Origin of the sequence: Fictibacillus nanhaiensis (assembly GCF_036213205.1) — a bacterium.
Classification (GTDB): Bacteria; Bacillota; Bacilli; order Bacillales; family Fictibacillaceae; genus Fictibacillus; species Fictibacillus nanhaiensis_E.
This window is the reverse complement of sequence record NZ_JARMFC010000008.1, coordinates 1-56322: the sequence shown is the minus strand read 5'-3', so window position 1 is coordinate 56322 and position 56322 is coordinate 1. Positions and strand designations below refer to the sequence as shown.

The following is a 56322-nucleotide window of genomic DNA, read 5'->3' as shown; positions in this document are numbered from 1 at the left end:
CTTTTTCAAGTGAAGTTGGTTGATTGAAGTACTTTTGCGCGACAATCTTTGTTTTTTCCGATAGGTCGACAACACAACTATGATCTAAAACTCGACAACCCGGTTCATTTAATCCGATATGGCCGTTCATCCCGACCCCCATCAAACTAAATGTAATAGGATTATTTTCGATAAAACGATCAATGCGATGGCACTCTTTTTCTAGATTTGTCTGGGTTCCTTTAAAGAATTCGATTTGTGAATTCTGGAGTCTTAAGGGAGAAAACAAATCCTTATTCAACATCTGATAACAACTTCCTTCAGATGCTTGGTCAATGCCTACCCATTCATCTAGACTAACGATTCTTAAATTATTTAGGGTTGATTCATTCTTCGCTTCCGCTGCAAATTGACGGTAGCTTTTCTCTGGTGTCGTGCCGGATGCTAGGCAGAATACGGGGTTTTCGTCATTTAATAGATGTTGCTTCATTTCTGTGGCGATTTCGTTTGTAACTGCTTGTTCATCTTCAAAGATTTTAATCATGATATTGTCACTCCAATTTGAGTACAGAGAGGTTTCGGATAGTAATGATGTCATTACCAGTTAAGGTAAGTATAACAGTCGCTTTTAAAAATGGAATGCCTAATTCATAATTTTCTAAAAAATAGCCCCTTAATATGTTCAATATATTTAGCAAAAATGATTATTGTGTCTGTTAAACACCGTTTATCTTCAAGATCTGCTGTTCATTAAAAGCAGTAACATGCTGTTTTCGCTATTGAACGATTATAGTGAATTATTTGTTCTTCATTTCTCTTATAAATGTTATGAACATAATGATTACTACAAATAGAAATGTGGCTGAAGTCGCATCACTTAAACCAACTTTTCTAAAATACAAATTGTAAACAAGACTGATTGATGCCGCAAAGAATAATAATAGGGTAATTACTATTGGAAATTGACGTTTTCATATAATGAGAATTATTGCAATGGGGAATTAGATGGAGCGAATCATGAAATTCTTCCGTAAATGATGGTAAGTTGGGATTTTCAGGAAGGGATAACCGGGTCAGTAAGATGCCCGGTTATCTCTGCTTTATCAAGAAATTAGTAGGAGATATCAAGAAAAACATGGAGGATATCAAGAAATCTAGTCGCCATAACAAGACTACCGAGTGAGATATCAAAAATTCACGCTTTCACGCTCTGTAAGCAGGAAAAAAATGAGGTCGTTGAGAGGTGGAACTTCCCTTTTTCTCCGTTAATATTCGATAAACTACCTCGTTGTGAACCTTCTTGCCAATGTAGTACGAAAAATGATTGTTACCGGTAAATGCTGACTTAAACGCAAATAAGCCATCATTTTCTTGATAGCCCCCACCTAAATGTAACGTTTCCGCACCTTTTTCCTTCGCAAATTGAATCATTTTATCGAATAAAAGATTGTTCGGACGCAGTGAAAGAGTACTAGTTCGAGATGCACCGAGGTGATAGTGTGCATTCTGAGGCCCCATCAAAAGGATCGCAGCTGCTATAACTTCCCCCTTATGCTTCGCTCCTAATAAATAGGGTGTGCACCATTTTGTAGGCTTCATTAGTTGATTAAAGTGATCTCGATCAAAATAATAATAATTCAATGCCGAGTTTCGATTCATCGTTTCTTCATATAAGCTCATGAACGTATCCATGTCACTCTCTGACTCTAAACGTACTATTTCAAGGTTCGATCTGATAGCTTTTTTGATGTTGCGTTTGTTAGTGGAGCTGTATTGAGACCTTATGAGATCTAATGATTGGGTGAGATCAACGGCTGTTGTCTTGCGGATATATTCAATCTTTATGTGATGATGAAGGTCATTTTCATTTTGAAGTAGTGGATGAAAGCGAATGGTCTCTGTAATAATGTTATTGAGCTGACAATAATGACTAAACGATTTCTCAAAATGGGAAACAATCTCGTGGTGAACGTCAGTGCTCCAGATTGGCCCTCCATAACCATACGGTGTCACGATATCATACAATCCGTCGGTTATTTCTCTTTTAATATAAGGATAAAAAAAGCGCTGGCCATCCTGCTCGTAGTAGACAGCTTCTGGCACACCGTTCTCTTTTTGAGCGAACAAACTTACGTATTCTTTAGAATAATAAACATCCAGTTTGGTGAAGTACTTCATGTATGGCATCCAATCATCATTCTCTTGTAAAACAGTAAAGCTAGAATCAATCAACTTTCTCCCACCTCCTTCTTTATATGAGTTGGTCAATTGATGAACGCAGCTCTTTAAATTGATAGCCTCGTATGTTGGATGTGTTCCACTTTTTCTCCATTTCAGTCAGCTTTCGTTTCACATAATCAAACGGCGCTGTGCCTTGATACTCGTTCTCTAAATAAAGCTTGCAGATGTTGTTGCCTACATACACGATCTTCAAACGGTGACCGTTCAAAAAACAAAGATACACGCCGTCCCCAAGCCGGATCATGTTATAACCTCCAATGAGCAGTTTTTATATCGTATGTTTGGGTTTTGAATCTTATTTTGATTATCTGGTGGATTTAAGTAATGGATTTCCGTTTCAGGTTGCTCGCTTTCCGGGGGGCGTGCGGTGAGCCACCTAGCGCTCTGCGCTGTTAGGTGTCTCACCTGTCCCGCTGATCCCCCAGGAGTCTCGCACCTTACACTCCAATCCATTTGTCAATGAAGAGAATGAGATAAGTAATCTCGCAGCTACTAAAAAACACACCGCTCTCTAGAAGAGACAGTGTGTTATTTACTAAATGCCGTAACCTTCCTCAGCTTCTCTCCGAGTACAGACTTCGTTTTATAAAAATAGTGCTGATGGATGATGTACCAAACAACGGTGATTCCAATCGTATTCTTGATCAGATCAACAACAGAAGCTGACCGATACGGTACGAACATTTGGTGAACCTCATCGATCACCCCATACGAAAACGCTGCGATAAAGCTTAGTCTTTCTTTTTTCCGAGTTAACGAGCCGTAGCTTAACAAAAGTAAAATAAACAAAAGATATAGAACGCCGAATTCAAACAGATGTGCGAGTTCAAATGCGGCTCCCATGGCTAAAAGAATCGTATACGGCACATACGCACTCAGTCTGAAAATCTCCTCCGGGTTAAAGTAACTGGACTGCATCCAGATAAAGAGCATGTATCCCACAGGAAGAATGATTAGACCAATGCGCACCCCTACATGACGATCAAAGATAAAGCATCAACCCCTTTTTGCGTGTTCTTGTTGTTTTTTCCAATTGATATATTCAATAAGCTCACGGTATTCATGAACGCGTTCTTTTTTTACCCCAAGGCTCTTCAGTTCTTCTATAAAATCCAGCCATTCTTGCTCGAGAGGCTGATTGTCTTGCATGTGCCCTATTAATAGTTGGACATCCACCTCCAGCACTGCCGCAATCTTTTCAATTACATGAATGGAAGGATTTTTGTTCAGCTTTCGTTCGATGTTACTTAGATAAGACTTAGAGATTTTCGCTCGTTTGGCGAGTTCGGACAGTGTGATTCCCTTTTTCACGCGAAGTTCGTGAATATTTCTTCCGATCATATGCTTCCCCTTCTTTACGTTTGATAGGTGCGTGAACCTGAAATTAAAGCGGGTCGGCTTACTGTTAATAGGTCTCTGATTGTTCCGATGACACGTAACTGCTCTTCTTCCGTCATGCTTGTTCCGGATGGAAGACAGATACCGTTTTCAAACAATTGCTCAGAGACACTTTTATGTGGTTCGTGCGAGAAATAGGACGCGTCTTTAAATAATGGCTGCAGATGTAGCGGTTTCCATACGGGACGTGCTTCAATATTTTCGGCAGCCAGTGCTTCAATAACTTGTAGTACGGATACAGTCGTTTCTGCTGGATTCAGCGTCAGAACCGACAGCCACCGGTTTGAGAACGTTTCTGCTAGTTCGGGATTGAAATGAACGCCTGGCAGATCACTTAGTTTTTGTTGGTACAAATCGTAAATAGCACGTTTTTGATGGATGCGCTGATGAAGCACCTCCAGCTGTCCGCGGCCGATGCCTGCTAGAATGTTGCTCATTCGGTAGTTGAACCCCATCACGCTATGTTCATAGTGAATAGCCTGATCTTTTGCTTGTGCAGAAAGAAAACGTCCTGTTTCAATGGCAGCATCATCTTGAGAGACCAGCATGCCTCCACCTGATGTCGTAATGATTTTATTACCGTTGAACGAGTAGATGCCGAACCTGCCAAACGTTCCACTCGCTTTTCCTTTATAGTGCGATCCGAGTGATTCAGCCGCATCCTCAACGAGAGGCACTTCATATTGGTTACAAAGAGCAACAATTTCATCCATTTTGGCACTCTGACCATATAAGTTGACGACGATGACCGCTTTTGGAAGTTTCCCTTTTTCTGCTGCCGCTTGAAGAGCTTTTTGTAGAGCGTGTGGTGACATGTTCCACGTATCCGGTTCAGAATCGATGAACACCGGTTCTGCTCCTTGATAGAGAATAGGGTTCGCACTCGCTACAAATGTGAGCGACGAACAGAACACCGTATCGCCGCGGCTCACTCCTAACAACGTAAGCGCCAGATGGATGGCGGCAGTTCCAGAACTCACCGCCACTCCTGCTCTCGCTCCAACATGTGCGGCAATTTCTTTTTCAAAAGCGTCGACATTCGGTCCGAGTGGCGCGATCCAGTTCGTTTGAAACGCCTCGTTCATGTATTTCTGCTCGTTGCCACTCATATGCGGGGCACAAAGGAAAATTCTCTTTTTGTTCGTCAAAATCGGCATGTCGTTACCCCCTTATATGGTTTGGTAGTGAAATAATGGTTTAAGTTCTGCTAGTTTTGTAAGGTCTCTGAGGTTATGAATCTTATGATGTGCTAAGTGTGTTTCTGGATAATTGTCATGATGATAGATTCCGTCGTTGCGTTGAATATGAATCGTGAGCCAACCAAGCTTTTTCGCGGTTACAAAATCTTTGGCCAGGTTATCCCCGATATAGACGCACTCCTCTGGAAGTGCATTTAGTGTTGTGCTCACAATCTGGTAAGGCAATGGACTCGGCTTCCAATGTTCATGGCCGAGTTCATCTGTAAAAACAACGGTTTGAAAGTAGTCTTGAAGTTTAAGAGCAGAAAACTTTTTTTGTTGTGTTTCTAAATATCCGTCTGTGATAAGAGCGAGCTTTACTTTTGTGTGCAGCAGATTCAGAATATATACCGCATCTTCGTGTAACGTAATCTGCGGATCATGGTTTCTGTAAACATGAAGCATTTCCTTGATCAGAAACTCATCATATGGAATTCGTAATTGCTCGAGCGATTTGTTAAAAATCATTTTTCGCTCTCCACTTTGAAAAAGATTTTTAGCTGTGACGTAAAAAAGTGGGTGTTCAAGCCACTTGCCCACTGCACGAAACCCGCTCATCACGTAATGTTCCTCACAAAACAGCGTGTCATCCATATCAAAAACGACCGCTTTAATCGACATGAGTAAGTTGGTCCGTAAAGATTGCGTCATCGTATCTCAGCATCGTTAGTCCGTCTAACCATGAAAAATCAGCTGTTACAAAAGCCATCCCCAGCATGAGTTCAACCGTCCATTTTGGAAAATTTGCTCCTGCTTTGATCGCGAGTGGTACACCACCGCCAAAACGTGGATTGATCTCAATAAAAGAGATCTCTCCGTTTTCCTTTTTGAAGCATTGCAGGTTGATGCACCCGACCACCCCAACGAGCTTTTTCATCACATCTTTTACCGCTGAAATGATGGTTGGATCTTTGCGCGTGATTCCTTTACTCACTTCTCCCGCTCGAATCTCAATCCGCTGTCGAGGAACGATCGTCTTAATGTTGCCGTCAAAATCGACCATCACATCCACCGTGTATTCTTCGCCTCTCACCATGTCTTGAATCATGCTGTTCTTGATGTACGTTTTGAAGAATTCAAGTTCATGAAGATTGTTCACCACCGTAACTCCAAGTCCAGAGCTGCCATCGCGCGGTTTCACGATTAGCGGAAACTGATAATCGGTTTCATGCTCGCTGTAAACTTTTGGCGTTGATATACCGTTTTCAGTGAAAAACGTATACGTATCCACTTTGTCACAGCCGATTCTGATCACTTCACTGCCTGAAACGAGAACTTTAATGCCCAGCTCCTCAAAGATTGAACTTTTTTCTGCTAAAAGAGGTAATTCTGTATCGATCAGCGGAATGATCATTTTAATGTTTTCTTTTACACAAATCGCGATCAGTTCGCTCACATAGTTCTCATCGCTCACTCTCGGTACCACATAATGCTTATCCGAAACAAAGGTTGTTGGCGCATTGTTCTTAAAGTCTGCTGTGATGATTTTGCCGGTTATGTTCTCTGACCTCAGATACTCTTTGAACATGTTGAGAAGGGACACTCTTCTCCCGGAAGAGGTGAACAGGATATTAGCTTCGAACGTTTTCATATGGTGTTTCGCTCCCTCTGAATTCTGGCATCGTGGCATGGTTGGCGTTGTTGATGTTTTCGGATTTAAAGACTTTTTTCACCGTGAGAAGAAGTATTTTAAGATCGAGCAAAAAGGTTTGATTCTCTGCATACCACACGTCGAGTTTAAACTTCTCCTCCCAATCGATCGCGTTTCGGCCGTTGATCTGTGCCCACCCTGTGATTCCTGGCTTCACATCATGACGTTTATTTTGCTCTTTTGAGTAAAGAGGCAGATAGCTCATGAGTAATGGCCGTGGTCCAACAAGACTGAGATCTCCTTTTAGTACGTTCCATAGTTGCGGCAGTTCGTCCAAGCTATATTTTCTTAGTGTTTTACCAAAAGTGGTGAGTCGAACTTCATCAGCTAACAGCTGTCCGTTTGTGTCTTTTTCATCTGTCATCGAACGAAATTTGTATACATAAAACGGCTTGCCATATTGTCCTGGCCTTTGCTGTTTAAACAGTATAGGTGAGCCAAGATTTAGGCGTATCATAATTGCAACAAAGGTTAGTATTGGAAAGAGTAGAATAAGTAGAATAAAAGCACAACTAAAATCAAATAAACGTTTCATATCTGTTCCTCTCTTTTTACGTTCAAGGTGCGATAGGGATGTGCACTTTTGCTTGAAGAAGAGATTGTATCTCATAATTCCAAGAATCACGGCACATCTCGTGTAATCCTTTTTCCGCGACCCAGTTTAACAGCGTGTTCGCTTTGAATGGATTGGCGTAACTGACCGGAATATCACCTGGTCTGCGTTCTTTCACCACACATGGGATGGATTTTCCTGTTACTTTTTCAAACGCTGCAATCATCTCTAGTACACTATGCCCGACGCCTGTTCCAAGGTTATAAGCCTCAACACCGGTCGTAGATATCACAGATTGGAGCGCTTTAACATGTCCTTTCGCAAGATCCGTGACGTGAATGTAGTCCCTGATCCCTGTTCCGTCTGGCGTTTCGTAATCATCACCAAAAATGTTGAGATGCAGCAGGCGGCCAGCGGCAACTTGTGAGATGTATGGAACGAGATTATTGGGTATGCCGTTTGGGTTCTCACCAATCAAACCGCTCTCATGTGCACCGATCGGGTTAAAATAACGTAGGGAAGCAACGCTCCACTTTGGGTTCGATACATACAGATCGCGAAGAATTTCTTCGATCATCTGTTTCGTACGTCCGTAAGGGTTGGTTGCTCCTAAAGAGCTGTCTTCTATAATCGGCACGATGTCCGGGTTGCCATAGACGGTAGCCGATGAACTGAACACGAGATTATGCACATTGTTTGTTGACATCACTTCACACAAGTTGAGTGTTGAAATAATGTTGTTTTGGTAGTATTTCAGTGGTTCCGCGACAGATTCTCCGACCGCTTTGTAGCCTGCAAAGTGGATAACGGCGTCGATTTTATGATTGGTGAAGATGGTGTGTAGCTGATCTTTGTTGAGAAGATCGATCTCGTAGAAGGTGAAGTCTTTGTTCGTGATCTGTTTGATTCTTTCGATGACGTCTGGTTTGCTGTTCGCGAAGTTGTCGAGGACGATGAGTTCGTATCCTTCGTTCAGCATTTCAACGCATGTATGGCTGCCGATGTAGCCAGCGCCGCCTGTGATTAAGATGGCCATGGTGGTGTGCCTCCTTTATTTAATGTGATGAGGTGGATTTTAATAGTTGAGAGTGGCTGTTTGTGCGTACTATTTGCTTTTTTTGAGTAAAATGCATGCTCAGGGTTATTTAGTAGAGTCTATGCTGTCCTTTTTAGGTGTGATGTAGCTGGGTAGAAGCCGGTTTGTGCGTAAAGTATGGTGATTTGTGCGTAAGTCGTGTCGAAATGAGTGATGTCTCTGTCGAAACGTGTGCAAAATATAAGATTGTGTGCGCAAAACGCCAAAAAGTGTGCGAACGTGTAATACATATAAAAACACGTACCGTAAACCACGCCTTCAAAGCGCGGTAGAACCTCAATGTTTATGAGACTGCGCTCCCACTTGCTGAACTGGCTTCAGACGATTTAAAAACGATAGAATTAAACTTTTCTCATATCTGTTCATCGCCGTAAACCACATCAACACCATGAATAAACCTGCAAACACTGATATTTTCAAGAAGAACAAGCTCCAGCTTCCATTAGGGAGCATGTCATTGATGTATAAACCTAACGTCAATGTTGTGAGGAACGGGAAGCTCATCTTTAGAATCTCTAGCCAAAATTTCGGAACGTCTAGATGGATTTTCCTCCAATAATAGATGTTCATGATGAGTAGATTTACGAAAAAAGCGACGGCTGTAGCGACCGCACAACCTAAAGCTCCCCAGCGCCCGACTAACAACAGGCTCAACACCACGTTAAAAATGGCAACCCCTAGATACACAAACGTTTTGAACTTTTGTATGTTTTTCGCCTGCAGGATGATGTTTCCCATCTCCTGCATGAGAGAGATGATGAGTGGAACAGCGATTAGAATCGCGATCATATAAGACTCCTCGTACTCTTTTCCGATCCACAAGTCGATAAATTCGTATCCGAAAACGACGAATCCGCTTAGCGCAAAGGATAAGACGATAAACTGAATGCGGCCGATCTTGATAAACAGATTTGAAAGTTCTCCATCCGGAGCATTTCTCGCGACCATCCCTGACACTCTCGCTAAGAACACGTTGCAGATCGCTTGAGAGAATCCGGCAAAATAGCCAGAAAAAGAGGCACCTAACGCGTAGATGGAAACCGCGACAGTGCCTGTGAAAACCCCAAGTATGATCTGATCCGTTGACCAGTAGATTTTTTCAACGATCAAGTTGATGAAAAGAAACGATGAAAAGAAAAGAACCTCTTTTATGAGTGGTATCTCCATTCTTTGGAACGAGATTTTGATTTTTATCACTTTTAAACAAAAATAGATGTTGCATGCGATAACTGCCATATTTACTATCGTCGTGATCGTGATGATCGCAACTGAATCGTATCCGTTTAAAAGAAACGGCCACGAGATGAGTGGAGAGCTCACTGCTCCTAAAATGACGATGAATTTTTGAAAGATGAACTTTTCATGAGCAAGTATGATGAAGCTGAACACACCGAGCCCAATCGAGAGCGTCAGGTTCAGTACCGTGATGAACATCAAGGTTTGAATCTTATTCAGTTCAGCCGGACTTAATGAACTCCCGAACAAAGAGTCGGCTGAAAACGTAATGACCATTCCGACCAGAAACGCGAGGAGTCCCAAGATGGCGTACATGATGGTAAACATGCCATACAGTCTGGATTCTCCGTCGTCATCGTTCATCACTTTGTATTTTGCGATGTACCGGATGACTGCGTTTCCAAGTCCAAAGTTTAGAATTCCAATGTACCCGATCGTTGATGTCGCGAGCACGAATAGTCCGTATTCGGCTTGACCGAGTGTTTGCAGCATGACGGGTGTGTAGAGTAGCGACACGACACTGTTTAGAACTAAGGCGATAAAGGATAAGACAGCGCCTGCTTTTAGTTGGCTGATCATAAGTGACCGCCCTTTCAAGAGCTAATTTGATAAAGCTTGTTGACGAGATGCGACTTGCTATAGTCTCGCTTTTCACAGTTTGCGATGAGTTTTTTTCTGAGATGTTCGTTGTGGTAGATTTCCTCTATTCCGTTCACTAAACCCTGTATCGAGAGGTCACAAATATATCCGTCTTCACCGTGTGTGACCTGGCTTTTACTCGTACTGTAATTGGTGATAAGTACGGGCTTTCCTAGAATCTGCGCTTCTTCTACCGTGACGGCTTTTCCTTCATAGCGAGAGGGTTGTACGTATAGATTTGCACTTTTCATATACGGATATGGATTTGTTTGTTTACCGAGCAGAATGAAGTGTTGCTGCAAGTTGTGGTTTTGTATAAGCGTTCGTATGGCGGCTTCATCTCCTCCATAACCGACCACGTACCAGGCGATGTTTTTGTAGCCTTTTGTGTGGAGCAGCTTTAACGCTTCAACCGCCATGTCGATTCCTTTTGCGTACGAAAGGCGTGCGACCGTTAGCAATTTAAAGCGTGAATCATTTTCAATGAGATTATTCTGCGTTTCCAGACTCAAACTTTTAATAATATGAGGTGATGATACGTTTTCCATCACTTCTACTTTCGTTGTGAGTTCAGCGTATTTTTTTGTGAACGCCTCCTTCACACTAACTGAAACGGCCATGATGTGGTGGTACTTTCGCCAGATTTGCAAATCGAGCTCCACATCTGTTTCAAGCTGAGAAAAGTCTGTGTGAACCCAGGCTATTTTTTTTGTTGCGTTCACTTTTGTTGCCACAAAATCATGCGGCCATAAATAACTCACGGCTACATCATACTCTCCAGCTAATGTAGGCAAATGAGATATCGCGTATTTCCACATGAGCTGCATCTGCAGAATGCCTGGTTCTGCTGACTTCTTCCACTTTCCTTTAAACTCAGCAATCAACTTTGCTCGTAATCTAGCAGTCAAAATGGAGTACAACTTTTCACTCGCTGTCTCTAAGATCGACTTCCGAAACGTTGCGTACTCTTTCATTTCAGGCAATAGATTCACTTCTTTCGGAATCTCGTTTAGAAGCTCACCGCTATGACGGTACAGCAGCAAATCTACCTGAAACTTTTCATAGTCTAAGTGACGAAGCAGGTTGATCAGACTTCGCTCCACGCCGCCGATCTCCAAATCGAATGTTGCAATCAGCATGCGTTTCATTGCTTTTCACTCCATGACACTTGATAGATGTTTAATAGTTTCCCAACACCAGATTGATAGTCATTGCCGTTTTGTATGAAGCCTCTTACTTTCTGATCCTCTTCATGAAGTTTTTGTCCAGAAAGTTCTAAAAGTAAATTTGCCCAGTAGTCAGGTGATTGCTGTAGCGAAGCTCGCTTCACAAGACCTAAACCAAGATCTGCTTCAGGCTGTATGGCTTCTGATACTACACATGGCAAACCCGCTGCTTGCGCTTCAAGCAACACGAGACCTAAGCCTTCATAGATCGAGGGAAACACGAAAACATCCATACTGTGCAGCATCGTATGGATGTCTTCCCGTAACCCTGCAAATACAATTTGCTCAGCCAACCCTTCTTCTACCGCTTCTTTTTGAATCTCAGCGTGAAGGTCTCCATCCCCTACGAGCAGCAGCTTTACATTTTTATTTTTTTCCACCAATCTTGATAGGACTTGTAAAAGAAAGCGGTGGTTCTTAGATTCTATGAATCTACCAATATGACCGATGACCAAGTGACCTTCCAGTTGGTGTTTCGTTTTAAACTGCTTCACTTCATCAACTGGCTCTTTTAGAAAATTCTCGTAATCGATGATGTTTGGAAAGAAGATGTATTTGTCTTTTCGAGATTTCTCGTTTCCGAACAAATAAGTAGCCGCTTCAGAACTGCACGATAATAGATGTGATGAACACGACTGTATCAGCTTCTTCATCGTCAACAGGTACATCTTCCGCATCCATCCCTTATCGTCTTCCCATGTTGTATGTGCGTGCGAGATTCTTACTTTTATCCCAGCCAGTCGTGCGGCAAGTGCCGTAATGCCGCAATGAAAAGATAGATGACCATGCACCGCTTCATAAGGTCCGTTTTTCTTGATCGCTTGATACAGTTCCCATACCGAATGCGGATCTCTCAGCTTGATTACTCTGCCACCCATCCGCCTGATCTCTTCATCATAATGAGCATCCGTTGGTTTATACGAGATAAAGTCAAACTGTACCTGATCACGGTTGATCTTGCGGTACAGGTTCATGAGCAGCGTTTCTGTTCCTGCCCGGTTCATCACACCCGTCACATGAAGGATTCGAAGTGGTTTCTCTCCATTCATATCTCAATCTCCTTACGAAATAAAATCACTTTGGTATACGATTCTTAGCGTGATCACGTTCTCGTAAAAGTAAAAGACAAAGAACGCGAGCAGGATGAAATAGTAGATCACTTTTCCGTCTTTTTCTCGAAAAAGCTTTGGCAGCCATGAGATCAAGATGAGTGTGTACAGATCAAAATACATGTTGAATCTTGCAAAAATCCAGTTCTGTGTGGAAACAATCGTAAAAACGAGCGAGATCAGCGAAAAGTTGATGATGATGTCACTCGCCGGAAAGATCTCTTTGAACCGATCTCTTCCTAAATAGGCGACTAAAAGAGGAAACGCACTTACACCGACCCGGATAAAATTCGCTCCGCCTTCTGCAAACTCACTATAATGACCGTAAACCGTTGTTTCCATCGCCGAGAAAAGAAACGACGAGAATTCCTGATAGCCGATCACAACAACGACCGCCCCGGCGATAAACAGATATGACATGCTCGACCACGCTTTTTGTCTTACAAAAAAATAGATTGGAATGAGGATGAGTGCGCTCTGGTGTAGCGTCGCTGCAAACAGAACAACGAGCATGTACTTTTTCCAGTTGCCGTTGATGATGTAGCGTGTCGCCGCAAACAGGATGGACGCTGCGAGAAACTGTCTGATGCCGTTCATCGAAACCAAATAAAGCCCGCCCGTGATGTACACGTACAGACTTAGCTCGATCAACCTGGAATATTGGTAAAGAATGACGACGACCAGAATGTTTGAGATGACGGCCGTTGTAAAAATAAGAATCTGCGGATCTTGCGAGATGCTTTTTAATAGCTTTTGCAGAATGCTAAATCCAAAATCTTTGTTCGAAAAAATATACGACCAGCTGAAGTCGTTGATCTCGTATCCATACATGTAGAAGAACGTGTCTCCGATGTTGTTTCTGAGACCTGATACGACGGCAAGCATAGTGACCGATAATATGATAAACAGCTTGCTCGGTTTAACCGGTACCCATCTTGTGAAGTGGGTATGAACACCTGATAGTGCTGGTGTTGCCATAAATCTTGCTAGAAAGGCTAACAAAAAAACGGCGAACAAGTTGATCCATAACACGATCATTTTGTTCTACTCCAAATAAAGGCGGTTAGAAGCGCACCGAACGGCAGTGCCATGAGCGTTAAGCCCTTTTGCGGCGATTCTTTTAGAAAAGCTTTGTTTTTTGATAGAAAACTGCTCGAAACGTAGTGAACGGCTTGCCTAAATTTAAACGTTAGAGAACTAAACGACAGCTTCATCAGTTCTTTTCGGTAAAAAGCGAACCCGTTCGGATTGGTTCGGTACTGATTCAGCATGTTCATCGACGAGCCGTCTGGCATGTATTCCACACAACAGAGCACTTCATTCAACAGCAGCATCTCATATTGTTCATCGAGCTTAAAGTATTTATAAGCGAGCCCGACATAGCGTTCATTTTTAAAAAGTGGGTACGGATAGTTTCTCGTCAGTTCTGTTCGGTACACCAACTTCTTATCTCCAGTTATGCCGTGTTTGCTGTAAAGGTGGAAAAGAGTTGATGTCTTAAGTTCTTTTGGTAAGGTGGTACCGATGATTTGACCTGTTGTATCGGCATCAAGCCCAATAATCCCGCTCACATTGTCGTTTCCGTGCGCGCGCCAAAACGTCACGATTTTTTCAACCGCGTCATATGGCATATAATCATCAGAATCGATGCAAACGTTCAGCTCTGTGTTCATGATGTCGTACGCGGTATTGTGCGCACCGTGCATCCCTTGGTTTTCTTGGTGTACGTATTGAATGTCCACGGCATTTTCAGCGATCCAAGATTTCACAAGTTCCTTCGTATCATCCGTCGATCCGTCATCAATAATGAGCCAGATAAAGTCTTGAGACGTTTGATTTTTCAAGCTCTCATAACAGCGACCGAGACAATAGTTACGGTTGTAGGTAGGTGTAAAGACGGTGAGTGTTTTTGATGTCATATGCCCACCATCTTTCCGTATAACGTTTCTGTCATTTTTGCAGAAGATGAAATATCGTAACCATTTTCCACTAAAGCTTGATCGCTGTTCTCGTATCTTTTTTGGTGTAATCGTAGGGTCGTCAGTTCGTTTACCCAAGGTGTAGTCGTTGTGATGGGTAAGTAACGAACGGCACCCAGCCCCATGTCTACTTCTCTTGTGATATGTTCAGAGATCAAACATGGCAACCCCGCTCCTTGCGCTTCGATCAACGTGACTGGCAACCCTTCGTGATGTGAAGGAAAGACGAAAACATCAAATGCTTGGAGAAGGTGATGAATATCCTCACGTATCCCTAGAAACCGAACGTGTTGTTGTAAATTTAGACTGTTTACTTTTTGCTGAATGATGTGTTTTTGTTCACCATCGCCTGCTAAAAGGAGAATCACATTTGGATGGGTTTGAACGAGCTGCTTTACAATGTCGATTAGAAATGAGTGGTTTTTTTGAAGGTTGAACCGTCCGATATGGCCCAGAACGAAACAGTCTTTAGAAATGTTGAGTTCGCTTCTGATTTTCTTCCGTTTATCTGTTGAGAACCTAAACTTTGCGCTCTCGATAGCATTCTTTAAAAGAATCGAATCTGACGCATGTTTTTTAAAAAGCCAGTTTGCCGCTTTTTGTGAACAAGCCACATAGTGTGTCGCGTTTTGAAGTAGATGATAGCCTGCGTACTCCTTATACAGTTTTGCCGCCCAACCGCCTTCAGAACTGGTGTTATGACTATGTGCGATTCGTGACGGAATGCCGGCTTGGCGAGCCGCGCGCAAAACGAACCCGCTCATCTTATCCATGTGCGAGTGAACGACTTTGTATTCCTTGTGAGCTTGAAAGAACCTTCGCAGAGATTGTATATACTTAAAGTGACCACTTTCTGTCACATATGAAATCCGGTGAACTCTTCCACCGAGTTCCTTGATTTCTTGATCGAAAACGCCGGGTTTGCATGTTAAAAAATCAAACTGAATGCGCGTCCGATCAATGTTGCGATACAGATTCATGAGCAGCGTTTCCGCCCCACCTCTATTCATATTGACGACAACATGCAAAATTCTTACTGGGCCATCCATTTCGTGTGATCCTCCTTTCCCATATATGGTCTATATAGCAAACTCGTTTCCTGCATAATTTTTGTGAGGCTGTATTTAGATAAAATAAGTTGTCTTGCCTGCTGGCCGAATTGCCGTCTTTTTTCTGGTGCGTTGATCAAGTTCTCGATCTGAAGTGCAGCTTGTTGGATGTTGGTGTTCTCTATTAAGCAGCCGGTATGCTGTTCTTGAACGAGCTCTTGATGTCCTCGGTTTTTCGTTGCAACAACGGGCAGTTCACACGCCATTCCTTCCATGATGTTGACGGGCAACCCCTCTCTTAAACTGGATGCGAGTATGAGATCACACATCGGCAAGATCTCATGCACATCTTTACGGTGTCCTAAAAAATGAACATGTTCGGTTATTCCGAGTTGGTTTGCATAGTGTCGGCATTGTTGTAGTAGGGGTCCGTCGCCTGCTAGTAAAAGTTTGGCGTTTGAGCTTTTTGTTGTGACTTTTGCCAGGATCTCGAGCAGCAGTCTTTGATTTTTGTTTTTGTTGAACTCGGCGGCATAAAACATGAGAAAGTCGTCTTGTTTGTAGCCTGACTTGAAACGCAAGAACGCTTTTTCTTCCCGTGGGACAGGTTTGAAGATTTCTGTATCTACGCCAACACCGTCTAGTCTTGTGATCGTTTTTGCTGAGAACTTATGATGTCTCGCGAGCTGATAATCTTCTGAGTTAATGGTGATCAAGCAATCTGTCTGATGAGCTAGCAGACGTTCGATCGGATAATAGATAAGCCAGTTCGCGAGCGGAGCACCTTTACAAAAATGAAAGCCATGTGCCGTATAGAGCACCTTCGTTCCTTTTTTGCGTGTGCCTCGCGCTGCTAATCTGGTGATGACTCCGCCCATCGGTGTGTGACAATGGATGATATCGTATTGGTTATGCTCTAAAATTTTCTTTAATTCTTGATAAGCGGCTAGATTCTTATGATGAAAAGGAGAGCGCTGAATCGGAATCGTGTACTTATAATCAACGTAAGGGATGGTGATCGAACCCGATGCTGCAACATGTACTTCCCAGCCTTGATGCTTGAACCATTGCAGGACAGGAATATGAAATCCTGTGAAGTGAAAATCAACGGATGCTACGAACAAGACCTTTTTCATGATGGCGCCTCCTTTTTGGGTTGTTGTGTTTGTCGAAGATTGACGACTCGCGAGTATATTGCACTTTTTCGTGAGATTGCTGAAAATTTTCGTGAGATTATGCTCTGAATTCGCGAGATTATGCTTCGTATCCGTGAGATTAAGAGATTAGTGCATAGGAAAAACCGGGGAAACTGCACCCCGGTCCTATTTGACTCCTATCTTTTCTGCTTGCTGGCTCTGTATGGCGGGCATTGGTACCAGCTAAATATCGAATGTGTGCGTGAATGGAAGTAATGTGTGCGTAAGTCGTGTCGAATTGAGTGCAGCGGAAGTTAAAATGTGCGCAACACGTCAATTAGTGTGAGTAAAAAACAAAAAAGTGTGCGAACGTGTAAGAAATATAAAAACACGTACCGTAAAAACACTGCTTATATCATCTACATCTGCCTATAAAAAGAAGATGCACCCCATTGAGGCGCATCCACATCCACATCAAATATTATTTTTTAAATTGAACTTCACCTGTAACCACTTTTGATAAATAGTTTAGTAGTTCATGCCTCAAATCATCACGTTCCAACGCAAAATCGATCGTTGTTTTAATAAATCCGAGCTTTTCTCCGACGTCATAACGAATTCCTTCAAAGTCATACGCGTACACATCTTCTAATGCATTCAATTCTGCGATCGCATCGGTTAATTGAATCTCGCCACCAGCACCTGGCTTTTGATTTTCTAACAGATCAAAAATGCGAGGCGTTAAGATGTATCTGCCCAATATCGCAACATTAGACGGTGCTTCCGCTAGCTTCGGCTTCTCCACGAGATCTAGTACAGAATACAAACGGTCATTCATCTGCTTTCCGTCGATGATTCCATACCGCGACACTTGGTCGTCGGGCACCTTCTGTACGCCGATAACAGAAGACTGTAGTCGATGATACTGTTTCATCAGCTGCGCCAGACATGGGGTCTCCGATTTGACGATATCATCACCTAACAGAACAGCAAAGGGCTCGTTTCCTATGAACTTACGCGCGCACCATATCGCGTGACCAAGACCTTTTGGTTCTTTTTGCCGAATATAATGAATGTCTACGAGATTCGTAGATTTCCTCACTTCTTCAAGCAATTCTAGCTTTCCTTTTTCATAGAGGTTCTGCTCGAGTTCGAGTGACATGTCAAAGTGATCTTCAATCGCTCGCTTCCCTTTTCCAGTCACGATGATAATATCTTCAATGCCAGACTCCACAGCTTCTTCTACGATATATTGAATGGTCGGTTTATCAACGATCGGCAGCATTTCTTTTGGCATCGCTTTTGTTGCCGGCAGAAATCGAGTACCTAAACCTGCCGCTGGGATGATTGCTTTTTTCACTCTCATGTTCTAGTCTCCTTTAACTCGGCACGGATAAGAATGACGGGTGGACTTCTACTTTTCTTTTATTCGTTAACAGTAACAGAGTTTCCCGAATATCTTTGCCTGATAAGTCAGGTAATCGTAATAGCAGTTCTTCTACTTCTCTTACATAGAGTTGAGATGGTTTTCCAATATAGATCTTCGGATAGATTTGATGGTCATGAACTTCGTCTGCATCAAGGAGTTCTTCATACAGTTTCTCGCCTGGTCGAATGCCTGAGAACGCAATCTCAATCTCTTCTAACGAGTATCCCGACAGCTTGATGAGATTTCGCGCTAAGTCCACAATTTTCACTGGCTCACCCATATCGAGCACGAAGATTTCTCCACCGCCAGCCAGCGCTCCCGCTTGAATCACGAGGCGGGAAGCTTCCGGTATGGTCATAAAATACCGAATCATCTCAGGGTGTGTGACAGTGACAGGACCTCCACGTGCGATCTGCTCTTTAAAATAAGGAATCACGCTGCCCCGGCTGCCGAGTACATTTCCAAATCGAACGGCAACGAACTTGGTATCACTTTTATGATTCATATCTTGAATGATCATTTCTGCTAATCGTTTTGTAGCTCCCATCACATTTGTCGGATTCACCGCTTTATCAGATGAGATCATGACGAACGTCTTAACGCCTGACCAACTTGCAGCAAGCGCTGTATTTAATGTGCCTTGTACGTTGTTCTTTACCGCTTCTTTCGGATTTTGTTCCATAAGCGGCACGTGTTTATGAGCGGCTGCATGATACACAACGTCTGGCGTGTATTGATTCATCACTTCCATCATCTTCTTCGCATCCTGTATATCTGCAATCACTGGCGAGAGCGTGATGCCACGGTCACTGCAAAGTTTGTTTAATTCTACTTCAATGGTGTAGATACTATTCTCACCATGTCCTAACAGAATGAGCTGCTTTGGTTGAAACGTTAAGATCTGTCGGCAAATTTCTGAACCGATCGATCCTCCAGCTCCTGTTACTAAAACCACTTTCCCTGTTATCGATTCAGAAATGCTTCCAAGATCCAGTTCAACCGTTTCTCGGCCAAGCAAATCTTCTACTCTAACATCTCGGAACTGGTTCACCGATACTTTTCCCGTAACTAAGTCCTCAAGCATCGGTAAAATTTTCGTTTCGGCTGTCGTTTTTGCACACTCTTGAAATATGATGTTCAGTTCTTTTTTACTGAGAGAAGGAATGGCAATGACGATGTTCTCAATGTTTTCTTTTTGCGCGATCTGTTCTAGCTGATGAACCCCACCAAATACCGGCAGTCCATAAATATCGAGGTTGTGTTTTTTTGTATCATCATCTAAAAAGCCCACCGGAAGAAGGCTTGAATCGTTCTTTCTTAAAAGCTGCCTCGCCACCATCGTACCCGCTGACCCAGCACCAATAATGAGTGTCCGCTTTTTATTGCTTTGCTCATTTACGAGGCGATCTTGGTAGAGCCTCCAACAAAAACGAGATCCTCCTATAAATAAGAGGTGTAGCAGCCAGGTAATTAATAAAAGTCTAAGTTGCGTGTCTTGGATAACGAATCTTTGAAAAAGTGCTGCCGTTCCGATGGAGCAAGTGACGACGTTAAAGATAACGATAAGTTCACCGACACTCGCATATTCCCATACTTTTTTGTAAAGATTGAAGCGAAGTCCGAAAAAATGATGACTTAGAATAATAACAGCCGCGCTTTGAGTGATTTCAGGCGTAAATACATGCGTATCGGCGCTGATGATAAATAAACTGAAATACACAGCGGAAATCGCGATGAGTGAATCGATCACGATAAATAATGACATTCTTTGTTTGTAGGTCATGCTCCTCCTCCTCTCACTTTTCTTCATAAAAAATTTACAGTGCTTAAAGATAGACTTCAGGCAGCGGTGGTGAAGAAGTGCATCTTTAAGGACTGTAAGTGTGGGTTTGTGATGGTTGTTTGATGGTAGTTTCATGGTTGTGCGTTGTCGAAGTTTGTCGTCTCGCGAGTATATTTGGTTTTTCGCGAGATTGAGATAAAAATCCGTGAAATTATGATGCTTTTCCGTGAGATTACCGTCTGTTTTCGTGAGATTATCATCGCTGCTGTAGTCGTCTCGCAGTCTTCAACCCCAGAACAACCTCCAATGACCTCTCAGCTAGCACCAACACCCAACAAGTTGACCAGTTTTGGTACAAAACTGTCCTTTTTTAATCTTCCTAGCAACATAATAAAGACTTATCACGTGATAAGTCTCCTAATGATTCCATCGGAACGTTTTATTTGGCTGTGTTTCGCTTGCGAGTTGTTGTGGTGATAGTGAAATAGCTGGCATACCTTCCGCAAAAGTGGCAGCCGCAGGTTCTCCTTTTTTAACCGTGAATGGAGTTCCAAGCGCGACGTACGGATAAATTTCTTCGATATGATCATTAAAGAGCCTGATGCAGCCCTTCGTAATGCGGCCACCGATTGAAAACGGATTGTCTGTTCCATGAATGGCATAACCGTCTTGCAGGACAAGGCCTCTTGTGCCGAGTGCATCTTTTCCACCGTTTGGCTCTACCACTCTTTCTGAAACCTCACTCTTTAAGAACGGCAGTGGTTCTTTGCCGGAAGCAACCGGGTACGTTGAAAGCACCTCACCATTTCCTCTGACAATAGCAAGTTTGTTTACATCCGGGTAAAAGCTGATCTCAAGCGTCAATTCACCTGGCACTCCTCTTTTATAAAGGACGCCATCCGCGCTCACTTCAAGCGGTGATCCTCCAAAAATATAGTGCTCTTTGGGAAGGTGCGACAGAAATTTCAAGCTACCGTTACTCAAATCTGATTCAGTAGTCGGATATTTCCCTGTTCGTTCTTCAAACCGCTTAACGGCGTTCAGAAACAATAGTGTTGGCAATTCCGATTTTGCTGTCTTTTTTTCAGCAGCAACCACATGATTGTCTTGTGAATAATAAAAGTTATTCTCCTCAAACCAATAGTTGTTGATTAAAAATGGGATGAGCAGAAGCAGCAGAGAGATGATGCTTGCCACTAATAGAATCCATAATGCGGTGCGATTATTCGTGCCTTCTTTTCGATGAGATGACATGCGGTATGCATTCACCTAGCCGTTCCATTGCTTCAACAGACGATCAGCTTTATGAAACCCAAGAGATTTTGCTTTTTCTAATCGTTTTATAGCGTCAACTACCTTACCTTGTGCGTATAATTCTTTTGCATGTTCATATAGAGCTTCTTTATGGTTCGGTTGGCAGCGTAGAAATTTTTGATAAAATTCTGGATCGTCTTTTGAAATAAAAAGGTGGGGTCTTCCCTCAACTAAATCTTTTTTCAAATGATCCATATGATCAGCAGCCTTTCTATTTAAAATAAAAACAGGGCATCTAACCCCTCCTCACACCACACCACCGACGACTCGCGTCTAAGGTCGTTAAACCCACAGCATGATCGAGTGCCACCGTTGTTAACGATTAGGAGGCATCACCGAAAATTTATGAAGCTTGCAACTTAAATATGTCGAGCTCGAAGTTCTTAATAAAGAACAACTTCATTAAAAAAAATAACCATCCAACAATGATTGATTCTTCTCGTTTAAAACAACGCCTATTAAATTTGCTCCAGCAACCTCTAATGCTCGTTTTGCTTCTGCAAACTCATCGATCTTCGTCTTATTTTTGCAAGAGATTAAGATCACACCATCGCTTCGGCTGGCTAGAAACCGAACTTCAGCGGCTTCCAAAATAGGAGGAGCGTCAATAATGATTCGGTCATATTGCTGAGATACTTCTTCTAAAAAAGCGATAATTCTTTGACTGTTGATGACTTCGAGTGAGTTTGAACTGAGATCGCCACTCGTTAAAACATCTAAGTTTGGAACATATGAGTGATACATCACTTCCTTCATCGGAAGAGTACCTTTCAATACATCTAAGAATCCTAGTTGGTTGGGTAGATTAAATATCGTGTGTACGAAAGGTCTTCGGAAGTTCGCATCTACAATTAATACTTTTTCGTTTCCTTTAGCCATCGAGATCGCCAGGTTTGTGACAGATGTAGATTTGCCCTCACCTTTTTTGGCTGAAGTGACAACAAGGCTTTTACTTCCTTTGTTCTTCATCAAAAAGTAGAGATTTGTGCGTGTGCTTCGATATTCCTCAGCTACTTTCGAAAACGGACTTAACGATAAAACGAGGCCTTTCATTCTGGATACTGCTAAGCTTCTTTTATGTGCTTTAGATGCCAACCGTATCCCCCCTCGCACTCATTTCCATCTGTTCTACACTTTTTTCCTTAAGGTCTTTTTTCGTGATAATTGGAATCTTGCCGATGACAGGGACACCGAATTGCTCGATATCCTGCTCTGAGCGAATCGTCTCATCTAACGTGTTCAGTATGAGGACCACTCCTGCACTCAACACAAGTCCAACAAGGAAAGATAAAAGAACCGCTCGAACTCCACTTCCGTTAATCGGATAGGGATCTGCTGTTGCTTCTTTTAGCAACTCGATCTCATCAAAGTTAAGCAATTTCTCCATCTGTTCTTTATAAATTCTAGCAGTGCTGTTTGCGATATCAGCAGCAACTTGAGGATCGTTGTCTACCACTGAGATTAAAACAACTTGCGATTCGCCGATATTGTTTACCGAGATTTGAGAAGCGAGATAGTCAGCAGATCGATTCAGTTTCAATTCATTTACGACTTTCTCTAACACTTCCGGGTCTTCAACCATAACCATCAGCGTACTAAGATCTACTTCACTTGCTGAGATAATGGCTCGGGTAGAGGATTCATATAGGTTTTCTGAGGTGAGTCGGCTGTAACTGGCACCGAGTATGGTGATCAAAACCGTGATGAAAGCGATGAGCCAAAGTTTTCGTTTCATCACTTCCAAAAGTTCTTTCATATTAATTTCTTTTGCTTTTTTCGTGTCTGGTATGTGTGTTTCTTTGTTCATTTCTGTCATATGATCACCTATTTTCATATGAATTCTGTAGAAAGTTGTAATTCGTTCTAAATAATGAACAACGAAAGTGAAAAAAATGTGCCGTGCTTGATACCATGATTATAGTTCTATATAAAGAACAAGTCAATCATTATAATGAATATTCTGACCTTTTTACATATTCAATACCATCTGCTTTTTTAACAGCATATGAAACGTTTTCTGTTCCTCGTTCGCCAGGTTTTGAAAACTGCCCTTCTGAATGATCTCCCCTTCATCAATTACCACGATATGATCAGCATTTCGAATCGTCGATAGTCGATGCGCAATGACGATGATCGTCATCTTGCCTTTTAACCGTTCGATGGATGTTTGAATCTTCCCTTCATTCTCTGAATCGAGCGCACTCGTTGCTTCGTCTAAAATAAGAAGCGAAGGTTTTCTTAAAATGGCTCTCGCGAGAACCAATCGCTGTCTTTCTCCTCCAGAGAGCATAACGCCTTTGTCGCCGATCGGTGTATCGAGCTTGTTCGGCAGTTGAGATACAAAATCCTGAGAGGCTGCAAATTCGAGCGCTTCCCACATCTCGTTCTCTGTCGCATCTGGTTTAACGAGCAGCAAGTTCTCTCGAATCGTACCGTTGAACAAAAAAGGATCCTGCGGCACATAGCTGATCAATTTTCGGAGTGAAAGAATATCGTCCTTAGTTAGCGCTTTTCCATCAATGATCAATTGCCCAATGCTTGGGATGAGAAGACCCATCAGTATATCAATAAGCGTGCTTTTTCCCGCACCCGATCGTCCGATGAAAGCTGTCATCTCGTTTACTTTTATAGAGAGGTTAATATTTTTTAGTGTGTATGGTGATTCTTGGTCGTATTGAAAGAACACGTTTTGGCATGCGATCTCTCGATTAATGATCATTGGAGCAACACCATTTTGTTCGCAAACATCGGTACCTTCCGACGCGTTCTCGCTATCCTCTTTTAGAGATAACAGAGATTGAAATGCTGGTATTGAGGAATAGATCTGCTGCATGTTTCCTTGAATCCCCATGAATTTCGGCCAAAGTCTAGAGAAAATAAGAATAATAGCAATTAATTGTCCGGGCTGATTTTTAAAGAAAATGACTGTGATAAAAATAAGAGCCGCAATCAATAGAGTTGAGATCACTTTGTAAAGAACTTGAGAGTTGTATTGAATTTTGCTGTACTGAAACTGCTCGTTTTCAATGCGAGCACACCAATCCTGAAGCCAGTCATAACGAGTGCTTTCTAAAGAGTTACTTTTAATATCCTTTATGCCTTGAAAATCCTCAGTTAGTCCGCCGATATAGTCTTTCGCGATCTCAGATTTCTGATTTCCTACTTTTCTCGCCGCATGTAGAAATGTTTTCGTGAGATAAGCAAGAACGGCACCTGCGAACAAGACAAACAGGGTGATGGTTGGCGATAAGAAAAACGCGATTCCGAGCTGAACAACCGTAAAGACGATAGAGGTTAGAAGGTGCAGAAACACACTCGTACCACCAGAAACACGACCTAAATCGTCGATGAGCGCATTGATAAAGTCGGATTTTTTTCGCTTCATATAAAAAAGCCAGTTCGCTTCTAACAGCCGCTTATACAGTTCCATGCGAAGGTGATTGATAAAATGCACATGAATCTTCACGTTTCGGAGTGCGAGATTTCTCTGCAGAACCGCTTGGCCGATCACTAGGACACTGTAAAATCCTAGAATGAGAATTAGTGCGTATGCGGTAGGAAGTTCAGCTAGCTTTGAGAACAACTGTTGCAGCGTTGGATTCGAGATTTCTGTTCCAACGTTCAAGATGTTACTAATCTGAAGCATCGGGATCAATAGTATGATGCCTACTCCTTCTAATAGACCGACGAGTGTCATCGCAACAAGATTAATGATTAGCGCTCTACCAGAAAACAGATAGAGCCGCTTTGTAATGTAGAGGATACTTCCCATCTCTGTGCCTCCTATTACGTAGTTTCCACGGGTTTTCGAATCTTTTTCCATACCCACAAAAATGGTCTGAGTGGAAAGTAAAGAAAGTGAGAGTGCTTTGGTAACGCGAGAACATCTTGATCTTCCGGATATGGATAGAGAAAACTCAGCACAAAGATCAGTTTCTGCTGATGATTTTTGATCTGAAACAAATAGTTGTCATGATACCGCGATACCCAGTGGGGCACAGGATCGCTGTGGAGGTTAATCTTATTCTGATAATAAAAGAGTGTTAAATTGGCGAGTTCTGCTCCATGCTTTTTTACTAAATAACTTTGAAGTTCTGGGCGTATCGGTTTATTAAACAATGAATGAAGTAGCAGAAGTGCTTGGCTTGCAAGTTGATCACAGTGATATCTTTTAAACAAGCGTTTAAGAAAGTGGAAATCCATCTCTTTTTCGATTAAAAAACCGATGTCTAATAGCCAGCGTGCGCGTGACCAGCCATGTCTCGCACCATGTGAGAGCAAGAACAAAAACAGATCTTCGTTTCCTAAACGATAAACGGGTTCATGAGTGAGTGAACAAGCTTTCCTTCTGTTCCACAGCTCTTGAAAAGTAGGTTCCTTCCAAGGACCAGGGTTCAACCGCCAGTGAATCTCGAGCTTAATATTTTTCTCGGGATGATGGTAAGCTACATGATGATGACGCCACTTCCAATCCCCTAAAACAGAGCGAATGTAATCGTCCTTTACATAACCGTCCTGTTTCAGAAGTTCATGAACATGATTGAGCTCTTGAATCGGCACCAAAACATCCAGATCACTCGACGTTCTAAGAGAAAGGTCGCCATACAGTTCTTTAGCTAGAACAGGACCTTTTAGAAAAAGAGTTCTGATTCCTTGTTGCTGAAACATCGTATTGATGGTCGTCATCTCTCTTGTAAGGTGCAGCATCTCAAACGTGAAGTGTTTGTACATTCTCTCTAATCGTTGTTTGATTTTCTCTGGGACGAGCGGCTGATTCTTCAGTTTTCCATATAAAAAGGAGAACGTGCGGTGATGAAGCAGCAAGTCGTAAAATTCATCCCAATTGATGTCAGAGAACCAGTGTGAATCTATCAATCTAGTGTCCCCTATAAGCATAAGCTTCAGCTGCAGTTTGAGTTCTTCTGATAACGTATCTGTTTCCAAAATCGGTATGCTTGTCATCGTATACACCTTCAATCGTTATTAAGTGATCTGTTTCGCATACTTTCCAACCACGGTAAACTTGTTCATCTCTTCTGCTCCCGATAGATAGATCGAGCCGCTTCTCAGCCAAGCATGTGCGACGAGCTCTCCCTTATCGTCTCTTGCCGTACCAAAATAGATGGTCGATTCAATTCCACGCCGCTTTAACATGTTCATGGCCGCAATCGCCTTCACCATGCATTGACTCTCCCAAAACGTATGCCGACTGGCTAAATGGATGGCTTCTGAAATCTGTTGGAGTAGCTTTTTGTGCTCTGAATCTTCCATGAACTCTGTTTCTTCCATAAAGGTTCCGAGGTTCGGTGCAATTCTGCCGAAAGGAACCTGCTTAAGAAAACGTGCCCAACCTAGTTGAATATAAGCTTCAATAACAAGCATTTTCATTCTCCGGTCGAACGTTAGATAAAGGCGAACTTGCTTGAGCAACTGCATGTTAGCACCAACTTACCCTTTTATAGTGATTAAGTTCTCATGTTTGAGCGAGTCTAAAAAAGAGAGCACTTGCTTTTCGCACTCATCTCTTGAAATGTCATATTCCGATGCAAGGTTTTCAGTTAGCTTCCCTACGCTTATCGCATGTTCAATCTTGTCCCAGATGATGCCTCCTACCTCACCTAAGTTGTAGTAGTTTCCGTTATCGATGCCCATCATCACCTTTTCGCCACCCATATCGGAGACGATAAATCCCTCACGCTGTTGGATGATCGATGTACTCGTAAGTGCAGTTGTTGTTAACATGTTACTTCCTCCTTTTTCGAAATTTTATATAGAATGAGTGATACAAGTTCATGAGCAGTAAAATGATCACTTGGCCTTTGAAGAGAGATTATTGAAACATGGTTTACAAGTTTCATAGATTCCTTGAACTGCCATTCCGTCCGACCGCTATCTTCAATAAATGACCGGCGAAATGCTTGCCCCATCACAATATGAACGCGCTCTAATCCTGTTATTTCTTTTAACGTTAAAGATCCATCTTCAGATATCGACAGTTCGATCAATCCAGCAAGTGGAACTGGCTGGTGGTGAAATCCTGGTATCGGCACTGCAAATTTGTTTTCTCTATCCACTAACGGCTTGTAGCCCTTATGTTCCATTCCAAAGTTCTGCAAACTTTCTTTCCATAATTTTTGCTGCGGATAGCCGGGAACGACCATCGGCTGATTCTGTTTATCGTACGTAATCGCGATCACATCATCCGTTAAGAGTTTAAATTTTTTTTGTAAAAAAGCGGTGGCAAGTGTGGATTTCCCGGCACCAGAATGCCCTGTAATGGCGTACGCTTTTCCGTTGATTTCGATGGCACTTCCATGAAGGCATAGTACATTTCGTTGCATTAGTAATGCACCCATACAAGATCCGAGTAGATATAGTCGGATGCGATCTTCCTCAGCCTCATTTTCAGGCGAAACAAGAATTTGTTCTCCGTTTCTTACGCAAAATGTCGCGAGGTTCTCAATATGAAACAGTACAAGATTTTCTTTTACGATAACGCGTGTGTCCGATGTAGCATGTTCCTTCCACAAATGGGACAGATCTCTTTTCATAATGGTCACATGAGCTTGCTCTTCTCCGTTCCTTTTCGTAAACTCTGGAATTTCGTATTCACTTTCTATTTGCAATCCGAAAGCAAAATAGCCATACGTCTTTTTCGACACGTTCATCGTTTCCACCACCTTTTACCGAAATAGAGGAAAACCCTTATACTGTTTTGTTGTATAAGGGCTCTAACAGTTAAGTAGATTCATTTCATGATAGCTGGTCTATTAGCTAGGTTTTACGTTTCCTCTGTCATCACAATCATCGAAAGCAGCGTCCTTGTATTTGTTTCCAGGGCCAGCCATCGTCATGTTGATGTTAAGTACTTCTAATACCGGTGTTTGCCATTCTTTTTTCATCCATTTCACCTCCTTTCAATGACTTTAGGAACCGATACACGATTAGACTTCTCATGACTATAAGGAAATCAGAGTCAAAAGCCTGTTTTGGTGGTGTCTCTGCTCGCTGCAATTTTTCTAGTGCTTGTTTGATCACAGTGACGTTTAGATAAGCACTTGCGAGTGGATCCTGAATGAGGTCATGAACCTCTCCATATAAAACAGACCACGATGATTTCATGCGTTGAAGAATGTCCGCACCTTGCAAGCCTCGCTTTAACATGTTCAATCGGATTCGGTCTGGCAGAAATCCTTTTGATGCTCTTCGAATGAGCCCTCGATCCAGCCCGTCTCCGAAAAAGTATGGCAATGGTACAGATAAACAAAAGTTGATGATGCGCAGATCGTTCGTCGGATCATGTGTCTGGACGTTGTATTTTAATGAAAGTTTCGTCCGACTCGTTCCTGTTGCATTCCAAATATTTAGCTGTGCAAAATGATTTTTGCGTAGCTCGTAAATCGAGTTTGGTGAAGCGTTTAAAGCTTTTGTTCCTTCTTCTAAAAGTAATTGGGTGATGTTCGTTCTTTTTTCTAAATCAGGTGAAAGGAGGCATATAGCGTTTTCTTGTCGAGAAGAATGCTTTGGATACGCGAGTTGCTTAACCGCTTTAAATACTCTGGAAGGTTTCGCATCAATGTAGTGGCTGTACTTTCTCATCTCCGTTAGTAATGTAATGAGTTTTTTCTTTTTGAGCAGCTCAGCAAAATAATATTGACCCGGACCCCACGAGATCGAAAAGTTTCCTCTTGCTCCGTTAAGTAATAACCCAATTCCTTGCTGACTTGCTGTCTCGTGAATCCCTCTCATCCACGCAGCGTTTTCAAAGAACTTATACGGCATTTCCATCAAGTCTAGCCATGGATCAATCTCGTTTAATGGCGTGCGATCTTGAAAATGAAAGTATTGATCCGTAATGTTGCCAACATGATTAACGGTTAACTTTATGGACTTTCGCTCATCAGGTTCCATATAGCTTGGTGTCCAATCTTCATATCCTGGAATCGGAATCGCACTGTAGCTATGTAGCTGTTTGTTGTGCTGTTTCAAGTATGGTGAAGCAATGCTGACGATAGAGCCTGAGTCGAGTCCTCCACTTAGTTGCGATCCTACCTTTTTGTGTGTACGAAGTCTTGAGGTGACTGCTGTCTTATATAGTTCTTGGAATTCTTCTATTACATCTGATCGTGATTTATGGGTCATGATCTCCGGCTGTTGAAACTTGTGATACCGCCTAAGGACGGTTTTTCCTGAAGAGATCGTGATTGTATGGGCTGGTGGCAAAGCTTGAATGTCACGATAGACAGTTTGGATTGCGTTATGTGTATCGATCATATTTGAAATGGACAGATATTCAGCCATCCAATAATCATTGATTTGATTTGAGATAAATGGCATCTGCAAAAGTGGTTGAAAAGTTGTAGAGAACACGAACTGATCCGGATTGTGATGATAGTAGAGCGTGCGGCTTCCGGAAAAGTCTCTTGCGCCGAACAGTTTGTGGTTTCGTTCGTCCCAAATGATGAAAGCAAAATCCCCGATTAAATGTTTAGCCGTGTCTTCCTGCCACTTAGTATATGCGAGCAGAATGAGTTCGCTGTCAGTTATTTGCTTTTGCCGTTCGTGAGGAATGTCTAGTTTGTTAAAAAGCTCAGGTCGGTTGTCGAGCGTAACGTCTGCTGTGATCGCAAGACGTTTTTCGGAGTCATAAAAGCACTGCTTTTTGTTAATGTCTTCTGGCATGATCCATTGCGCGATGCATCCGAGAAAAAGGTTGTTTCTGTTATAGGTGTCGGTGCTATCGAACGGAATATTTTTCAGAGGATGGAGAAGTTTTTCTCCAAGATCGACGGCTGATATGTGGTTATGGAAGTGAAGAATTCCTGTTATCGCACTCATCGTCTCTCCTCCTTAAAGAACATAAATTCATTAATTCGTTCTTTATAGTGAACAAGTTCTAGTTATAAATTACCATCCCCCTTTTTCGTTGTCAAACATATTTTTTGATAATTATAAAAATAATGAGCAATTGTTCTTTTTTATGGTTGGCATGTTTATTCAGATGTGAGATGGGAAAGGTAGTTTTAGAACATAAAATTTACATAAGGAGTGTAGCGTTCATGTCTGATCAAAATCATCCAACAGGTCAACCTGCACAGCATCAAAATCATCAGCCAGGGTTAGAGTCTGAAATGACCCCTAAGCCGCAATCGGAAAGCCCGACGTATAAAGGCAGCGGAAAACTAAAAGGTAAATCCACACTGATTACGGGCGGAGACAGCGGAATCGGTAAAGCGGCAGCCATCGCTTTCGCGAAAGAAGGTGCGAACGTTGCGATTGTGTATCTAGAGGAAACTGGAGACGCTGAGGAAACGAAGACACAAATCGAACAAGAAGGCGTGAAATGCTTGTTGATTCGCGGAGATATTGGTGACGAATCGTTTTGTGATCAAGCCATTCGAGATGTAGTTGGTTCGTTCGGCGGACTGGACGTACTAGTTAATAATGCGGCAGAGCAGCATCCACAGCAGAACTTTGAGGATATTACAGCTCAGCAGCTTGAGAAAACATTCCGTACAAATATATTTAGCATGTTTCATCTGACGAAAGCCGCTCTTCCTCATCTGAAGCAAGGAAGTTCGATTATTAATACAGCGTCAATTACAGCGTACCAAGGTCATCCGGAGTTGATCGATTATGCATCAACGAAAGGTGCAATCGTGTCGTTTACTCGTTCGTTGTCGAATAACTTAGTTAAAAAAGGAATCCGTGTGAACGGTATCGCGCCAGGCCCGATCTGGACGCCGCTCATCCCGTCTACTTTCACAGCAGATAAAGTAGAACAGTTCGGTAAAGACACACCAATGGGCCGACCAGGTCAGCCAGAGGAACTTGCCCCTGCTTATGTGTACCTAGCGAGTGAAGATTCTTCTTATGTATCTGGGCAGATGATTCATATTAATGGTGGTAAAGTTGTGAATGGGTAAAAATAATGTGGAACTCGCATAAAGCTAGCGTAAATGTGGAGGTATTCCACTTTTACGCTAGCTTTTTTAATCAAATTATCATCCAGTATGCATCCCGTTTTCCCTCCTCATATCTTCTCGTTGTTCATTAAGCAATGACATTCTCACGAAAATTGGATGTAATTTCACGAAAACAGAGCATAATTTCACGAAAACAAACAATAATCTCACGAAAAAGGTTATTAATCTCACAGATTTTTTTTAGGCGTCTATAATACTTTATTTTTAGTACTAGGTGTCCATATGGGGTGGAAAAATACATGGAGTGTATTTGTGTGGGGTCAGACCCGGGGTCTGACCCCACTTTTTGAAACCTGATTCTAGGCTACTTCGTCATACTACGGGATGTGTTAAACAAGGAGGATTTAGTTTTGTGAAGATCGAGAGGTTGAGGGATAATAACATTAAGATTAATGGCATGAGTAAAGATGAAGTGATCCTCTACTTAATGAATAAATATGGAGAGGAAATAAAGCGTTTCGTATATTTTCTAACCGTGGATTGGGATCAAGCTGCAGATATTACACAGCAAACCTTTATTGAGGTGTACCAGGAGCTAGATCGCGCTTTTAAACACCCATCTATACGTTACTTTATATATTCAATGTCCATTCAAAAAGTAAAAGAACGAAATCGCTGGACCTTTACTAGAGAATTGTTCGTCAGTTATTCATTTAGGTCTAATGAAGAAATTCTTAATGAAGACCAACTCTTATATGAAGCGATTATAAATCTACCTGTGAGATATAAAGAGATCATCACACTCATATATTATTGCAATTTCTCAGTTGAAGAAGTAAGTGGTTTGTTGTCGACAAAGAAATCTAGAGTGATGTCTCTTTTAGATAAAGGAAAAGGACGCTTGCAGCGCTCTCTTGAAACCCAAGGAGGTGATTTTTCATGGGAGATCATTTAAATCGTCTCAACAAAATTATGGATGAACAGATGTCTTCCACTCCTGTGTTCACCGCCAACGATAAAAATCAAATCTTGCTCAATATAAAAGAACAAAATAAGAAGCCTGTTCTTATGAGGCGGCGTCCTCTTGTTCCTGCTCTTTTAACGGTTGCACTTATTGCAGGATTACTATTGTTTACTTTTTCACTGTTTGAAAAATCTGTTGAACCTCTTCAACAGGCCGGTAAAGAAAAAGTGGTAAAAGATAAAACGGTGAAAGAAAACAAGGACGAACAAGATACTACAGTTTTAGATTCAAAAAAGGATGAAACAAATGAGGATGAAGCAGAAGTCATTGAGGACACGCCCATCGATCCAATCATTTATTTTGAGAATCCAACTGGTGAAGTAGTAATTAATAATGAAAATAAAACCGTTGAAATAAGAGGAAATGTTACGAATGCGGCTAAAGAAACGAGTCCTCAATTCGCTGTAAAAGTAAACATATTAAACCCAGAGCTAAAAGGCACCTTCAACCAACTGGAGTTTCCTTTTAAAGACGCTCAATATGCGAATGCACAATCAGGAGCAGTATTTGAGTTTTGGGAAGAAGTCCCTCTTTTAAAGAATTTAACGAAAGCTGATTTAGAGAACGCCGTACAACTCACCTTTACCATTAACGATAAAGTCATAAAAACACATATTATTAAAAATATTACTGTAATTGAGGAACCCCCCGAACAACCACCTGAGAAAGAAACTATGAAAATTGAAGAAATAAAGAAATCACTTGCACGTGGAATGACTCAGGAAGAAGTTAAAGCAATCTTCGGAAGTAAATATACAGAAGTTACAGGTTCTATGAACGATGAAAATTACTGGAGATTTGATATTGGCGCCGACCCTGATTATAACTTTAACTCTGGAGACGATTCAGATGCACTTGATAATAAAGGATTAATTGATGGCACGGTTGATACCATTTTATTCGTAGAATGGGATGAAAACTTAAAAGTAAATAGTTTTAGTTTCTACAATATTTTAGAGTATGGATTCAATTACTCGTACCGAGTTTTTGAGAATGGGAATATTAAAGAAGATAAAGATACTACTGGCGGAATACTCGATTGATGCAAATTCTATAGATGATCATTAGAAAAGCTGGCTATGATAGCCAGCTTTTCTAATGTGCGTCCACTCCAAATGGACAAAATAGTACTTTTGTAATTGTTTGGGGTCAGACCCCATCAATTAACGGTAAAATTTTACTCGTATTCTAAAATAATGAAACCTGTGGTATCATTGCTTCGTCATACAACCGGGAAAACATTTACGAGGGGGTTGTTTAGTGGAAAATCAGGGGTTGCAGGAGAATGTTAACATCACAGGCATGAGCAAGGATGATGCAATCATTTTCCTGATGAATACATACGGCGAAGAAATAAAACGTCTTGTATATACCTTCGTTAAAAACTGGCAGCATGCTGAAGACATTACACAAGACGTGTTTGTGACATTATATACAAAACTTGATACATTCAGGGGTCAGTCGGCTATCAGAAGCTGGATCTACTCTATTGCCATTAATCGATCAAAAGACTTTCTAAAAAGCTGGAGTTATAGAAAATTAGCGTTTACCGATAAATTTTCCAATGATCAAAAAGACAGCGCACATTCTGCCGAAGACGGTGTAATCGCTAATAGCGAAGATCAGTTACTCTACGAAGCTGTTTTATCGCTATCCATTAAGTATCGCGAAGTCATTTTATTACACTATTATAAAGATTTTTCTATTCGAGAAATTTGCGATCTGCTCACACTTAATGAATCTACTGTGAAAACTCGTTTAAGCCGGGCACGTAAAATACTCCAAGAACGTTATATAGAACTTGGAGGTGAAAGATAATGGAGAAACAGCTCAAACACTTAGACCAAATCATAGATAAGCAGATTTCTGAGGCACCTGTTTTTACATCAAAAGATAAACAAAATATTTTGGCTGCTATAAAAAACAGCTCAATCAATCAACCGTTGAGGCAAAAACGAAAAACATTCGTCCCTCGCCTGCTGACTGCTGCTCTATTTGCCGGAATCATCTTCGCTTCCTACACGATGATTGATAGCTACCTTACACCTGACACAGCTACAGAGATTAAAAAACCAGAAGTTAAGTATGCACAGGAATTGACGCAAGCATCTAGTAAACTGACATATGAAGTGGATACACAAAAGCTAACGATTGAAGGAACCGTTAATAATACAACGGCATACACGAGCGAACCATTTAAAGCACGCGTAAAGATTTTAAAAGAAGATGTGGCTGCTTTACTTGAATCCAAAAGCTTAGCACTTGATGATAATTCAACGAACCATATCCTTCGACCCGATGAATCATACTCTTTTAATAAAGTCGTGACGCTAGATATGGGCATTGTTGATGAAAATACCTTCAAAGATGCCTTTGAGGTTGAGTTGTATACGGAGGATAAGACGTTAACATCTTTTGTAATAAAAAAGATTGAATTCATAAATACTCCAAACGAAGGTTCTACAGAAACAATTGTTGAGGAACCAATACCAAATGGGAAACCTATTGAAGAACAAACGAAAGATCCTGTTACGGCCAAAGATCCTAAACAAGATACGGATCAAAAACAAGAACAACCTAAAGTTACGGATGACAAGCCGAAAGAACCCACGCTTGAAGAATTAGAGCAAAAGTACGGAAAAAAGAAGACTCCTTTTAGAAACGTCCCTGTGGAAAGCCGAATTCAAGCAAATCAATTCTATTTAAATGGAATAACACTCGGAATGACGAAAGAAGGGACTCTAAACATTTTGGGACCATACGATAAATACCAAAGTGAAGACGAATCTACAGAATCATGGGCAGTATGGAATATGGTAACCGCCGATAAAAATTTAATTGAAAACGCCTCTGAGTATTCAATCACATATTCAGTTAATCAAAAGGTCAACTATATCAGTTTCTTCACCCTTCATAATTCGTTTGTTGAGGAATGGGAAAAAACATTAGGTGAACCTTATCATAGTACCGAGTATGGAGAAACCTATTACTATTTTGAAGATACAAAACAAATGCTATGTCTTGATGCGGTCTACGAGGGATTCAAGCATTACGAAGTTACATTATGGACTACAGATAACCCAGAAGAATATAAAGCAGATGTAGAATAAAGTTCACACAAGCTAGTTCCCATATGGGGTACTGGCTTGTTTTTTGTAACTAACCCCTCCCTCCCCACGTCTACATAGTAAGGAGGCGTTTATTATGATAAGGAGATATTTACCCATAAGTGTTATCATCGTCCTTTTATTAACATCTTTCTTCCCTAACAATAGCGTCTCAGCTACAAAATGGGTGCATCAATTTGTAGTATGGGATGGCTATGTTTACACTTTACAAGATGAGATTATTACCGATGTTAAGAAAAAGATTGGAGAAGTGACTGCATATTCCGATATGAACCAACTTCCGGGTAATTTTTCAAACGTTTTTCAGAAAGGTACAAACTATTATTCAATTAATGGAATAGATACAAATAAGTCCATTGCGATTAAAATAGGAAAAGACAGGTATCAAGTTGCTGATAGAGAAAGTGAGTATTTGGTGAGGGATATTGAGAAACGTTCAGCTAACGAGAACCATTATTCAAGTTTCACTAAGCATCTTTTAGCTTTCTTAGATAACTTGTTAAAAATGATTTTTAAATAAGATTACAGAGGATGTACGCATAATGAAGAAAATCATATTTTTTGTTACTTGTGCAGTGATAATTATATTAATGCTTTATTTAAATTTGAAAATTGAAAGCAATGATGATGTTGTTAAGGGCTACATGAAAAATAAACATGGGATAGATGTCAAAATCGTTGAGAAAAAAGAAGAAAGTCCCATGGTCAGTTCGGAAATCGTATATATCGTTTCTCCTGTAGATCAGAGTGAAGTACTTTTTACTGTGACAGTAAATCCTGATACTGATCCTGCTCAAATAAAAGATACCTATAATCAAGCTGTTCAGACGTATAAAGAGTATCATAAGCTTGAAACCGTAGTTCCTGAGATAAAAAAATTAGGCTTTAGTGGTGAATTTAAACCACACCCACTTCGTTACGAAAGCAAACAAGTGAATGGAAAGTGGCAAAACTATATTTCATTGCCTTTGAAAATGAATTCACGTTTAAATATCTCTTCTTTTGAAGAAAAAGAGTTAGACCGTTTTATAAAGCTTATAAAACTCATTCAAAACAGTGGTGCTTCGATTCAACAAGTTACAGTCGAAGACAGCGGTGACGAGCTTGAAAGTAAAAAAATCATTATGAAAATGGATCATTTAAAAGACATCTCATCTAGAGAAGCGTTTCTTACACAGCTTAAGACGATGAATTGGGAGTTAGCTAGTTCCTATAGCAATAAAAAATGGGAAAAAGAAGCACAGAAGATTGAAAATGAACGTTTTTCTTTTGGAAGCGAATATGATGAGCATTGGTTCAACTGTCAAACGACTAATGAAAAGGGAGAATGTACTTCCATATTAGTTCCTGTTACGTATCAAAAAGATGGATTGAATCAACGAAATCCATTTCTAAAAGAAGATTTAAATACGATCTTTCACTTTTTTGACCATACCATGAAACCAAAACCTAACGTAGAATATATCCTACTTGAACCTGATAATCCAAACACTGTGCGATTTACACAAGCAGATCGTAATCAATATAAATCGACTGAGGATTTAATAAGAGGATTATTTAAAAAATAGTTTTTAACACTGCTGCTTCTTTAAGCAGCTTTTTGTAGAGGTTGTTAAAATTTCATCTCTTATTTCAAATGTTAGGAAGGTACATACTATGTTTTTTGTTCAAATGTCTGGTTTCCCTGGCTCTGGTAAATCTACACTTGCGCGCGAGATCGCAAAAGAAACGGGTGCCATTATTATTGATCACGATATAGTGAAATCCGCTTTGTTGCAATCGATAGAAGGAACGCCTATTGACGCTAAGTCTACAGGTGCGATCGGCTACCATATCGATTGGTCTCTCATTGATTTCTTGTTATCACAGGGGAAATCTGTTATTTTCGATAGCCCTTGTTTATATGACGAGATGATTGAAAAAGGAACTCATCTAGCAAAAAAGCATCACGTTACATATAAGTATGTGGAATGCTACTTTGATAATCGTAACGAAATAAATAATAGACTAAAAAATCGTGACCGGATGATCAGCCAAATTGGAGAGATTACCTCTGAAGAAGCCTTTCAATATACGATAAAAAATAGTAAAAAGCCTCTGGGTATCCAATGTTTAGTCGTGAATACTTCAGAGCCTCTAGAGCATTATGTTGAAACTGTCTTAGAATACATACATGGGGTCTGACCCCACACAATTACAAACCCCTCACTTTTGTCCACCTGAGGAGAACAATGTAAAAATCCCCCAAATACGCGTTTATCAACTGCGATTTTGGGGGATTCAGTTCTAAAGGACTAATATTTTAAGGAATAATGCTCATAGCTTCCTTTGTATTTAAGGCTTTTTTGTACTCTGCTTTTAGGTCATCTACTACTTCCTGAATGGTAGCCACTTTCTTCACACTGCCTACACCTTGTCCCGCTGACCAGATGTCTTTCCAAGCTTTTGCTTTGGATTCAGAGAACGAGAGGTCAACAGAATCCTTTTTCATTAAGTTTTCTACATCAAATCCCGCTTTTTGTAGGGATGGAAGCAAGTAGTTCCCTTTTATTCCACTAATTGCGTCTGTATAAACAAGATCCTCTAGAGTAGATTCAATTAACATCTGCCTGTAATCTTCGCTTGCTGAAGATTCTTGAGTCGCTATAAAACGCGTTCCCATGTATACGAGATCCGCTCCAAGAATCTTTGCAGCCAGTATCTCTTCACCAGTAGAAATCGCCCCAGCTAGAATCGTCATCCCATCCCAGAATTCTTTTACAGCTTTTAAGAAAGCAAATGGATTCAACGTCCCACCATGGCCACCTGCCCCACTGCACACGAGTATTAATCCATCGATGCCTGTCTTAGCGGCCTTACGTGCGTGATCTAGCGAGATGACGTCAGAGAAAACGAGACCACCATATCCGTGAACGATTTTTGCCACATCGCTTGGATTACCTAGAGAAGTAATGACTACGGGCGGCTCATATTTCTTTATTAACTCTAAGTCTTCTTCAAAACGTTTATTCGTTCTGTGAACGATTAAATTAACACCCCACGGAGCTATCTTTGCAGAAGGATCTTCTTCTCTTGCTTTACTTAGCTCTTCTGAAATATGTTTCATCCAATTCTCCAATAGATCGGAGGTGCGTGCATTTAACAATGGGAACGTCCCTATAATCCCATTTTTGCAGCTTTCCAACACCATATCGGGGCTTGATACTAAAAACATTGGTGCATTTATCACGGGTAGACTGAGTTGATTCGACAAACTTAATGGCAAATTGCTGTTCAAGTACGATCATCCTCTCAACTTTAGGTATACGGTTTAAAAAATCACCACCCTAACATGTTCGATAGGCCTTGATACAATCCTTTTTTCTCATTTTGAAGATCGTTAAGGAAAGATAAATATTACATTTTTGTTACTGTCATTTTCTGACAACATTTTTCAATCAGCTTGTATATAATCAATTTGAGTTAGTTCATTTGTCTCATCCTTCAGACAAGGGCAAACATTTTCGAAAGATATGGGCGCAAAGCCACGGGTCTAAGGCAACTGCTAGGATCGCCGGGCTACCTGAACATTACGCTTATCTGGAGGGAAATCTAATGGAGAAAAAGATAACGTTAGATCTCGAGTGGATTCTTTTAATGAGAGAAGCTAAAGAAAACGGAATTACTAAGGAAGAAATTATGGACTTTTTGAGAAATCCCCAAATCATGACAATTGATGGATCTTTTTCACCAGAAAAGCAGGTAACCAAGTAAGAACTAGTACTTATTTACTTCCCTAAATATTGAAGATATAATTAGATTATTATGACTTCTAAAATGGGGAATGCAAATGGTGATAGGGGAAAATTTAAAAAAGTACCGCACAGAAAAAGGCTTCTCCATGACTTCCTTAGCTGAAAAGGCCGGAGTAGCTAAATCTTACATAAGTGCATTAGAGCGAAATATTCAGCAAAATCCTTCCATTCAACTTCTCGAAAAGATCGCAGAGGTCCTTGATATTTCTGTTGATCACCTCATAAAAGAGGAAGTTAATAACGAAGAACTTGACCAAGAATGGGCTAATCTTGTAAAAGAAGCTATGGGTTCTGGTGTAAGCAAAGAGCAGTTCAAAGAGTTTCTCGAATTTAACAAATGGAAAAACAAACAAAACTAACCACCTGATTTTATCAGGTGGTTTTTACGTGGTTCGTTGCTTCTATGTGTCTTCGTGGAATGTACAAAGTGTGGTTTTTGTATTTGTGTGGGGTCAGACCCCACACAAATGTTTAGAGATTAATGAATTAGGGTATGGGAAAAGGGTGTCTACTATTTTTTGTTTATGGAGGATTATAAATGAAGCAATCGCCAAATGAACTAATGGATTCTCAAAAAAGTGTAGATGTTAACGGTTCTTCTTTTCATTGGGACACATCAAAGGGTATTTTTCAATTTGAAGGCCAAGATGTAATGCTATTTTGGATTGATTCAGCATTCAAAGTATTCCTGGATTCCATCGAAGAGATAACAGGTGAAGGAACTGCGGACCTTGTTTTTGAAACTGCTGGGTATCGGACAGGGTTAATCGTTAGTGATTTTTACATAAGAACGATCGGTAATATTGAAATTTCCGCTGAATCTTTACCTACCATTTATGCATCAGCTGGTTGGGGTAAGACATACATAGAACTTGATGTTAAAAAGAAAGAAGCGATTATTACGATTACGAACAGCTGGGAAACGAAAGTTAAAAAAGCGCAGAACAGCGAACGCATGGGGCGATTCTTACCTGGCCATTGGGCTGGCGTTTTCACTGGCCTCTTTCAAACAAACATGTGGTATGAGGTATTAGAAAATGAATCAGATCCTAACACGCTAAAATTAGCAATCTCAGAATCACACATAACACCAAAAGATAACATCCGTGACCTCGTTCAACGGGAAGAACAGCATGAAATTTTGAAGCTAGAAGCGATGGTTGAAGATCGAACTAGGGAGTTAACAGATTTAATTAGAGAGATTTCCTCTCCTATTATTCCCGTTACCGATCATATTGTAGTTATTCCCTTAATCGGCAAATACAACGAACTTCGATCAAACGATATGTTAGAGCATACACTCACTTCACTTCCTCAACACCGGGCTAAATTTGTTATCTTAGATCTAACCGGTATTAAGTCTATTGATTCTGAAATGGTGGATATGTTGAACAAACTTGTTTCATCAGCTCGATTGTTCGGTATGGAAACGTTATTAGTAGGGATCTCACCTGAGTTAAGTATGGAAATAACAAAACATCAATATTCTCTTGGAGAAAGTACATATTTCAGAAATCTCAAGCATGCCATCCACTTCGCTTTTGCAAAGGAAGGAATGCTCATACAAGAACCTACGAAGTAAGAAAAAATCCACGCTGCGGTAGTTGCAGCGTGGATTTTTTCTTATGCCTTTGTAGCTGCTGATCTCTGGTGTATTTCTGGAAAAAACAAAATGAAGGAATGTGTAATTGTATGGGGTCAGACCCCCATTTCTATTTAACCCCATCATTCGTCTAAGCAACTTGTCTGCCTCTACATATGATATACAGAAACCGAAGCCAAATTGGAAATCGGTATCAATTTGTGAGGTGAAACAATTAATGTGTAACAAGTGTGGAAACTACGACCACTGCAAATACGAGAAGCATGAGAAGCATGAAAAGAAGTGTTACAAGAAAGTAGAATGGGTTTGTGAAGAATCTTCTTCATCATCCTCTTCTAGCTATGAAGTATTGAAGTGCAAAAAGTTTAAAAAAGCTAAGAAAAAGCATCATTGCTGCTGCGATCCTTGGGCAAGAATCTTGTTCTAGGATAGAAAAAAAGGAGTCCAACTAGCGGACTCCTTTTTCTTTATTATAGACGTTTTGTACCTAAGTAACGCGGCTTCCAATAGCTGTTGTTCATATCTGAAATCGTCACTCCTGTTGAAGAACCAGCATGGATGAACTTCCCGTTTCCGACGTAAATACCCATATGTGAAGCTCCTGAATCTGTCGTAGAGAAGAACACAAGATCTCCTACACCTTGGCCGGAAACTCGAAATCCTGTCTGGTTCCACATATCTTTCACCGTACGTGGCAGTACAATATTGTGAGAGTTTTTAAAAACGTAGTTGATGTAACCTGAACAGTCAAATCCAGCTGTTGTAGTTCCGCCCCATTTGTATGGCGTACCTTGAAAACGTTTAGCATAGTCTACTAGATAAGGGTTGTTAACGTTATAGACTCCTAGCTTATTAAATGTGTTACGACCCGCGATTCCGTCTGCCGTTAAACCTTTTGCACGTTGAAAGCTCATTACCGCACTCTTTGTGTAAGATCCAAAGTATGTCGTTGCTGAACCGCTATATGTAAAGTAACCTTTATCTCGCAAAATTGTTTGAAGTGTTTTTACATCTGAATGTGTCATCGTTGGACGAAGTGTTTGATCTCCAATATTTGCAAATGCCTGTAGTGGCGACAATAATAAACTAGCACCTAAAACTGATGTAACTATCCATTTTTTCATTATTTATCCCAAACTCCTTTGATTTTCCAAGTAATCTATTATTATCCTACAATAAATAATAGGACTTGTGTTTTACGCTTCCGTTACGGAAAATAGGAATTTGGTCTTCTTGTAAAATCATGTCGAATTTAGTATTGTGATAAAATATTTATTTTTCATGGACACCTTCGCCTCTTAAAAGCCAAAATCTTCAAATCCCTCTCGTTGTAAAATTTCTTCAACATCGATGCTATGATCCTCTAAGTATTGACTGCCATACGTAGAAAAATGATCCGTACAATTTGAATCGATAACGGTAAAAGAACTATAATAAAACTCCCTGTCATCATTTGATGTAGAGCCTGAACTGCCTATATGAATACACTTTTTATCAATTTTTTCTCTACGTCCCTCATCATCAACATAAAAATATTTATTATTATGGGTCCCTTCTGGTTCTGGTAGCGCTGTAAGTCCATAACCATCAGCGTTTATTTTGATAACATTGTAGTCTCCCACTTTATCTGCTTTTGACTCATCTTTAATGTCGTATATCACAGTCACTTCACCTACATAACCTGATGGAATGAGGTAATATTCGTTTGTTTTCTTTTCTAGCAACTTCTGCATGTAAAATGAAGAATAAACTGCAAGTACCGTAAATCCAACTACAAAGATACATTTCACTATCATTTGTTTCCAATTAAAGTTTTGTTTTATTCCCTTTTGCCACTCTTCAGACAAGAAAAAGAGAGCAGCACATATGATTGCAAAAGTATTAAAACCTTCTATGATAACAAAAGAAATAAAAGCAAAAATAATATGTAAAAAGCCTGACAGCAAGAATTGAAGTTTTGTAACTTTTATTGTTATAGAATCTACTAAGAAAGATACAGGTATGCCATACAAAAAGTTACCTGCTACCGCAAAGAAAAAAACGATAATTAAGAAGGATGAATTATCTGTTAAATCACCTTCAAAGATGGTGTAAATACCCATTAACACAGGTAATAAAAAGGATGCTATAAGAGCTGACTTCATTTTTCGCAACAGGTGTTTGTTCATTATTCAGCCTCCTTGTGAATGTTTTCACATATATTCTATCACTTTGGTTTCAGTATTGGAATATTCAGGATAAAAAAAGAAGCCTGCTTTCAAAACAGACTTCATCCTACAATATCTCCAAGCGTTTCCGCAAAGTTTTCAGATTGCGCGACCGAACCGAACTGTCGCACTTTTTGCTTTGATCCGTAAAAGAGTAGCTCTCCTTCTTTTAAAATTAAAAAAGAAGTACATAGTGTTTCGAGTTCTTGCGCGTCATGACTGGAATACAGGATTGTCTTTCCTTCTCTACCCAGTTGGCGCAAATCGTTTACGATCTCTTGTTTTGCGGAAATATCGATTCCGACTGTCGGTTCATCCAAAATTAACAAATCCGGGTCATGAAGCATCGCGATCAAGATGTTCAGCTTTCTCTGGTTACCACCGGACAGATGCTTTACTTTTTTATCAAGGTGTTCAGCAAGTCGCCATTCCTCGCAGCGCTGCATCCATCTTTCTTCCGATGATTCCTTCGCTAATTTAGCAAAAAATCTTAAATTTTCACGTGTTGTTAACTCATGATACACAGCGATTTCTTGCGGTACGTAACCGATTTTCTGCCGAATCTTCTTTTGCTCTTTTTTCACATCGAGCCCGTCGATTTGAACAGTCCCGCGAGATCCTTTCATAAGGGTTGCAAGGATCTTCAGGAGCGTTGATTTACCTGCACCGTTCGGGCCAACAACGCCGACGGTTTCTCCTCTTTCAATAAAGAAGTTCATTTCTTTTAGTACTTCTTTTCTACCAAACTTCTTTTTCAGATTTTCTGCTGCAATCAAGCGTTGTCACCTGCCTTTATGGTTGAAAGTACGTATAGAACGATGCTTATTCCCACAAATACAAGGGGAATCATAAGCGTTTCTTGGTTTAACGATGACACGATCCAATATTGCGGTGTCCATTCTGCAGCACGTTGTAAAAAGCTTGATAACTCATCGCTCGGGAAAAAAGTTCCACTTAAGAGCGATGTGCAAAGGACGACGAAGAGTGTGATGGCTTGCCATGTTCGGTTGCTATGCACGAAATATGCAAACAGAAGAGATAGAGCGTTTAGAAATAAGACGTAGCCGATCAAACCGAAAATCGTAGCTACGTTCAACGTTAATTCATTTCGCCACCAGCCATAACTAAATAATAAACCAAGCAATGTTAGCTGCAAAAGCAAAACACCTAGAGCATTTCCAAACCAATACACAGAAAATCGGCCGGCGGAATAAGGTACTCTGGACCGCATGCCAGAATCACGGTCTTTTATTGGCCAGCTGTTATATAAAAAACTGAACAACATGAGTAGCACGAGCATTCCTGGAACATAGACCGAAGCGGCACCACCAGTATCTTTTACCGATGATTCTCTCGTTACCCCAACTTTGTAGTCAACGGTCATGAGAGGCTTCGGCTCCCAATGCTTATCGCTATAGGCCCAAGCATCTTTCCAGACCCGAGCTTGCTCCTCAGCATCTAGCTTCTCACTTTTTCCATATGTTTTTAACACCGTGTTCGCGCCGTACGAATTACTCGATAGCCGCTTCACTTCACTTGCAAAAATCTCACGCACTAATCCATGAGAAATCGAACCTGACGAGAGCCACATCGTAACAAGCTCATCTTCATCATTTTTCTGTATGCTACCCATAAACCCTTCAGGTATAAAGAAACCGATGGCGGCTTTTTGTGTTTCGATCTGATTGCGCGCATCCTCTTCGTTATGAACACTTACCGAGACCGCTGGATTTTTACTCACTCTATCTATGACCATTTTCGAGTATTCCGTTTCGTCCTCGTCCACGATTACAACGGGAATCTTGGTCACATCACTTGTTTTTTCAATAGACATGTCTAAAAAGCCTAGCACAAGAACCGGAACGATGAGCCCCAGCCAGCTCCACGGACTTTGAAGCAGTAATTTTATACGTGTAACGGCAATTGTCCAGACCATGGCAACCTCTTCTTTATTGTAATAAGTAGCAAACTCACTACCCAAATAATGATTGAAAAACTAAGCAACTGTAGGACGAACATCCAGGTTTCGTTACCCACAAATAGCGAATCTATTAGTCCGCTGTGAGCCTGATGCACGATATTTAGCAAACTTACGCTCCGCAACTTTTCGCGAAGATATGATAGCGGCAGAAGACTTCCGCTTGTAGCAACAAGCCCCACAGCTAGGATGATTCCCGCTCCCCATTTAGCTCCGTTACGTACAAAAAGTTCCTGACATAGCGAGAAAAGAGAGGCGATACCTAAGCAATATGCTAAAACCATTAATGTCGCTGTGATACTCCACATTTTTGTTAGAACATAAAATAGGGAAATCAGTATAGTACTTTGGATGACGAGCAGTAGGAAAACGGAAATAACATTGCTAAAAAAGAATACGCCAGACCTTATACCTTGTAGCGTTAATCTTTCGCGCAGTGCTGTTTGCTCACTTCTTGCGGTTAGACTCATGCCAAACAATCCACCGACGAGTAACAGGATCAGCAAACCCGATAAGCTGTAATACTCGAGTATCGTAATACCACCGAATGCACTTAGCGTTTCCGTTTCGTAGATCTTATTTCGGTTCAATGCTTGGAGCGTAAAGTCTGTGATGACCGTGTCGCGGTATGCCCGAAATTCTTTAGAACTTAAGTCCATTTTTCGCAAATAATGAAAAGCTGCGTTCGCTCCACTTTGTGCAGAAGAAATTAGATTGGCGTTTGATACCATCACTTGCTGAAGGAGTTTTGCTTGAAAAGGTCGTTCAGGGTTTCCAATGACGGTTACGGGAATATTTTTGCCGCCACGAATTCCTTTAGTAAATCCATCCGGTACGATCACCATACCTGCAATCTCGTTACTCGCCAGCTTTTCACTTGCTGACTCTGCATCTGTTTTTTCAAAGGTTAATACGTTCTTTAGTTCTTCTGAATTCTCATACTGCTTCATAAGCAATTTGGTTTCAAAAGTATTATCTTCATCTACGATCGCTACGGCAAAAGGCTCTACCCACTGCTTTTCTTCAAGAAGTGGTTTTAGCCCGAGATACGTAATCCCAAGTAAAAGTATGGGAAACAGCATCATAGCAATCAGAGGAAAAGGCTGCTTTAGCCAGCATTTTACCGTTAGATGGGCAATGAGTAGCGTTTGCCTCATAGTGTCGTTCCTTTCGCTTAAAATTTGATGAAGGTTCGGGGCTAAAACGGCTCAGAACCTATACCCGTAGGGGCATTTAACTGGTTGAATCCAGAAATTTTGGCTGTTAATCCAGAAGTTTTAGCTATTTATCCACGAGTTTTGGCTGTTTATCCAGAAGTTTTAGCACTTTATCCAAAAGTTTCAGCCTTTTATCCACGAGTCTGCAAACCTCGACAAATCTCGCTTGACTCAATTCCTTCATATACCCTACTAGGTTAGAAAAAAAGGACAAAGATCAACTTTGTTTTAAGTTATCTCTGTCCTTCTTATTATCATTCTATTGGAACATTTGAGCGTTTTCACCGATAAATTGCTCGATGTTGCGTTGAATGTCTGACATCATTGTCATCATTTCAGCGTCACTCATCTCAGCAACGTTTACTGCTTTTCCTTCTGAAAGCTCAGGGAATTTCAGTTTATCGCCGAACGTTGTTTTTGTTTTGATGTTCAATCCAACGTTGATATCGCCCATTGTAGCGTCGTTACCTTTTAGTGTTACTTTGTAATCGTGGTTTGCAAAGTCTTTATCAAGGTTTTGGTCACCCTTGTGCTCGATCTCAAGCGTCATGTCTGGAATTTCCATTGCCCCATCGCCTGCAGGAACAAGATTAGCCGTCCATTTTGACTTCTTATCTGTACCTTCACCTTTAATTTGGAACCCGATACCTTCTGTTGTACCGTTTTCAGTCATTTCGAACTTCGCTTTAATGTCGCGTTTCTTGCCATCTTTTCCTTTTGGTTCGCTTTCCATCTTCACATCTACAAGCAATGTTTCGCCTTCAGGACCTGCGTTAAGAACCCAAGAAGAGTTTGTTACGTCGCCCTTCGTCCAGCTCTCAGACTTGTAGTCCATCGGAACCGCTTCTTCACCGTTCGCACCGATCTTCATCGTCACGTTACGGCTTACTACTTTATCATCGCCATCGATGATAACTACTTGCTTCATTCCACCAGGGATCTCTAAGTCCTCATTGATTGCTTTTTTCGCATCAGCTAGAACTTTCTTAAGTTCTTTCTTCGCATCTGCCTTGCTCATGTTACCCGTTGGTGCCATCATGCCAGTTTGAAGTCCGCCTTGCAATGCTGATTGTTCAGCGATCGCATCTAGGATCTCATCATCTTTTTCGATTTTTTCAACAAAGTTTACAAGCATTGCTTTTGTTTCTTTTTCAGAAAGAGAAACCGTTAACTCGCGAAGCTTCTCTCCTTTAAAATCAACATCGTCTTTAAGTTTTACGTTTTCATCTTTCACGCTGTCTGCGTAAACTTTTGCAAACTCTTCGAACGCTTCATCGCGAGCGTCTTCACTTAGGTCGCCATCAACTGCTTTAAAGAAGTTTTCAAGCTTTTCCATACCTTGATATGCTGGATCAAACTTACGCATCACGTCACCGAACTGACTGTTTTCGAAGTAAACGTTCTTATCGTAAGCTGCAGGTACATTTACAGCAGTTTGTTTGTTGTTTTGATAAAATTCAGCATTCACTAAGTCTGAATCGTTCATTCTTAAAGCCATCCCAACAGATCCTTCTTCTTTCTTAGGATCATGCTGTGTTGTTACTTTAAACTCACTGTTTTGTACAATAGAGCCGATCATTGCAGCTTCCATTCCACCTGCTCCAAACATTGCCGGGTCAACGTCTACCCCAACGCTTGCTTCAGACTTATACGCTTCTTCCATCTGCTTTTCAGAAAGTGCTAACGCATCTCCAAAGCTGTCTTCAAAAGATTCGTTCAGTGCTTTAAATGTGTTCATCTCGGATTTTAAATACAATTCACGCGGAGATAGATCAACGAACATCGCATAAGCAGTTGCTCCGATTGCAAGCACTGCGATAATAGCTAGCCCAATGATCAACGGTCGTTTCTTGTTTCCAGTACTCTGATTAACTTGTGTTTCCATCGTTTGGTTGTCCCCCTCTTAATAAATATATAAGCTTAGTCCTATCAACTTATTACACTGTTATTCTAAAAAAATAGCAGCTTATATCTCTATTGTCTATTATGGGTAAAAAAGGAATTTTTTCGCCCACAGTTTTCTACTATACCCTAATTTTAAAATTATATCCATCAAATCACATAGTAAGAAAGTTTGATTTTATTGGGTATTTAAAACTGTACGTAGTTTTTTTATTGCAGCCTTTCTCCATGACTTTACTGCATATAAAGTGACCCCAAACGTTTTTGCAATCTCGGCTTCCGAATTCATATGAAAGACACGATGCACGACCCACCGCTGCTGATTTTCTGTTAAGTGCATTAAATAGAGGTTTAATGTTTCGTCTTCCAAAAATGGAATGTGGTCTTGATGCGAAAGGTGTTGAAACGTTAACGATTCATGAGGGTCATGGGTAACCTCCGCCTCCTGCCTCTTCAGTTCGTTTCGCAACTCTTGTAAAATTCGTCCGCGTACATGGATGAAGGCAAACGAGGAGAACTGCCCTTTATCCGGGTTGTACGTTTCGTAAGCTTTCCAGAGTCCGAGTAAACCAGCTTGATAGTATTGATCGAAATGGTTCGTGAGGTGGTAGCGCTTGATCTGGGATTTGATGAGTGGTTCGAACATTGCAGCAACTTCTTCAAACGGCGTGTTTTTCATGGAAATCGTTCCTTTTGGAATGTGCGCACATTCGGGGAATTCCGCGGTATTTTCACTATAGATTGGAGGAGTTTTGTAAAACAAAGTGCAACTCTTGAAAAGTTGTACGGTAAAAGATGCAAAACGACAAAAGTTGCCTGTTAACTTTTGAAAAGTTATCCACAATGTGTGTGCAAAATTACGGAAATTGATAGATTTTTTGTGTGAAATACTGGATTTTGAAAGATTTGGGTGTTGATTTTGAGTAAAATTCTAAAAATTGTGGATAAGTGCTGCGGAGGACACTTTTGTTTATGCTTCGTCGTTATGAAAGTGGTTGATTTCCGTTTCAGGTTGCTCGCTTTCCGCGGGGCAGGCGGTGAGCCCCTTGCACTTCAACTTCAATGTTGTTAAAACGCTTGAGAGCAACAACTTTAGTTAGAATGCCCCTATCTTTTCTTTAAAGGATTTTCATCCACACAAAGTAGGTTCTGAACAACACTCTAGCCTCTTCAAAAAATTTTTACCTCTATGGCTCCTTTTCACTTTTTTCTGGAACTTATGGTGTGAAAGGAGGTGAGGCACATGGCAACAGCAGCTTTGATTGATTCAGCAATGCGTTTGGAGCTTGATGGTGGTTTGGATGCAGACAACAAGCCGGTGGTGAAGTATAAGAACTTTGCTCATGTTAAGACTTCTTCGACACCTGATCAGCTTTATGCGGTAGCAAACGCGTTATCAGGACTTCAAGTGTATCCGCTTGTGATGATTAAGCGAAACGATTCCTTCGCGATCCACTCTTAAGAAGTAGAGGCGAGGAAAATATAGAAGAAAGGAGGGATTTCAATGGCCAAAGTGCTTGAATTGCAGTTTCTTAACCAAGAGAACAAAACGGTAACCATCCGTCTGGATGCTCCGATCGAACCGGTTGATCCTGCAGCTGTAAATGCAGCAATGGACACGGTAATTGCACAAAACACCTTCACTTCTTCGGGTGGAAACTATACAAGCAAAAAAGGTGCGCGTATTGTGGATCGTGAAGTGAGCGACATCGACCTAGGTTAATTCATAAAATAAGTGACTTTAGCGACCGTAAAGAAACCGTTTTCTAGCCACTTGGTTAGAAAACGGTTTTTTGGATTGTGGATAATGTTGATAATGTGGATAAGTAATGCTATTTATACACATGGAGCACGATTTTACTTTTTGCTACTTGTGGATAAGTTGTGCTTGAAACGTTAATTTCAAACGTTAATGATTCTTTTTCAACAGATGCGATGGTTCCTTTTATACTAATAGTCTCACCGACTAAAACAGGTGCTTTAAATTTCATCTCATATGTTTTAACCCAATAACCTTTTTGTAAGTATGGTTCCACGATATTAGATGCAATCGCCATCGTAAGCATACCGTGTATGATTTTAGCCGGAAATCCCTTTTCTTTTGAAGCACGATCATCAAAATGAATCGGATTAAAATCTCCAGACACTTCCCCATATTTCCTAACCATATCTTCGTTTATTTCTATAAGTAATGGCTCGAGTGCAGCTCCTAATTCAATTGCATGCGATACCATTCTCAATCTGCCTCCTTTAAAAGAGTCGATTTTGCCGAAAAAACCATTTTACCGTGCACGTTTTTGCCAATAAGCTCTTGATGCAAAACGAGAAATTGACGTCTTTTCTCTACTGAAATCAAGGAAACAGTACATTGAAGTGTATCTCCGATCGAGATAGGATATTCGTAATGAAACACTTGATCTTTGTGAATAAACGATTGTTCGTGAAACCATGGCACGTTTATATATTGATAAAAAATCATAGGTAGAGCTGGTGGAACTTGATCTATAGCACTTTTATGAATGCCGGATGCTTCATAGTAAGCTTTAACAAGCGCTTCTGTTATCGTAATGGAAACAGGTAGCATTGTTGTTCCTTCATATTGCTTAATATTCATAAGTGCTCACACCTTTCAAATAGTGTAGCAATTCCGAGTCCACCGCCAATGCCTAACGTGGCTATACCAAACCGGTCTCCTGACGTCATTTCCCTTAGCAGTGAAGTCACGAGAACCGCTCCTGAGGCACCATAAGGATGACCAAATGTAATTGCACCACCGCCTTTGTTCAGCTTGTCCCACGATATGTTAAGTTCTTGAGCGGAAGCAACGACTTGGGATGCAAATGCCTCATTCAGTTCAAATACATCAATATCACTTATAGAAAGGTCCATTCTCTGTAAAAGTTTATTTACAGCAGGAACCGGTCCGATTCCTGGCACATTTGGATCAACACCAGCCGTTACAGCGTCGATAAATTTTAGTTTTGGAGTAAGTTTAAGCTCTTTCGCTTTTTCTTCACTCATGACGAGTACGATAGATGCACCATCGTTTAAACCGCATGAATTTGCGGCAGTAACCGTTCCGTTGTCTTTAAACGCAGGTTTTGCTCGGTTCATCAGTCTTTCAATAACAGAAAGTCGCTTGATGCCTTCATCTATTAAGGGCACATCATTACAGTCAACGAGTTCATTCTTAAAACGACTCTGTTCAATAGAATTTATCGTTCTCCTATAGCTTAGAAGCGAATAGTCATCTTGCATCGCACGTGTTATACCGTATCTTTCAGCAACGTTTTCAGCACCAACACCCATGTCAGGATCCCCTATAGAGTCTGGAGAAAAGCGAGCTCTTCGTGGAAACGTTGATGTACTAACAGATTCCGTGCCACCTGCTAAATAAATGTCTCCTGCACCTGATTGCACTAGCCGACATGCGAGATTTACCGCTTCAAGTCCAGAACCGCATTGACGATCAACGGTAAAACCTGGAACGGTCACTGGAAGACCTGCTGTTAAAGCAGATAAGCGTGCGATGTTCCCACCAGGACCAACTGTATTCCCTAAAATTACATCTGACACCATATCAGGAGAAACGTTGTTTTCTTTTAAAATATTTTGTATAACAGCAGCCGCTAGTTTTTCACCTCCAACATCTTTAAAGTAACCTCCCTTTTTCCCGATCACTGTACGTTTGGCATCGATAATAACAGCTTTTTTCATGAACGGAGAACACCTTTGCTATAAATCTCTTTTACCTTTGATCTTGCAATTTTTCCGCTCGACGTATAAGGAAACTCTTTCGTAAAGATGATATGTTTAGGTACTTTGAAAGTTGAAAGATGCTCTCTGCAAAAACGTTGGATTTCACGAATGCTAAGGTTAGCACCTTCTTTTTGTTTGATTGCTGCTGAAACCTTCTCTCCCCAATACGAATCTGGCAAGCCAAAAACAACGGCTTCCTCAACTTCATCTAATGAATGCAATACATTTTCGATTTCTTCTGGATAAACGTTTTGCCCTCCAGAGATCATCATGTTGTTGCTGCGTCCTATAATGTATAAATCTCCTTCATCATCTAGCTTAGCCAGGTCTCCTACTGTCAGCCAGCCATGGTCGTCCCACACTTCTTTATTCGCATCTGGCTGATTCAGGTAGTATGAAAAAAGCATCTCACTTTTCACAAAAAGAGTACCTATTTCACCTTGTTCCACTTCGTATCCATCCTTTCGAACAGATAGTTCTACATTATGAAAAGGGCGTCCTACCGATAATGGCTTTTGGAAGGCAGTTCGATGATTGATATAGCTTACAAAGCTCAATTCAGATGCACCATAAAACTCAAAAAGCTCTGTTTTAGGAAATAGATTATTTATCTTACTTTTCAGTCCAGGTTCCCATTTGGCTCCTGAAGATATTATTCTTTTTAATCTTGGATTGTCGTTCTGATTATCCATTTCTTTCGTAAGTGCAGCAAGCATAGTAGGAACAGCATATAGAGCTGAAACTTCGTCTGCCTCGATATCTTTTAAAATTTGGGAAGCTGAAAAATGAGGCAACAATTTCACTTTTCCACCTAAATAAATCGTGCTGATCGCCGCATACAAAAATAACGAATGAACAAGCGGTCCTGGTACAAGTACTTCGTCTTTCTCAGCTAGGCCAAAATCTGTCCGACTGCATGCAAAGCTTTTAACCCAAGAACGATGGTTACGTACGAAGCATTTTGGCATACCTGTTGAACCTGAAGTGAACCCCATATAAAACAATGAATCATCTGAAACTCTACTTTTTACTTCTTCACTTGGTTTTAAATCTGTTAAAGAAGAAATTAGAGTTACCTTTCCGTATTTCATTTTTCTCTGCCATTTTTCTGTAGTAATAACCAAATCTGGCTCACATTGTTTCAGCCTTTCTTCCAGCTCCCTTTCTTTCCATTTCAAATCAAGAGGAATACAGATCCATCCTGCAGAAATAGCGCCTAAGAAATATTGTAAAAAATCAATACCATTAGGCACATATAGTGCTACTTTTCCTTGAGTTCCTCTGAACACCTGCTTATGAAAATATGAAGAAATTTTTCTTACATTGTTGTTCAATTCTAGATAGGATATTTTATCTTCACCCATTTGAATCGCCGTATCTTCTGGATGTATAAGTGCATTTTGTTGAATAGTATCCGTTATAAGCACAGAATTCCTCCCTATAGAAAAAGACTGTCCGAAGACAATCTATTAATGGCTGACCGTATGATTTTGATTGAACGCAGTCTGATTTTTAAATAATCTTTGTCTTATTTTAACACCAAGTGTGGCTGCGATAGCAGCTTTTATGAGATCGCCTGGTAAGTAAGCTAATCCTGAAATAGCAGCTGCCTCTAAACTGATATCCATTACAAATGCAACAACGGGAATACCGCAAAGGTAAACAAATACGATACCTGCGACGAAATTATATAAAAAGACCTTCCACACTTGAAGTGGCTGTCTTGCCTTTTCGACCAATAATCCGATTAAGAAAGCTGATAATGGCCAGCTCAGTAGATACCCAGCACTTGGTCCTACAAAAACACCTGCGCCGCCGCGTCCACCTGCTAATCCTGGAACACCGGCTGCAATTACGAGTAAGAAAACAATCATACTTAATCCGCCCAGTCTTGCACCAAGCACAACACCTGCAAGCATTACACCAAGAGTTTGCGCTGTAATGGGAACGGGTGTAAAAGGTAAAACGATTGGAGGCAGGAATCCTAATACAATCATGATTGCTGCGAATAAAGCTACATACGTCATTTCTTTTGTTTTCATAAAAAACACCTCATCATTTATGTTAACTTATATCATTTTTAAGTTAACATTAAAAGCGCTTCAATAGCAATACGTAATTGATTCCGCTATAATACTTAACAAATAGAAGTTTTTAAAAATAAAAGGAAAATTAGTCACAATTATGGTAAAATAGTACAAACAATACTTACGTTGGAGGAAAAGGCATGGAATTTAAAATCGGTGATATTATTGAAACGTTCGACGGCTTAAAAGGAGAAATTACTTCATTGTTGACCAACACCGCTGTTGTGGACTTTTCCGTAACAGAAAACTATTCGGAGCATTTTGAAGATGCGAAGCAAGTTGTACGTTTGAACGATATTAGACAAATCATAAATAGCTAGAGCTTATTATATAGAAACGAATGATTTACATTAGAAAACAGTACCAGCTCTCTGTATCAACACAGAGAGCTGGTTTTTTCGTTTTTATAAGTTTTTACGATTGTTCTGTGAAGTCACTCCTACTGAAACGACGTTTGAATCATTTTCTCTTGTGTAAGTCGTTTCTTCTGCCGATCCAGTGGAATAGTCGTGCAGCTTGTCATTTCCGATCGGGTTCTCTGTTAACTCGGATCCTGCTTCTTTTAATTTTGACCCAATGCTGCCAAGCTCGCCTTTTGTTTCTCTTGCTGTCGACAGCACATCACTGGAGATTTCTTTTAGCGTATTAATGTTTCCAAATACGTCTTTATTGAGACGCTCGTATAGTGCTTGTGCGTCGTTGATCGCATCTTTTAAGGTAGTGCTAGCCGTTTTAAACTGGCTGATCATCTGATCTTTCACTTCGCCAGGATTTTGTTTGACCTCTGTAATCATCTTGCTGGAACTATCCTTTATTCCTACCGCTGTGTTCTTTATTTTTGACCGTGTATTAAAATCAATCAAGGCAAGTGCCCCACCAACGATACCGCCGATTACGATTCCTGTTAAGAGCTTACTTTTTTGTGGATCTGCCACTCGCTCCCTTTGGGCTGTACCGTAAGCATCTTCAGGATACATACCGCTTTCATATGCGTTTGTAGTGTTTACACTTTGTACCATTTTAAGTCCTCCTCCATTAATTTTTTTCGTAGTTAGGGGATTCCCGTTTTTCTAAAAGCTAAACGTTTGGGTAGGCTTTTTTCAGGATATCTTCAACTTGTACATAAAAGTTTTCGTTAGTTCTCATACTAATGAAAATCTAATGTGATTGGAGGGTTTTCACTATGGGAAAAGACAGACAAGAAAAGAAGTTACGTGAGTCTGGCCGCGTTGAATCTGACCGTGACCAAGATCTGAAATATTCTGGTGCTACTAAAATGGAAGGTCCTGATGAAGCGCGTGCACGCAACCATCAAGATCAGTAATGAAAGTGTGAGCTGAGCTGCTTATCAAACGTATAAGCTGCTCTTTTTTATCCGCGTTGTCGGTATGAGTCGAAAATTCGATAAAAAATTTTATCCGTGAAATTAAAATGAATTACCGTGAAATTATGAAGCTTATCCGTGAAATTAATTCCCTTTACCGAATTATGAATGATAACTATCCTTATACGGCACACATACAGCTATTTTGTCCTCTAGGAAAAGACACACTGCATAAAAAAAAAGACTTTACTTCTCCAAATGAAGTTCGTCCTCTTCTTTACTTCCATTTAATTGATCTTACGATGAAAAAGGCGATCGAGCCGGTGATTCCTACGATAAAAATGGGAAGTACCCACACACTTAATCCTTCGCTGACTCCATTGGCCACTTCCGAACAAGCCCAAGTCATATAGACGAAGAAGATTAAGATTTCATTTTTCAATACATTGATCATCATGCGTGCGTTTTTGTATTGTCTTTCTACGTTTTCTTCCGTTAGATTAAAATAATTGTAGATGTGCGGATATTTTTCTAACGCGGTAAGAAGTAACCATGTCACCGCTCCCATCACGATTAAAATCCATAGGTTGCTCTTACTTCCCCAGCCATCTGGTTCTCCGGCTGCATTAAAATGGGTTGGCACAGTGTCCGGTATAGCAGCCCACTCTGAGATCAGGCTTACTGTTCCTATTACCAACAAGGTGATTGATGCGATATCTAAAAAGTTTTCAAACCATGTTCTTTGTATTTTAAGTTTTGGTCGACCTTCATACATATTCTCTTCAACCTCCTCCCTCTATCCTATACGTTTTTTTCCATTGAAAAGTTTCGTAATGAATTCGATTGTAATCGGCGTTAAAGATATCTATAGTTAAATTATCAGATATTTAAAGGAGGATCTTATGAAACTTGGTGCGTTTTCTGTAAGTTTAAGTGTAAAAGATATCCACCGTTCAAAAGCTTTTTATGAAAACTTGGGATTTGAAACGTTAGGTGGCAACATCGAGCATAACTGGTTGATCATGAAGAATGAGGATACGGTTATCGGTCTGTTTCAGGGAATGTTTGAGCAAAACATTCTTACTTTCAACCCTGGATGGAACCAAAATGCAGAAAATCTTGAAAATTTTACTGACGTTCGTGAACTGCAGAAGCAGCTAAAAGAAAGAGGAATTTCGTTATCGACTGAAGCGGATGAGACAAGTGAAGGTCCTGCTAGTCTGACGCTTGAAGATCCAGATGGAAACTTAATTCTGATCGATCAGCATAGATAATACATAAACAACGTCCAGATCGCATTGAACTGCACCCCAATTG

The 56322-nt window shown here is 40.7% G+C and carries 62 protein-coding genes and 1 riboswitch (1 of these 63 only partly in view); of the genes, 17 read left to right on the top strand and 45 right to left on the bottom strand.

Going from position 1 to position 56322, the window contains the following annotated elements:
- From P4V41_RS10720 to P4V41_RS10575, 30 genes are all read right to left on the bottom strand, one after another.
- Window positions 1–523 carry the 5' portion of a 6-phosphogluconolactonase gene (locus tag P4V41_RS10720; RefSeq protein ID WP_328084864.1) on the bottom strand. Its footprint begins 215 nt before the window's first position, so the window shows 523 of its 738 coding nt (coding positions 1–523); its start codon is at window positions 521–523; its stop codon lies off the left edge, out of view.
- A 659-nt stretch (window positions 524–1182) separates the two neighbouring features.
- Window positions 1183–2211 (bottom strand): GNAT family N-acetyltransferase, encoded by a 1029-nt coding sequence (locus P4V41_RS10715; protein ID WP_328084862.1) that lies wholly within the window; start codon window positions 2209–2211, stop codon window positions 1183–1185.
- Window positions 2212–2230: 19 nt separating this feature from the next.
- Window positions 2231–2464: a hypothetical protein gene (locus P4V41_RS10710; RefSeq protein WP_328084860.1), complete on the bottom strand. Its 234-nt coding sequence runs from the start codon at window positions 2462–2464 to the stop codon at window positions 2231–2233.
- 284 nt (window positions 2465–2748) lie between these two features.
- Window positions 2749–3153: a VanZ family protein gene (locus P4V41_RS10705; RefSeq protein WP_328084858.1), complete on the bottom strand. Its 405-nt coding sequence runs from the start codon at window positions 3151–3153 to the stop codon at window positions 2749–2751.
- 63 nt (window positions 3154–3216) lie between these two features.
- Window positions 3217–3561, bottom strand: coding sequence for a helix-turn-helix transcriptional regulator (locus P4V41_RS10700; RefSeq protein WP_328084856.1), 345 nt, complete (start codon window positions 3559–3561; stop codon window positions 3217–3219).
- A gap of 14 nt (window positions 3562–3575) precedes the next feature.
- The gene (locus P4V41_RS10695; RefSeq protein ID WP_328084854.1) at window positions 3576–4775 is read right to left on the bottom strand and encodes an aminotransferase class I/II-fold pyridoxal phosphate-dependent enzyme; all 1200 of its coding nucleotides are present in this window, start codon (window positions 4773–4775) and stop codon (window positions 3576–3578) included.
- 12 nt (window positions 4776–4787) lie between these two features.
- Window positions 4788–5477: an HAD family hydrolase gene (locus P4V41_RS10690; protein ID WP_328084853.1), complete on the bottom strand. Its 690-nt coding sequence runs from the start codon at window positions 5475–5477 to the stop codon at window positions 4788–4790.
- The gene (locus P4V41_RS10685) at window positions 5467–6447 is read right to left on the bottom strand and encodes an ATP-grasp domain-containing protein (protein WP_328084852.1); all 981 of its coding nucleotides are present in this window, start codon (window positions 6445–6447) and stop codon (window positions 5467–5469) included. Before P4V41_RS10685 ends, P4V41_RS10690 begins: the two co-directional genes overlap by 11 nt.
- The gene (locus P4V41_RS10680) at window positions 6428–7042 is read right to left on the bottom strand and encodes a sugar transferase (RefSeq protein WP_328084851.1); all 615 of its coding nucleotides are present in this window, start codon (window positions 7040–7042) and stop codon (window positions 6428–6430) included. Before P4V41_RS10680 ends, P4V41_RS10685 begins: the two co-directional genes overlap by 20 nt.
- A gap of 22 nt (window positions 7043–7064) precedes the next feature.
- Window positions 7065–8096 (bottom strand): UDP-glucose 4-epimerase GalE, encoded by a 1032-nt coding sequence (gene galE, locus P4V41_RS10675; RefSeq protein WP_328084850.1) that lies wholly within the window; start codon window positions 8094–8096, stop codon window positions 7065–7067.
- A gap of 336 nt (window positions 8097–8432) precedes the next feature.
- The gene (locus P4V41_RS10670) at window positions 8433–9971 is read right to left on the bottom strand and encodes an oligosaccharide flippase family protein (protein WP_328084848.1); all 1539 of its coding nucleotides are present in this window, start codon (window positions 9969–9971) and stop codon (window positions 8433–8435) included.
- Window positions 9972–9985: 14 nt separating this feature from the next.
- Window positions 9986–11179, bottom strand: coding sequence for a glycosyltransferase (locus tag P4V41_RS10665; RefSeq protein ID WP_328084847.1), 1194 nt, complete (start codon window positions 11177–11179; stop codon window positions 9986–9988).
- On the bottom strand, window positions 11176–12306 hold the full coding sequence (locus tag P4V41_RS10660; RefSeq protein ID WP_328084845.1) for a glycosyltransferase family 1 protein: 1131 nt from the start codon (window positions 12304–12306) through the stop codon (window positions 11176–11178). The genes P4V41_RS10665 and P4V41_RS10660 overlap by 4 nt, the downstream gene beginning before the upstream one ends.
- A 12-nt stretch (window positions 12307–12318) precedes the next feature.
- Window positions 12319–13404 (bottom strand): EpsG family protein, encoded by a 1086-nt coding sequence (locus P4V41_RS10655; protein WP_328084844.1) that lies wholly within the window; start codon window positions 13402–13404, stop codon window positions 12319–12321.
- Complete coding sequence (locus P4V41_RS10650; protein WP_328084843.1) at window positions 13401–14285, bottom strand: glycosyltransferase family A protein; 885 nt, start codon at window positions 14283–14285, stop codon at window positions 13401–13403. The genes P4V41_RS10655 and P4V41_RS10650 overlap by 4 nt, the downstream gene beginning before the upstream one ends.
- The gene (locus tag P4V41_RS10645) at window positions 14282–15394 is read right to left on the bottom strand and encodes a glycosyltransferase family 1 protein (protein WP_328084841.1); all 1113 of its coding nucleotides are present in this window, start codon (window positions 15392–15394) and stop codon (window positions 14282–14284) included. Before P4V41_RS10645 ends, P4V41_RS10650 begins: the two co-directional genes overlap by 4 nt.
- Complete coding sequence (locus P4V41_RS10640; protein ID WP_419181303.1) at window positions 15379–16530, bottom strand: glycosyltransferase family 4 protein; 1152 nt, start codon at window positions 16528–16530, stop codon at window positions 15379–15381. Before P4V41_RS10640 ends, P4V41_RS10645 begins: the two co-directional genes overlap by 16 nt.
- Before the next feature lie 481 nt (window positions 16531–17011).
- Window positions 17012–17896 carry a UTP--glucose-1-phosphate uridylyltransferase GalU gene (gene galU / locus P4V41_RS10635; RefSeq protein ID WP_328084839.1) on the bottom strand — a complete coding sequence of 295 codons (885 nt, stop codon included), beginning with the start codon at window positions 17894–17896 and terminating at the stop codon, window positions 17012–17014.
- 13 nt (window positions 17897–17909) lie between these two features.
- Complete coding sequence (locus P4V41_RS10630; RefSeq protein WP_328084838.1) at window positions 17910–19742, bottom strand: nucleoside-diphosphate sugar epimerase/dehydratase; 1833 nt, start codon at window positions 19740–19742, stop codon at window positions 17910–17912.
- A gap of 417 nt (window positions 19743–20159) precedes the next feature.
- Entirely contained in the window at window positions 20160–20996 is an 837-nt protein-coding gene (locus P4V41_RS10625) for a L,D-transpeptidase (protein ID WP_328084837.1), read from the bottom strand.
- 15 nt (window positions 20997–21011) lie between these two features.
- Window positions 21012–21251 carry a hypothetical protein gene (locus P4V41_RS10620; protein WP_328084836.1) on the bottom strand — a complete coding sequence of 80 codons (240 nt, stop codon included), beginning with the start codon at window positions 21249–21251 and terminating at the stop codon, window positions 21012–21014.
- A 207-nt stretch (window positions 21252–21458) separates the two neighbouring features.
- Window positions 21459–22151, bottom strand: coding sequence for a CpsD/CapB family tyrosine-protein kinase (locus P4V41_RS10615; protein ID WP_328084835.1), 693 nt, complete (start codon window positions 22149–22151; stop codon window positions 21459–21461).
- Window positions 22141–22872, bottom strand: a complete 732-nt coding sequence (locus tag P4V41_RS10610; protein ID WP_328084833.1) for a YveK family protein — start codon at window positions 22870–22872, stop codon at window positions 22141–22143. Before P4V41_RS10610 ends, P4V41_RS10615 begins: the two co-directional genes overlap by 11 nt.
- A gap of 153 nt (window positions 22873–23025) precedes the next feature.
- On the bottom strand, window positions 23026–24828 hold the full coding sequence (locus tag P4V41_RS10605) for an ABC transporter ATP-binding protein (RefSeq protein ID WP_328084832.1): 1803 nt from the start codon (window positions 24826–24828) through the stop codon (window positions 23026–23028).
- Window positions 24829–24842: 14 nt separating this feature from the next.
- Window positions 24843–26018, bottom strand: coding sequence for a nucleotidyltransferase family protein (locus tag P4V41_RS10600; protein WP_328084831.1), 1176 nt, complete (start codon window positions 26016–26018; stop codon window positions 24843–24845).
- Between the two features lie 21 nt (window positions 26019–26039).
- On the bottom strand, window positions 26040–26492 hold the full coding sequence (locus P4V41_RS10595; protein WP_328084829.1) for a lasso peptide biosynthesis B2 protein: 453 nt from the start codon (window positions 26490–26492) through the stop codon (window positions 26040–26042).
- Window positions 26493–26504: 12 nt separating this feature from the next.
- Window positions 26505–26798, bottom strand: coding sequence for a lasso peptide biosynthesis PqqD family chaperone (locus tag P4V41_RS10590; protein WP_328084827.1), 294 nt, complete (start codon window positions 26796–26798; stop codon window positions 26505–26507).
- Window positions 26792–27724 carry an aldolase gene (locus P4V41_RS10585; protein WP_328084826.1) on the bottom strand — a complete coding sequence of 311 codons (933 nt, stop codon included), beginning with the start codon at window positions 27722–27724 and terminating at the stop codon, window positions 26792–26794. The genes P4V41_RS10590 and P4V41_RS10585 overlap by 7 nt, the downstream gene beginning before the upstream one ends.
- 102 nt (window positions 27725–27826) lie before the next feature.
- A complete protein-coding gene (locus P4V41_RS10580) occupies window positions 27827–27958 on the bottom strand; it encodes a paeninodin family lasso peptide (RefSeq protein ID WP_328084825.1) in 132 nt (43 codons plus the stop codon).
- Window positions 27918–29894, bottom strand: a complete 1977-nt coding sequence (locus tag P4V41_RS10575) for an asparagine synthase-related protein (protein ID WP_328084823.1) — start codon at window positions 29892–29894, stop codon at window positions 27918–27920. Before P4V41_RS10575 ends, P4V41_RS10580 begins: the two co-directional genes overlap by 41 nt.
- Before the next feature lie 221 nt (window positions 29895–30115).
- Between P4V41_RS10575 and P4V41_RS10570 the strand changes: the two genes are divergently transcribed.
- From P4V41_RS10570 to P4V41_RS10535, 8 genes are all read left to right on the top strand, one after another.
- Complete coding sequence (locus P4V41_RS10570) at window positions 30116–30982, top strand: SDR family oxidoreductase (protein WP_328084822.1); 867 nt, start codon at window positions 30116–30118, stop codon at window positions 30980–30982.
- A 412-nt stretch (window positions 30983–31394) separates the two neighbouring features.
- Window positions 31395–31937 carry a sigma factor-like helix-turn-helix DNA-binding protein gene (locus P4V41_RS10565; protein WP_328084821.1) on the top strand — a complete coding sequence of 181 codons (543 nt, stop codon included), beginning with the start codon at window positions 31395–31397 and terminating at the stop codon, window positions 31935–31937.
- On the top strand, window positions 31922–33049 hold the full coding sequence (locus P4V41_RS10560; protein WP_328084819.1) for a hypothetical protein: 1128 nt from the start codon (window positions 31922–31924) through the stop codon (window positions 33047–33049). Before P4V41_RS10565 ends, P4V41_RS10560 begins: the two co-directional genes overlap by 16 nt.
- Window positions 33050–33266: 217 nt before the next feature.
- Window positions 33267–33824 carry a sigma-70 family RNA polymerase sigma factor gene (locus P4V41_RS10555; RefSeq protein ID WP_328084818.1) on the top strand — a complete coding sequence of 186 codons (558 nt, stop codon included), beginning with the start codon at window positions 33267–33269 and terminating at the stop codon, window positions 33822–33824.
- Window positions 33824–35116, top strand: coding sequence for a hypothetical protein (locus P4V41_RS10550; RefSeq protein WP_328084816.1), 1293 nt, complete (start codon window positions 33824–33826; stop codon window positions 35114–35116). Before P4V41_RS10555 ends, P4V41_RS10550 begins: the two co-directional genes overlap by 1 nt.
- A 94-nt stretch (window positions 35117–35210) precedes the next feature.
- Window positions 35211–35654 carry a hypothetical protein gene (locus P4V41_RS10545; RefSeq protein ID WP_328084815.1) on the top strand — a complete coding sequence of 148 codons (444 nt, stop codon included), beginning with the start codon at window positions 35211–35213 and terminating at the stop codon, window positions 35652–35654.
- Between the two features lie 22 nt (window positions 35655–35676).
- Window positions 35677–36702, top strand: coding sequence for a hypothetical protein (locus P4V41_RS10540; protein WP_328084814.1), 1026 nt, complete (start codon window positions 35677–35679; stop codon window positions 36700–36702).
- Window positions 36703–36790: 88 nt separating this feature from the next.
- A complete protein-coding gene (locus tag P4V41_RS10535) occupies window positions 36791–37318 on the top strand; it encodes an AAA family ATPase (protein WP_328084812.1) in 528 nt (175 codons plus the stop codon).
- Between the two features lie 118 nt (window positions 37319–37436).
- Here the strand turns inward: P4V41_RS10535 and P4V41_RS10530 are convergent, their stop codons facing one another.
- Window positions 37437–38411: an NAD(P)H-dependent flavin oxidoreductase gene (locus P4V41_RS10530; protein WP_419181302.1), complete on the bottom strand. Its 975-nt coding sequence runs from the start codon at window positions 38409–38411 to the stop codon at window positions 37437–37439.
- 205 nt (window positions 38412–38616) lie between these two features.
- Window positions 38617–38700, top strand: a riboswitch (cyclic di-GMP riboswitch).
- A 28-nt stretch (window positions 38701–38728) separates the two neighbouring features.
- Between P4V41_RS10530 and P4V41_RS10525 the strand changes: the two genes are divergently transcribed.
- The 3 genes from P4V41_RS10525 (at window position 38729) to P4V41_RS10515 (ending at window position 40510) form a co-directional block, all read left to right on the top strand.
- A complete protein-coding gene (locus tag P4V41_RS10525; RefSeq protein ID WP_328084810.1) occupies window positions 38729–38887 on the top strand; it encodes an anti-repressor SinI family protein in 159 nt (52 codons plus the stop codon).
- Between the two features lie 79 nt (window positions 38888–38966).
- On the top strand, window positions 38967–39287 hold the full coding sequence (locus P4V41_RS10520; protein WP_328084950.1) for a helix-turn-helix domain-containing protein: 321 nt from the start codon (window positions 38967–38969) through the stop codon (window positions 39285–39287).
- Between the two features lie 179 nt (window positions 39288–39466).
- Window positions 39467–40510: an STAS domain-containing protein gene (locus tag P4V41_RS10515; protein ID WP_328084809.1), complete on the top strand. Its 1044-nt coding sequence runs from the start codon at window positions 39467–39469 to the stop codon at window positions 40508–40510.
- Window positions 40511–41001: 491 nt separating this feature from the next.
- On the opposite strand, the gene P4V41_RS10510 is transcribed toward P4V41_RS10515, so the two are convergent.
- The 5 genes from P4V41_RS10510 to P4V41_RS10490 form a co-directional block, all read right to left on the bottom strand.
- Window positions 41002–41655, bottom strand: coding sequence for an NlpC/P60 family protein (locus P4V41_RS10510; RefSeq protein ID WP_328084807.1), 654 nt, complete (start codon window positions 41653–41655; stop codon window positions 41002–41004).
- Between the two features lie 174 nt (window positions 41656–41829).
- Window positions 41830–42699, bottom strand: a complete 870-nt coding sequence (locus P4V41_RS10505; protein ID WP_328084805.1) for a DUF6843 domain-containing protein — start codon at window positions 42697–42699, stop codon at window positions 41830–41832.
- Window positions 42700–42800: 101 nt separating this feature from the next.
- Window positions 42801–43514: an ABC transporter ATP-binding protein gene (locus P4V41_RS10500; RefSeq protein WP_328084804.1), complete on the bottom strand. Its 714-nt coding sequence runs from the start codon at window positions 43512–43514 to the stop codon at window positions 42801–42803.
- Window positions 43511–44674, bottom strand: a complete 1164-nt coding sequence (locus P4V41_RS10495) for an ABC transporter permease (protein WP_328084803.1) — start codon at window positions 44672–44674, stop codon at window positions 43511–43513. The genes P4V41_RS10500 and P4V41_RS10495 overlap by 4 nt, the downstream gene beginning before the upstream one ends.
- On the bottom strand, window positions 44644–45873 hold the full coding sequence (locus tag P4V41_RS10490) for an ABC transporter permease (protein ID WP_328084802.1): 1230 nt from the start codon (window positions 45871–45873) through the stop codon (window positions 44644–44646). Before P4V41_RS10490 ends, P4V41_RS10495 begins: the two co-directional genes overlap by 31 nt.
- Before the next feature lie 84 nt (window positions 45874–45957).
- Between P4V41_RS10490 and P4V41_RS10485 the strand changes: the two genes are divergently transcribed.
- Window positions 45958–46134 (top strand): hypothetical protein, encoded by a 177-nt coding sequence (locus tag P4V41_RS10485; protein WP_328084801.1) that lies wholly within the window; start codon window positions 45958–45960, stop codon window positions 46132–46134.
- Window positions 46135–46192: 58 nt separating this feature from the next.
- Here the strand turns inward: P4V41_RS10485 and P4V41_RS10480 are convergent, their stop codons facing one another.
- On the bottom strand, window positions 46193–47818 hold the full coding sequence (locus P4V41_RS10480) for a DUF6583 family protein (RefSeq protein WP_328084800.1): 1626 nt from the start codon (window positions 47816–47818) through the stop codon (window positions 46193–46195).
- A gap of 195 nt (window positions 47819–48013) precedes the next feature.
- Window positions 48014–48514 (bottom strand): sigma-70 family RNA polymerase sigma factor, encoded by a 501-nt coding sequence (locus P4V41_RS10475; protein WP_328084798.1) that lies wholly within the window; start codon window positions 48512–48514, stop codon window positions 48014–48016.
- Window positions 48515–49078: 564 nt separating this feature from the next.
- On the opposite strand from P4V41_RS10475, the gene P4V41_RS10470 reads away from it, so the two are divergent.
- Entirely contained in the window at window positions 49079–49297 is a 219-nt protein-coding gene (locus P4V41_RS10470; protein WP_137791022.1) for a DUF1659 domain-containing protein, read from the top strand.
- A 42-nt stretch (window positions 49298–49339) separates the two neighbouring features.
- On the top strand, window positions 49340–49558 hold the full coding sequence (locus tag P4V41_RS10465; protein WP_328084795.1) for a DUF2922 domain-containing protein: 219 nt from the start codon (window positions 49340–49342) through the stop codon (window positions 49556–49558).
- A 109-nt stretch (window positions 49559–49667) separates the two neighbouring features.
- Here the strand turns inward: P4V41_RS10465 and P4V41_RS10460 are convergent, their stop codons facing one another.
- From P4V41_RS10460 to P4V41_RS10440, 5 genes are read right to left on the bottom strand one after another with little or no spacing between them, the layout of a single operon-like run.
- The gene (locus P4V41_RS10460; RefSeq protein WP_328084794.1) at window positions 49668–50069 is read right to left on the bottom strand and encodes a MaoC family dehydratase; all 402 of its coding nucleotides are present in this window, start codon (window positions 50067–50069) and stop codon (window positions 49668–49670) included.
- A 2-nt stretch (window positions 50070–50071) separates the two neighbouring features.
- A complete protein-coding gene (locus P4V41_RS10455; RefSeq protein ID WP_328084793.1) occupies window positions 50072–50449 on the bottom strand; it encodes a MaoC family dehydratase in 378 nt (125 codons plus the stop codon).
- Window positions 50446–51552, bottom strand: coding sequence for an acetyl-CoA C-acyltransferase (locus tag P4V41_RS10450; protein ID WP_328084792.1), 1107 nt, complete (start codon window positions 51550–51552; stop codon window positions 50446–50448). Before P4V41_RS10450 ends, P4V41_RS10455 begins: the two co-directional genes overlap by 4 nt.
- Window positions 51549–53021, bottom strand: coding sequence for an AMP-binding protein (locus tag P4V41_RS10445; RefSeq protein WP_328084791.1), 1473 nt, complete (start codon window positions 53019–53021; stop codon window positions 51549–51551). The genes P4V41_RS10450 and P4V41_RS10445 overlap by 4 nt, the downstream gene beginning before the upstream one ends.
- Window positions 53022–53063: 42 nt before the next feature.
- Complete coding sequence (locus P4V41_RS10440; protein ID WP_328084790.1) at window positions 53064–53636, bottom strand: biotin transporter BioY; 573 nt, start codon at window positions 53634–53636, stop codon at window positions 53064–53066.
- Between the two features lie 185 nt (window positions 53637–53821).
- Between P4V41_RS10440 and P4V41_RS10435 the strand changes: the two genes are divergently transcribed.
- Window positions 53822–54001, top strand: a complete 180-nt coding sequence (locus tag P4V41_RS10435; protein ID WP_066398675.1) for a DUF2187 domain-containing protein — start codon at window positions 53822–53824, stop codon at window positions 53999–54001.
- Between the two features lie 84 nt (window positions 54002–54085).
- Here the strand turns inward: P4V41_RS10435 and P4V41_RS10430 are convergent, their stop codons facing one another.
- The gene (locus tag P4V41_RS10430) at window positions 54086–54700 is read right to left on the bottom strand and encodes a hypothetical protein (RefSeq protein ID WP_328084789.1); all 615 of its coding nucleotides are present in this window, start codon (window positions 54698–54700) and stop codon (window positions 54086–54088) included.
- 164 nt (window positions 54701–54864) lie between these two features.
- On the opposite strand from P4V41_RS10430, the gene P4V41_RS10425 reads away from it, so the two are divergent.
- Window positions 54865–55005, top strand: coding sequence for a YpzI family protein (locus P4V41_RS10425; protein WP_082861516.1), 141 nt, complete (start codon window positions 54865–54867; stop codon window positions 55003–55005).
- A 277-nt stretch (window positions 55006–55282) separates the two neighbouring features.
- On the opposite strand, the gene P4V41_RS10420 is transcribed toward P4V41_RS10425, so the two are convergent.
- The gene (locus P4V41_RS10420; protein WP_328084788.1) at window positions 55283–55780 is read right to left on the bottom strand and encodes a DUF1648 domain-containing protein; all 498 of its coding nucleotides are present in this window, start codon (window positions 55778–55780) and stop codon (window positions 55283–55285) included.
- 127 nt (window positions 55781–55907) lie between these two features.
- Here P4V41_RS10420 and P4V41_RS10415 point away from each other — a divergent pair, with 127 nt between their 5' ends.
- Complete coding sequence (locus P4V41_RS10415) at window positions 55908–56279, top strand: VOC family protein (protein WP_328084786.1); 372 nt, start codon at window positions 55908–55910, stop codon at window positions 56277–56279.
- Window positions 56280–56322: the final 43 nt, after the last annotated feature.

What these genes read in the sequence shown, in the direction of transcription:
- P4V41_RS10680 (WP_328084851.1), bottom strand. Translation starts at nt 7,042, where the DNA reads ATGAAACGTTTATTTGATTTTAGTTGTGCTTTTATTCTACTTATTCTA.
- P4V41_RS10585 (WP_328084826.1), bottom strand. Translation starts at nt 27,724, where the DNA reads ATGAACGTGTCGAAAAAGACGTATGGCTATTTTGCTTTCGGATTGCAA.
- P4V41_RS10475 (WP_328084798.1), bottom strand. Translation starts at nt 48,514, where the DNA reads ATGAAAAACACGCCGTTTGAAGAAGTTGCTGCAATGTTCGAACCACTC.
- P4V41_RS10630 (WP_328084838.1), bottom strand. Translation starts at nt 19,742, where the DNA reads ATGACCTACAAACAAAGAATGTCATTATTTATCGTGATCGATTCACTC.
- P4V41_RS10525 (WP_328084810.1), top strand. Translation starts at nt 38,729, where the DNA reads ATGGAGAAAAAGATAACGTTAGATCTCGAGTGGATTCTTTTAATGAGA.
- P4V41_RS10435 (WP_066398675.1), top strand. Translation starts at nt 53,822, where the DNA reads ATGGAATTTAAAATCGGTGATATTATTGAAACGTTCGACGGCTTAAAA.
- P4V41_RS10545 (WP_328084815.1), top strand. Translation starts at nt 35,211, where the DNA reads ATGATAAGGAGATATTTACCCATAAGTGTTATCATCGTCCTTTTATTA.
- P4V41_RS10570 (WP_328084822.1), top strand. Translation starts at nt 30,116, where the DNA reads ATGTCTGATCAAAATCATCCAACAGGTCAACCTGCACAGCATCAAAAT.
- P4V41_RS10600 (WP_328084831.1), bottom strand. Translation starts at nt 26,018, where the DNA reads ATGACAAGCATACCGATTTTGGAAACAGATACGTTATCAGAAGAACTC.
- P4V41_RS10465 (WP_328084795.1), top strand. Translation starts at nt 49,340, where the DNA reads ATGGCCAAAGTGCTTGAATTGCAGTTTCTTAACCAAGAGAACAAAACG.
- P4V41_RS10670 (WP_328084848.1), bottom strand. Translation starts at nt 9,971, where the DNA reads ATGATCAGCCAACTAAAAGCAGGCGCTGTCTTATCCTTTATCGCCTTA.
- P4V41_RS10415 (WP_328084786.1), top strand. Translation starts at nt 55,908, where the DNA reads ATGAAACTTGGTGCGTTTTCTGTAAGTTTAAGTGTAAAAGATATCCAC.
- P4V41_RS10505 (WP_328084805.1), bottom strand. Translation starts at nt 42,699, where the DNA reads ATGAACAAACACCTGTTGCGAAAAATGAAGTCAGCTCTTATAGCATCC.
- P4V41_RS10480 (WP_328084800.1), bottom strand. Translation starts at nt 47,818, where the DNA reads ATGGAAACACAAGTTAATCAGAGTACTGGAAACAAGAAACGACCGTTG.
- P4V41_RS10700 (WP_328084856.1), bottom strand. Translation starts at nt 3,561, where the DNA reads ATGATCGGAAGAAATATTCACGAACTTCGCGTGAAAAAGGGAATCACA.
- P4V41_RS10470 (WP_137791022.1), top strand. Translation starts at nt 49,079, where the DNA reads ATGGCAACAGCAGCTTTGATTGATTCAGCAATGCGTTTGGAGCTTGAT.
- P4V41_RS10580 (WP_328084825.1), bottom strand. Translation starts at nt 27,958, where the DNA reads ATGAAAAAAGAATGGCAAACACCGGTATTAGAAGTACTTAACATCAAC.
- P4V41_RS10575 (WP_328084823.1), bottom strand. Translation starts at nt 29,894, where the DNA reads ATGAGTGCGATAACAGGAATTCTTCACTTCCATAACCACATATCAGCC.
- P4V41_RS10660 (WP_328084845.1), bottom strand. Translation starts at nt 12,306, where the DNA reads ATGAATGGAGAGAAACCACTTCGAATCCTTCATGTGACGGGTGTGATG.
- P4V41_RS10420 (WP_328084788.1), bottom strand. Translation starts at nt 55,780, where the DNA reads ATGTATGAAGGTCGACCAAAACTTAAAATACAAAGAACATGGTTTGAA.
- P4V41_RS10550 (WP_328084816.1), top strand. Translation starts at nt 33,824, where the DNA reads ATGGAGAAACAGCTCAAACACTTAGACCAAATCATAGATAAGCAGATT.
- P4V41_RS10510 (WP_328084807.1), bottom strand. Translation starts at nt 41,655, where the DNA reads ATGAAAAAATGGATAGTTACATCAGTTTTAGGTGCTAGTTTATTATTG.
- P4V41_RS10625 (WP_328084837.1), bottom strand. Translation starts at nt 20,996, where the DNA reads ATGTCATCTCATCGAAAAGAAGGCACGAATAATCGCACCGCATTATGG.
- P4V41_RS10450 (WP_328084792.1), bottom strand. Translation starts at nt 51,552, where the DNA reads ATGAAAAAAGCTGTTATTATCGATGCCAAACGTACAGTGATCGGGAAA.
- P4V41_RS10540 (WP_328084814.1), top strand. Translation starts at nt 35,677, where the DNA reads ATGAAGAAAATCATATTTTTTGTTACTTGTGCAGTGATAATTATATTA.
- P4V41_RS10455 (WP_328084793.1), bottom strand. Translation starts at nt 50,449, where the DNA reads ATGAATATTAAGCAATATGAAGGAACAACAATGCTACCTGTTTCCATT.
- P4V41_RS10640 (WP_419181303.1), bottom strand. Translation starts at nt 16,530, where the DNA reads ATGAAAAAGGTCTTGTTCGTAGCATCCGTTGATTTTCACTTCACAGGA.
- P4V41_RS10690 (WP_328084853.1), bottom strand. Translation starts at nt 5,477, where the DNA reads ATGTCGATTAAAGCGGTCGTTTTTGATATGGATGACACGCTGTTTTGT.
- P4V41_RS10610 (WP_328084833.1), bottom strand. Translation starts at nt 22,872, where the DNA reads ATGACAGAAATGAACAAAGAAACACACATACCAGACACGAAAAAAGCA.
- galE (WP_328084850.1), bottom strand. Translation starts at nt 8,096, where the DNA reads ATGGCCATCTTAATCACAGGCGGCGCTGGCTACATCGGCAGCCATACA.
- P4V41_RS10665 (WP_328084847.1), bottom strand. Translation starts at nt 11,179, where the DNA reads ATGAAACGCATGCTGATTGCAACATTCGATTTGGAGATCGGCGGCGTG.
- P4V41_RS10460 (WP_328084794.1), bottom strand. Translation starts at nt 50,069, where the DNA reads ATGGTATCGCATGCAATTGAATTAGGAGCTGCACTCGAGCCATTACTT.
- P4V41_RS10425 (WP_082861516.1), top strand. Translation starts at nt 54,865, where the DNA reads ATGGGAAAAGACAGACAAGAAAAGAAGTTACGTGAGTCTGGCCGCGTT.
- P4V41_RS10490 (WP_328084802.1), bottom strand. Translation starts at nt 45,873, where the DNA reads ATGAGGCAAACGCTACTCATTGCCCATCTAACGGTAAAATGCTGGCTA.
- P4V41_RS10650 (WP_328084843.1), bottom strand. Translation starts at nt 14,285, where the DNA reads ATGACATCAAAAACACTCACCGTCTTTACACCTACCTACAACCGTAAC.
- P4V41_RS10710 (WP_328084860.1), bottom strand. Translation starts at nt 2,464, where the DNA reads ATGATCCGGCTTGGGGACGGCGTGTATCTTTGTTTTTTGAACGGTCAC.
- P4V41_RS10695 (WP_328084854.1), bottom strand. Translation starts at nt 4,775, where the DNA reads ATGCCGATTTTGACGAACAAAAAGAGAATTTTCCTTTGTGCCCCGCAT.
- P4V41_RS10590 (WP_328084827.1), bottom strand. Translation starts at nt 26,798, where the DNA reads ATGTTAACAACAACTGCACTTACGAGTACATCGATCATCCAACAGCGT.
- galU (WP_328084839.1), bottom strand. Translation starts at nt 17,896, where the DNA reads ATGAGAGTGAAAAAAGCAATCATCCCAGCGGCAGGTTTAGGTACTCGA.
- P4V41_RS10535 (WP_328084812.1), top strand. Translation starts at nt 36,791, where the DNA reads ATGTTTTTTGTTCAAATGTCTGGTTTCCCTGGCTCTGGTAAATCTACA.
- P4V41_RS10655 (WP_328084844.1), bottom strand. Translation starts at nt 13,404, where the DNA reads ATGATCGTGTTATGGATCAACTTGTTCGCCGTTTTTTTGTTAGCCTTT.
- P4V41_RS10685 (WP_328084852.1), bottom strand. Translation starts at nt 6,447, where the DNA reads ATGAAAACGTTCGAAGCTAATATCCTGTTCACCTCTTCCGGGAGAAGA.
- P4V41_RS10440 (WP_328084790.1), bottom strand. Translation starts at nt 53,636, where the DNA reads ATGAAAACAAAAGAAATGACGTATGTAGCTTTATTCGCAGCAATCATG.
- P4V41_RS10515 (WP_328084809.1), top strand. Translation starts at nt 39,467, where the DNA reads ATGAAGCAATCGCCAAATGAACTAATGGATTCTCAAAAAAGTGTAGAT.
- P4V41_RS10605 (WP_328084832.1), bottom strand. Translation starts at nt 24,828, where the DNA reads ATGGGAAGTATCCTCTACATTACAAAGCGGCTCTATCTGTTTTCTGGT.
- P4V41_RS10705 (WP_328084858.1), bottom strand. Translation starts at nt 3,153, where the DNA reads ATGCTCTTTATCTGGATGCAGTCCAGTTACTTTAACCCGGAGGAGATT.
- P4V41_RS10495 (WP_328084803.1), bottom strand. Translation starts at nt 44,674, where the DNA reads ATGGTCTGGACAATTGCCGTTACACGTATAAAATTACTGCTTCAAAGT.
- P4V41_RS10645 (WP_328084841.1), bottom strand. Translation starts at nt 15,394, where the DNA reads ATGGATGGCCCAGTAAGAATTTTGCATGTTGTCGTCAATATGAATAGA.
- P4V41_RS10620 (WP_328084836.1), bottom strand. Translation starts at nt 21,251, where the DNA reads ATGGATCATTTGAAAAAAGATTTAGTTGAGGGAAGACCCCACCTTTTT.
- P4V41_RS10595 (WP_328084829.1), bottom strand. Translation starts at nt 26,492, where the DNA reads ATGCAGTTGCTCAAGCAAGTTCGCCTTTATCTAACGTTCGACCGGAGA.
- P4V41_RS10430 (WP_328084789.1), bottom strand. Translation starts at nt 54,700, where the DNA reads ATGGTACAAAGTGTAAACACTACAAACGCATATGAAAGCGGTATGTAT.
- P4V41_RS10560 (WP_328084819.1), top strand. Translation starts at nt 31,922, where the DNA reads ATGGGAGATCATTTAAATCGTCTCAACAAAATTATGGATGAACAGATG.